This window comes from Niastella populi (genome assembly GCF_002078015.1).
In the GTDB taxonomy this organism is placed as follows: Bacteria; Bacteroidota; Bacteroidia; order Chitinophagales; family Chitinophagaceae; genus Niastella; species Niastella populi.
The window spans coordinates 1-57,671 of record NZ_LWBP01000001.1 but is presented as its reverse complement, the minus strand read 5'-3'; the positions used below and the strand labels follow the sequence as shown (position 1 = coordinate 57,671).

Here is a 57,671-nt window from a genome sequence, read left to right as displayed (position 1 = left end):
CGCAGTATCGACTGGCCGGCCGACCTGGAGTATGAATACCTGTACCCGAATGTGAACTGGATGGATTACATGTTGAAAGAAAGTTCGTGGCGCAGCACGGCCAATGTGAACGTAAGAGGTGGTACCGATAAGTTCAAATACTTTGTATCGGGCTCCTACTTCACCGAAGATGGCATTTATAACCACGACAAGACCATAAAGGATTATAACATCCAGGCCAATGAAAAAAGATTCAATTTCCGGTCGAATATCGATATGGAGATCAGTAAATGGTTCAAGGCCGAACTGGGTCTTAGCACCATCGTTCGTTACCGCAATTACCCGGTGCCCACCGCCGGCGATTATTTTGTTTCGCTGAAAACCACCGCGCCGTATGAAATGCCTGTATTCAACCCCAACGGTTCCATTGCAGAACCTACCCGTGGAAACAGCAACCCGTATGCGCAGCTTACCCAACGCGGATATAAAAGAATGCTAAACTCGTACCTGCAGGGTACCCTCGGCATTACCGCCAATCTTAGCTTTATAACAAAAGGGCTTACCGCACGCACGCGCTTCTCTTACGACGCACTGGCCAATGGCGGGTACGAACGTGCGAAGAATTACTGGTCGTTCCTGTATGCCGGCAACGGCAAATACGACCAGGTAAAACAGGGACAGGACTTCCTTAACTATACCCTCATCAATGATCACTGGCAAACACAAATAAACCCGGAGTTTTATCTCAATTACGACCGCCGTTTTGGTAAACACGACATTGGCGCCATGATCCTGTACCGGTTGAAAAATGAATCGCGCCGCGCCGGTAATGCGGTTGATGCCCTGCCCCGCAGGGAACAGGGACTGGTTGGCCGTATCGCTTACGGGTACAATGAAAAGTATTTTGCCGAAGCCAACTTTGGCTATAATGGTTCCGAGAACTTTATGAAGGGGCGGCGCTTCGGTTTCTTTCCTTCCTTTTCAGCCGCATGGGTCATCAACCGCGAAGACTTTATGAAAGAGGTATCATGGATCGATCTGCTGAAGATCAGGCTTTCGCACGGCATGGTAGGTAACCAGGACCCCGGTACCCGTTTCGCTTACCAGAGCCAGTGGAACCTGGCCGCAGGCGGTTATGTTTTCGGCACAGACTACCAGAACAACCAGGGCGGCGCCCTGGAAGGTAAAACCGGCAATGCGCTCACTACCTGGGAAACAGCCCGCATGACCAACTTTGGCCTCGACTTCAATATGCTGAACAACCTGTTCACGCTCACCACCGATATCTTTTATGAAAAACGCACCGGCATTTTCACCACCTCCTCCCGCATTACCTCTGCACTGATGGGCATACCCGCAGGCAATTTACCTACTATCAACGCAGGCATGGTGGAGAACCGGGGTTTCGAAATAGACCTTAAACACCAGAACCGGCTGAGCAAACATTTTACTTATTTTATCCGCGGCAACTATACCTATGCACGCAACAAAATTCTCGATTACCTGGAGGAACCTACCTCTGACCGGCCCTGGCAAACCCGCAAGGGACGCATGCTATCCGACATTCAAACCTATGTGGCTACCGGTTATTTCCAGAGCGCCGAAGAGATCGCCAAAGCCCCTTCACAAACATTCTTCGGCACCGTGCAACCTGGCGATATACGTTACCAGGATGTGAATGGCGATGGCATCATCGATTCTTACGACAGAACATTTATAGGTAAAAACTCAGAGCCAACGGCTATCATGGGCGCCTCAGCCGGATTCTCCTGGCGGGGATTCGATCTCAGTGTAATGTTCCAGGGCGGTTTCGGCCGCTGGTTGTTTACCGACGGCTCCACCATGTTCGGCACCAATTACGAGTTCAGGCAACTGATGTATGAACCCGGTACCGATTACTGGACGCCCGAGCGGCCAAACGCTGCATACCCCCGCGCCATGAGCCAGAAAACACCCAACAATACCGAACGCAGCACCCATTACCTGCGCAACGGTAATTATGTAAGGCTTAAAAATATGGAGATCGGTTATTCCATTCCGCCACGGCTAATCCGGCGCCTGGGCATGACCAATGTGCGTATATACACTAACGGTAATAACCTGTACACCTGGGATCATGTGAAACTCTTTGACCCCGAAGAGAACTACGGCTCCCCTACCTATCCGCTTATGGCAACCTATAATTTCGGCATCAACGTCGGATTTTAACCGTTTCAATTACTATTACTATGAGAAAGTTGAATACCTATATGCTGCTGCTATCGTTCGCCTTTATGATGGCGGCCTGCAGCAAGTTCCTCGATGTAATACCGCGTGAGTTTCACCAGGAAGAAGATCTTTTCACCGATATTAAACAGGCTGAAAAAGAAGTGGCGGTGTTGTACAGCCGGCTGCCCTGGGATTTCAATGCCAATGACGGCACCAACGGCACCCTGCTTTCAGCCGGCAGCGATGAAGCCTATCATAACTGGGACCAGAGCGATGCGCGTTTATTTGAACAGGGCGCCTGGAATCCGCTCTCGAACCCGTTGAGCAATTATTATGTCACCTTTGAGAATGTACGCATCGCCTGGCATTTTCTCGAAAACATCGACAAGGTGCCGGTACTGGAAGAAAGGATCAGGCAGCAGTACCAGGATGTAGTTATTCCCCGCTATAAGAATGAAGTCAAATTCCTGCTGGCTTTTTATTATTTCGAGTTGTTCAAACGGTATGGCGCGGTGCCCATTATCGACCGTTATTATAAGATAGCAGAAATGAATGAACTGCTTCAAATAGAACGACGGCCGGTGAACGAAGTGGTGGCATTTATTGTGAAACTCTGCGATGAGGCAGCACCCAACCTTCCATTAACCTATGAAGACGACCCCAACGAAGTGGGCCGGGTTACCAGGGGCGCAGCACTTGCGCTGAAAGCCAAAACCCTGTTGTATGCCGCCAGTCCGTTGTTCAATGGCGGTGAAGTTGACGGCCAGCCCATTACCGTAAACGGAAGAAATGTAAAGACTACCCTGCTGGCGGTAACCAACAGTGACGGTACACCGCTGTTCAACCAGCAGTACGATGCCAATAAATGGAAGCTGGCTGCAGACGCAGCGCTGGCAGTGATCAACCTGGGCCGGTACACTCTGCACCCCGTTCAGCAGGAATTATTTTATAAAAGGAATTTCACCGAGGTCATCTGGCACAAACAGGGCCGGGCTTTCGATGCAAACGCCTGGGACCGCAACCTGATGCCTAACGGTACTGATTATGGCAGCTCGGGTTCGCTGAGTATGACCAATGCCATGATCAACTCGTATGAAATGAAGAACGGGCTTCCGCCCGATGATCCTAATTCGGGGCACCTGCCCGACAGATGGGTTGACACTTCGATGCGCGTGTTCCGCGACCGCACCTGGAAAACCGCCAATGTACGCATAAGGGGCATGTACCATAACCGCGATCCCCGTTTTTACACCGATGTATATTTCAATGGCATGCCGCTGCTGCACCGCAACGTTATTACAGAGTATGTAACCAATGCCGGCAGCAACAACGACGGCTGGGGCAATAAAACGGGCCAGAATACCCGAACCGGTTATTATGTGCAAAAATGGGTTGACCCCACCCAGAACCCGCGCGACCGGCCCAACACCAATATGCGCAACTTCCCTATTTACCGCCTGGCCGATGTATACCTGTGGTATGCCGAAGCCATGAATGAGTTCCAGGATGCGCCCGACAATGAAGTATACCGGTATCTCAATGAAGTGCGCAACCGCGTAAAGATGCCCGCGTTGCCTGTTACCGGCCGGGCCGAAGACCTTACGAAACAGGGTATGCGCCAGCGCATTCGTAATGAACGAAAAATAGAGCTGTCAATGGAAGGGCATCGCTTCTTCGACACCCGCCGCTGGCTCATTGCGCATACCGCAGAGTGTACCGAGTTGATGGGACTTAACATCAATGCCGGCGGTGAGAATTTTTACAAACCAGCACCGGTTCGCAGCGGTTCAAGAGTGTTCAACATCCATCATTACCTGATGCCCATACCCACGGTTGAGATCACCAAAGCGCCCGGCGTACTGGTACAGAATTATGGCTGGGAAAGATAAAATTTTTAGAGCACCATTTGCCGGTTGGCGGGTGGTGCTATTCTTATTTATACCGGCGAAAGAAGCTGCAGCATGCAGATCAACAAACCCTCAGGGCACGTCTTTCCTTTTAAGCAGTGGCGTTATAAAGTACCTGAACAAAATAAAGCCGATGACAATTCCGGAGATGATGATCAGCAGTAAAGTACTGAAGGGGATATTGATGCAGTTGGGGTCGGTGCGGCAATCGGCACCCAGCGCAAAACTGCCCGAAACCCCGAACAAGGGAATCAGATCGTTGGTAAAGCACCACGTGAACCCCGAAAAAACAAACAGGGCGCTGAACAAGATCAATATAAACGCTACCGTTTTTTTGTATTGCCAGTCCTCCCCGTTATACCTCAATCCGGCCACGTAAATAAATATAAATCCCAAACTAACAAGCAACAGACCCACTGTTATATACAGTAAAGTAGTGGTAAGCCGGCTGTTTATATAGTTAAATTGTTCTTTCAGGGATGTGGGGGCGACCCGGCCATTCTTCGCTCTTATCAATGAGTCGATCTTCAATTCGCTCAAATACGAAATAAGCACCTGTTCCCGCTGACTTGCGCTTCCATCGCCTTCATAGTTCTGGTAACAGGTAGCACAGGGATTCTGGAGAATATATCCGTATAAGGATAAATACCTTTCCGCCTTTTGTAAAAAAGACAAACCGGCAACGCTTCTTATTATACTGTCCTGCAGGTAAGTAGTATCGGCAAAGGCAAACTTATACATAAGCTCATCTCTAAGCACTTTTAAACCTTCATCGTAATTGATGCAAAAAAGAGCTGCGCCGCCAAGGCCGTTATTCAGTATGAAATCATATTTTTCTCCCAGTGTAAATTCATTGTCGTACCATATACGGCCTACCCGGTTGTTTGCATATACAGTGTCAATGTAAACGCTCGAGGTTTCTTCATCGTAAAAAGCTGCTTCGCCATATTTATTCTTTATGGTGCTTATGTTTAAATACCCGGTAAAAATATCCTGTTTCAAAGAAGCGTCCCGCATTTGCCAGCTTGTTCCACGGTATGGCAATATCAATACCATTTTATTTGCTTTCACACCCTGCGACTCATACCAGGCAAAAGAATTTTCAATCGTATTGTATTGGCTGCCTTTCAACGGCGCCAACGGGCTGCATACCGAAGTTGTATTGGTGGCAAAGTCGATAAAAAATTTATCGGCCGCTTCGTCAAGGGCCTGTATGTCATAAGCACCGGCAAGGTCAACCCGCGGAACGGTGAGGAACAATTCATACGAAGCATTGTATTGCTGCAACGCGCCGGAAATAAATAGAACAAGATCGGTAAACAAACGGCGGTCCTTCTTTCTCAGGTTTTTATAGCTGAGTACAATACCCTTTGCGTGGCTTTTTTTCAATAGCACAAGCAGCGTGTCGACACATGTTTGCCAGGCGTTGGCGTTATAAAGAAAAGATGACCTGCTATCGCTGTTATGTACCAGCACGGAAAAATAAACACCGCACCCTGCAGCCTGTGCCGCGCTTATGGCGGGCGAAGCGTACAATGGCGCTTTATTGATAATATCACCTGTTGTTTCGTTTACAAACAGGGAATGATAAATAAATGAATTTAAAGTTTGTAAAACAGGTGTGCCGGCAAATGAACCGGCGTCGCTATCATAAAAACCGAAAAGCGCAGCCCTGTTCTTCAACGTTACGCTAAACCTTTTAATTACGCTGTCTGCTATTTTCCGGGTATGAATTATTCCCGCATTGTTATCTCTTATTTCCCGCAGCTTTTTTAACACTTCCTGCTTTTCTTTTTCCTCTTTATCACCAGCCTCTTTTTCCCTCAGCAACGGCATTATCTGGCTGGCAAGCGTTTCGAGGTCCTTATCAGAAAAACCGTTTTCCGGCTGCACTGAATTTTCACCGGGCATTCCGGCAGCTAAGCCCTGATCGGCCAACCTGATCGTATTTATGATCTTCTTCAGGGAATCATAATGCTGGTTTTCCTTTTTTTCGAGCTCATGAATGATCAATTGAATATTATTGGCATTGGCAGTGATCGAGTCCTGTAATCCCAGGTTTTCAACGAGCGTAAGAATGCGTTCCCTTTCTTTTTCCCTTGCGTTCTTTGTAAATTTTATTTTATCGAGAAGCACTTTTACAAAGCTCTTCCTGGTTTCTTTTTTCACTTCAGCCCCATCAACAATTGTTTGAGCGTTTGAAGTAAAGAATAGCAATAAACAAATTAAACAGGCTGCAGCATGTGAAAATCTTTTCATAATAACACAACTTCATAGGTTAAAAGTAAAAAAGCCGCCATGTTGAAGCCCGGGTAGAAATACCTGTTTTGAAATTCGGGTAATTGTACCGGCAATCTGTACCGGCGCAACCTGTACTTTCGGGTAGGAGAAGGACCATACATCCTGTTATACATTGCGCTATTTAAAATCCGGTTTATGAACTTTGTACGCTTTATGCTGGAATTTCCTCCTTTACTGCTGCTGATCATCATTGTGCTGCTTTTCTCGTTAACCGGCATTGCCTGTACGTATTTCTTTCGCAGGTATGTGAACATGAAGCCACTGCGTTCGCACAATGAGCTGGTAGGTTACATCTTTGCTACGGTTGGTGGTTTTTACGGGTTACTGCTGGGTTTTGTGGTATTTCTTGTATGGGATGCAGTAAATGAGGCCCAAACCAATACCAACCGTGAAGGCAGCATAGCCCGTGCTTTATACCGCGATATAAAATTTTATCCCCAGCCCGGCAAAGCGGCGTCACTGAAAGCATTGTATATAGATTATATACGATCGGTGGTAAATGAGGAATTTCCTGAAATGGAAGCAATGAAGCCAGTAACCGCCAACAACCACGTCCATTTCAATGCGGTTTTCCAGGAAATGGTGAAACTTGATAAAGATGCCTATTTCAGCGAAATGTTCAGGCAGTTGAATGAGCTGGCTGAAAACCGGAGTTTACGTTTTCTCGACGCCACCTCTTCTATCCCACTGGAAATATGGCTGCCATTATTGATGGGAGGCGCTATTATACTGATCTTCGCCGTGCTGGTTGATGTGGAAAGCAGGCGCCTGCATATAACCGCTAATGGTTTATTAGGTGCGTTTATGGGGTTGGTCATTTATATCATCATTATTCTCGATCATCCCTTTACCGGTAAACTGAAAATTGAGCCGGAAGCGTATAAGGCCATTCTTCAGATGGAAAAAACCGATGCGGCAAAACCTGTTTAAACCCAATCATCTTTTCTATGGACACATTACAGGCCAATGCCGTTACCGCTGCCAGGGAACTGGAATGGTTCTCGGCCATCCTTACGGCCCGCGGCGCCATTTCATTCAATAACGACCCCAGCCAGCCGCCGGTGAATACGATCACCCCTCCTGCCGTCACCAACGACCCGTCACCCTACGCTGCCGTTATCCGCCAGTTCAATTTGTCGCATGCAGAGCGTTTTGTGCTCATCCTTTCCCTCGCGCCGCACCTGCAGCCCGAACTGCTCGACATGTTGCTGATGAAGAATGAAAGTACCGGGCATCCGTTCACCCAGTTGGGCGGACAAAAAAGCCCGGGAGGCTGCAACCTGCCTACGGGCGAAACGGCGGTATTCCTTTTAGCCGGCAACGATCTGCAACAGCGTTACCGCCTGCTGCACCTGTTTAACGATACACACATTTTTCACACGCAAAATATACTGAAGTTACAACCCGTTGCACCGGGTGAGCCACGCCTGAGCGGATTACTTATACCCTCAACCGAATACCTTACCCTGCTCACTACCGGGGAAAAATTCAGGCCCGACTTCACCGCCGGTTTTCCGGCAAAGCGGTTAACTACCGGTATGGAGTGGGCCGACCTGGTGGTAGATGATGAAGTAATGGCCGAACTGGAAGAAATAAAGACCTGGCTGCAGCACGGCCCTACCCTGCTGAACGACTGGGGTTATGCCAAAAAGATAAAACCCGGTTTCCGGGTCTTATTCTCAGGGCCGCCCGGCACCGGCAAAACGCTCACCGCCGCCCTGCTGGGCAAATGGGCCGGCATGGACGTCTACCGCATAGATCTTTCGATGGTTGTGTCAAAATACATAGGTGAAACGGAAAAGAACCTGGCCAGCGTATTTGATATGGCCGAGAACAGGAACTGGATCCTGTTCTTCGATGAGGCCGATGCATTGTTCGGCAAACGTACCAATGTGTCGGATGCGCATGACCGGCATGCCAACCAGGAAGTGTCGTACCTGTTACAGCGAATTGAAGACTATAACGGATTGATAGTGCTGGCCACCAATTTTAAGAACAATGTGGATGAAGCTTTTGCCCGCCGATTCCAGGTAATGATCGATTTCAAAAAGCCCGACGAGCACCAGCGGCTGCAATTGTGGACAGTCGCCTTTTCCCCACCCTGTAAACTGGCGCCGGAGGTAAGTTTGCCCAAACTGGCAGCAGACCATGCCATAACCGGCGCCGCCATAATGAATGTAGTACGCTGGTGCTGCCTTCGGGCCCTGGGACGTAACACAACGGAAATTTTTTTGCCCGATGTTAAACATGCGATCCGAAAGGAAATGCACAAGGAAGGAAAGGCGGTGGTATAAAATAAGTTTTCATACAGTAAAAAATATCTCTTATGCGAACTGTTATCCTGAAGAAAAAAGACGACTCAAAAACCAACACTACCGACACTATCATCGGTAGCACCGCCAACCCACTGCAACCAAAGCAGCCGGCCAATAATCCCTTACAATTACAGACAGAAGAAACCGCCACCTCACAACCCAAACAGAACAATACCGGCTTACCCGATAACCTGAAAGCCGGCGTGGAAGCACTCTCGGGTTTCAGCATGGATGATGTGAAAGTACATTTCAATAGCGAAAAACCGACTCAGTTACAGGCGCTGGCTTATGCGCAGGGCACCGACATACATATAGCACCGGGACAGGAGAAACACCTGCCCCACGAAGCATGGCATGTAGTACAGCAAAAACAGGGAAGAGTACAGGCGACCATGCAAATGAAGCAAGGAATAGCGGTGAATGATGACAAGGGGTTGGAGGAAGAGGCTGATGTAATGGGTGACAGAGCAGTTCAAATGAAGACTGTTGCACATGGTGAAGGATGTGGTTGTGCCGGCTGCCAAAAAGCGCCGGCTATCACAGCTCATTCTGCCCCATCGCAACTAACTGCGGTGGTTCAGGGTAAATGGAAATGTAACGATTGCGATGAAGAAGGGCCGGGAAAACCCAAAAAAAAATGTCCTGAATGTAATTCTACGAATATATCAGAGGTTCAGGAGGGAAGACAGGCTTTTGGCACCTGGTGGGAAAATCTGACCTCTGTTAGACGACAGGAGCTGCTACGAGAGCATGGCAGTCATGAGGAGGAAGGAGGGCTTGTGACGAAAAAAAATCAGGGCGGAGGAGGAAAAGGCAATCAGCATTCAAATGGAGTAGCAAACGCTATGAAGCAAATTCGTAAAAAATACGACCGCGGTGAATATGACTAGGAAGTCATTCAATTTGCCAGACAGTTCCCTTTTATTGATCATTGTTTAATGAGCAGTTAATCTCATCAATATGTCAGTTGCAGCACCGCTACAAAGTAAGCCTTTCAAATATGTAACACCCACCACCGGAAAAGCCGGCAGCAACCCGGTGCAAATGAACCGGGTACCCTTGCAGTTAAAAACGAGAGCACAAAATCCGTTGCAACTAAAACAACCTGCCAGTAATCCTATACAACTACAGACAGCAAAATCACAGGTGGTTCAAAGAGTGGAGCGGGAAGCAACAGTAGTTTGGGAAATTACTCACCTCGTTGAAGAACAGGAAGATAGTTTATTCGGTGGAGCCGATGCACTGGCAAATGAGTTGCCTGTTAATAAGGGTGGGCAGCTAACCAAAGGGCAAAAACTTCTTTTAGATGATGAACCCGTAATGTTGTCACGCAGAGGGGCAAACCAGGAAAACGCCGGGAAGCGGGCCGCGGATAAGAAGGGATCCCATTCTCACCAATGGATCCGTGTTTTGGGGATCATAAATGGCGATGGTGGAAAAATAGATCTTTCGAAACAGAATGTGTATGTAAGGAAAGAAACCATAACCTTCACATCCGTGGCGCCGGATAAAGGCAGGCCGGCGCCAAAAGACATAGAAGTAGTTGAGGTAGAGAACTGGGAAGAAGAAGAAATGGATGCGGCATTACAGCAAATAAACGATGAGTGGATAGCATTAGGAAAAAAGAAACGCAGACGTAGCGTGGGACTGGAAAAGAGGAACAAGAAGGAGATGGAGAAAAATGAACTCTGTTCGTGCCCGGTTTGGGACCAGTTTGATGAAGGACCTGATGTAGCCAGTGATATGATGAACGAAGAGGACAGGCAACCTTATGGGGTAACGAAAAAACTATGGATCTATAAAGCTGTATATAAGGGCGAAGGAGAACCGATAGCAGTAATGATAATAGAGACACGGGCAGATAAGCTGAAAGCGGGTGAAGAAAGTGATGATGAAGAGATAGAAGGACCTCAATACCTGTACGTCAGGTGGCTGGTGGGCCACCCCGCAAAAGGCGGTGGCGGCAGTGAATTAATTAAAAAAGCCAAAGCGCTATTGGAGAAAGAAAAGCTTAAGACAATTAAATTAGAATCTGCTCATTCTGCCGCAGAATGGTACAGTGACAAAGGCAAAGACTTTACAGATAAAGGACCGGCGGATCATAACTTCACAGGTAAGGGTTGCGGATGCAGAGAGATGGAATTCACACGAAAGGATACCTGAACATTTAACCCAAAAGGGCAAATTAATAAAACATACTTCTATGCAACCTGTTGCATTACAGAAAAAACAGGCCTCCCAACCTGCCGTTACAACAAACGGCAAAGCAACAAACAATCCACTACAGCAAAAGTCCGCTGGTGAGAAGGATGATCCATTGCAAATGAATCCGCTTCAACTAAAACAGCCAGCTAACAATCCAATCCAGCTGAAGCAGGACTTACATGAAGCAGCTTGTACCTGCGCAACATGTTGCCCGGTACAAAGAGTAAAAGTCCCTGACACCCATGACCACAGTGATGCCCGCCGGTATGCCCAGGAAAGAGTTTATAGTAAAACACCTATGGTTAGTGGGGGTAGCGGAAGAAGAGTTGCGACGTGCGAGGCTTGTAATAAAGCAGAATTTATGGACCGGTTACAGGTTGATCACATGGTCCCCGAAGCATTTTTGCTAAAACTTCTTGACGTATATAACGAAGATAAAGCCAGAGGAGAAACCATTGCCGATGAATTACAGCTTGACTGGACAAAAAGGGATGAATTCGATTCCTCTTTGACCAATGAGAATTTCTCAACAAGCATGAGAGAAAGATATGGTAACTATAAAGTAAAAAAAGGACTGGATTTCAAAGGCTATCAATATGAGGTATTATCAGACACTAATAACTTATGGATGCTTTGCCCTGAATGTAACGGTAAAAAAGAAAAAACAGATAAGTTGTTAAAGGTGGATTATGAGGCACTCAATGATTATTACAAGAATGGAAGTAAGAACCGAAAACAAATCATGAAAAAACATTTAAGCAAATGGATCAAAACCGGTTATTATTGGGACCCTAAGGCTGTACAACAGAAAATCGACATACCCAATTCACCAGGCTATTCAGACCCTGTAGAAATGGATTTGTAAAACCTTGAACAGCGAACAACACCTCACACCCACTCCACCTCCACCGGCTTATCCATCCAGCTGAATTTGATCATCCCAAAAGCCCAGGGCAGCGTTTGCAGTATCATATCATAACCGCGCTGCTCTACCCGCAGCGTCCAGGCCGCTTCGGTTTCGGTTAGCACGCCTTCCCGGTGCAGGAACGAGACCCTGAAGCCGTCTACAGTGGAGCCGGATAATTTACCCGACCGCTGAATGACTACCTGCAGCAATTCGGCCGACAGACCGGTTTCGTTCGGTTCGGGGGTGATTTCAAGTGGCAACGGTTCGTGCAACGGATAGTTGCACAAAATTTTGTTGAGTACCAATTCATGCTCCGGGTGCTCCGTGGTGTTATAAGCCAGGTACTGCAACAGGTGCACCGCCCTCGCCTGCGCCTCCCGGTTCACAAACTGTCCTTCGTTCATCAGGTTCAAACGCGTGAAGTAAGTGCCCAGGAACGGATGCAACAATACCAGTCCGGCATTGGTAACATATAACTGCTCCGTCTTGTTTGAAAGCATCGGTTGCTTTTGCCGGGCTTCCTTTTGCATTTGTAATTCCTGCTGTAATTGCCGTTGTAGCGCTTTGTTCGTTTCTTCCTCTTTTTTGCGGGCTGCCGCTTCCTGTTGTTTTTTCTGCACCTCTTCATCTGCCCGTTGTTGCAGGCGCCGCTCCGGCACCTGTAGCATTTGCATTATTTCTTTATCAACAGCAGGCAGATTGATACCGGCCTTTATTTTACGTAGCAGGTCCCTTAAAAGTGTTGCCATTCCCTCCCCCATTCCGGCTTTTGCTTTTTCAAGCAGGTGATTGAACCCGGCTTCACTGGCAATTGACCGGTTGCCGGCCATTTCCTTTATATACTGCAGCGCATCTTTTTCCATATACGCATCTAAAAAGAGGCTTGCCTGTTTAAACTCACCGCCTTTGCCTGAAGTAAACAAATGATGAAGGCGCATCCTGGCAGTAGCTGAATGCTTATCGCTCTGAAGCACCCGTTTGAGCCCTTCCCGGTTTTCATGATACAACAACAACAGCATAGCTTCCAGCAGGTTGTCCTGCTCCTGCCTGCTTCCCGTAAGCAACCTGTCGGGAAAACGATTCCAGGTTAGATAATATTCGAGGAGACCGATTACCTGTTGTAGCCGGTCTCTACCAGATACAGCGGCCGCTGTACCTGCATATGACCGCAACAGGGGATCCAATTGGTCGTGCCGGATACGGCCGGCGGCCCCTGCTGCTGTAACTGTATTGCCTGCACTAAATAAGTCGATCGCCCGACCGAAGCGCCTGAGTGTTTCATCGCTTCCCGCATTTATCAACGCTGCGCTTTCCCGGCCGATGGCCTCACGAAAAAGATCGCCGATCTCCAGTCTGTCAATCGTTGTTACATATGCCAGGTGTTCAAGCACGAGCTGGTAAAAATGAGTTTCATTAAATGCATTATACCCCTGTTTTATATAACTGCTCCATACCGCATCGAGCATTGCATACTTCAGCGATTGCCAGCTAATGCGCCGCAACGCAGGTATGGCTTCAATAAACTGAATGGTGAGCTCAACAATTGCCATCGCCCCGTTCCATCCGGGCAAATGACTGAACACTTTATACAAAAGCGGCTCGGGGAACTGCCATACGAACCGCTGTTTCGATCGCTGCTGCATGCCGGCGCTTTTCAATAATTGCAGCGCATCTTCAACCGAATGCGTATACAACTGTTGAAGCAGGGTGCCGGGCGCCTGCCCGTTCTTTTCTTTTACCCACCACGGCATCGCGCCATGTTGCAAAAAGTAATGCAGTGCATCAGCGATCGAACGGTTAACGCGGGTAGAAAAGGTACCCGATGCAGTTACCCCGCGCGAGCCGGGGGCAAACTGCTCTTCCCGGTAAATATCCCGGATCGTTTGAAAAAATGACGCCTGCTGCGAACCGGTTATGTTTTCCGCCGGCACGGCTTCATATAAAACTGCCAGCAGATCGGGAAAAGAAACATTGTAATGACCGGCCATCTGGCGCAATACACTTTTAATGAACATCCTTTTGCTGAATATACTTTCCCTTTCTTCAAGCAGATACGTGAGAATAAAAAAAGAAACGGCCCGCCTGAGATCGGTGCCGGCAGCCATTACCAACTGTTTGTCGTACTGAACTTCTACAATATTTTTTTTATACACGATTATAAACGGCGCTTCTACCGGCTCAAGCACCTCGAACACTTTTTGCAGCGCTTCTTCCGTTAACTGGTAAGCCAGTCTTTTGCGTACAGGATGTTCACGGCCTAACCTGCGCAGCAATAGGTTCAGGCCATCGCGGTCGCGTTCATACAATTCATCCAAAACTGCCTGCCAGGTGAAAGCGCCTTTCGCTGTTGCCTGCTTCGGCAGCCGGCCGGTAACTAAAAAATATTCAACCAGGGCCAGCGCGCCGGCTGCAGAAGGCGTATGCTCACTGGCATCATTACCTGTATATTCAGCCTGTATGATCGAAGACCGGCTTTCCATAAAAAGTGCCTGTATCAACCCAAACAGCGAACCGGTCGACCGGGCAGCAGTGACCGCTGCCGGCAATGCATCGTACAACACCTGCAGCAGGCCGGTAAAGGAAATATTGTAATGTGCAGCCATCTGGTACAAAACGCTTTTAATGAACGCCTTTTTGCTGAACAGGCTCTCTTTTTCTTCAAACAGGTAAGTAAGTATAAAATAAGCGATCGCCTGTCTGAACCCCACTGCATCTGACCTTACCAATTGTTTTTCCTGCTGTATGGCCTCCATTTTCTTTTTGTAAGCGAGTATGAACGGCGCTTCCACCGGCTCTGCAGCCGTAATTATTTGTTGCAGATCTTCTGCGGCCGACTGAAAAGCCAGCCTCACCCGCACTGCCGGCAAACGGCCCAGTTTACATAACAGGCGGCCCAGTGCATCCCGTTGCCGCTTATAAAGCTCCTGCAGCATCACCTGCCACGTCAGGTGCGGATGCACGGAAGCCTGCCAGGGAAGCGTTCCGGTCGTTAAAAAATATTCCAGTAAAGATTCATATCCGCCGGCCGCAGGCAAACTTTCAAACCCGCCGGCGGCCGGCTGCCCATTGTTGTCATTTAGCAGAAACACCGCGAACTGCTCCGCCAGCGCTTTTTCCAAACGCTTTGGCAATTCGGTTTCCAGTTCGTTGTACGACAGCCTGCCCAGGTCGAGCAACAGGCTGTCTTTCCTGATAAGCACATCCTCCGGAACCGTTCTATAAAAAAAGCTTTGCAACAATGCATGAAGCTGTTGATGGTATAAACGGCTGATCCTGTTTTGCAGCTCGTAGCCTTTCTCTTTCGATGAAAAGCCAATAGCAAAGCCCAACTGTTGTATGGAAAAGTACTGGTTGCTCATATATTGCCATGCCAGGGTGCGCCATTGGCTATCAGGAACCGGGTAAGTTCCTGCGCATGCGACCGGGTACCTGCGCTATCGGGGTCGGTTTGTAACGCCTGCAGCCAGTTGAAGTAAAGGCCATCGAATATTTTCAGTTGAGCAAGCGATAACCACAGGAACGACACCCGCATGTGGGCAGGGCATTCTTCCCTGAACAGCGCCGCTGCCATTTCACGGAAACCTTTATCCTGAAAACGCGCGGGCCACGCCGGTAAAACGATGGTCATGCGAAAACTAAAAAAGTCTTCCGCTATTCCGGCGCCATCGGTCAACTGTACCGTATACTCAAACGAAGGATAAAAATCGGTTGGCCGCCGGGCAAACTTCACCAGGTTATCGATAAGATGTTCTATCGCTTCTTTACCGGGCCGCACAAAGGCAGGTGTGGCCCACCTCTCTTCCGCCGCATGTTCAGGTGCGCCACACCTTTTATCGTTGTAAAAAAGGCAAAGGTCCTGTAACCGGTTGGCCGTTGTTTCATAATTGTCGTTTGAATAGTTTGCCGCTATCGTCAGCAGTTCATTTACCGTTGCTTCCCTTTCTTCAAATGGCTGCGCCTGCCATTGTTGTATCAACGGATTATTTTCGGTATCGGCAAATGTAAACCCGTATTGCGGCGCCGTAACCGGTGGTTTCAGCAGCAGGTGCTCCAGCACATAAAATCCCTCGCTTTCGATACTCAGTTCTTTAAAGAACCGCACCGTATTTTTCAGCGCCCGTACCGCCTCGTATTCACTTGCATGTTTGCTTATCCTGCTCCACCCTGTACCGGCCGGATGCTTAAACAACAATACCTGTTCGCCCGTTGCGGTCGACCGCGCAGGCACCATCCTGTAGTTATTCAATTCAATGGCCGATTGAAACAATTGTTCGGTTTGCCCCTTAAATGTAATGTGGCTGGTAAGGGAATCCTCGCTTATACCGGGTAAAATATCCAGCACTTCCTCGTTCAGGTTAACGGTAAGGGGTTCCGCTGCCGCATCGTTCTCATTAACAGCTTCCGCAAGCAGTAATTGCCGGCTTAACCGGCCGGGAACTTCGCTCAACCTGCGTCTTGCGCCATTCCTGATATGCAGCAACAGCGACATCTTCTTTCTAAACCCGTTCTCCGTGTTTTCATCCTCATGCAAAGCATAATAATTTTCCGCTTTCATCCTGTTGCCGGTAAATACCGGAAGATGTTGAAGGATGGCCGCTTTCCACGCTATCTCCAGGTCGGTTCGTTTATCTGCATTCTCCCTGTCATAATAAAACTCATACATATAAACCGGGTGTTTATCCAGGGCAATATTGAACCTTGCCAGTAAATGATCGAACACCCTTTTCTTCCGGTCTTTATACTGCGCATCGGTTTCTATAAATGTATGTAACGCACGGATAAAAGCATTTTCGGGATCGTTTTTAAAACGTTCCCAGTCAACCATACTTACGCCCGGGCTTTCGGCTGTAAACGCATTTAGTATATACTTTGCATCGGGAACGCTGTACAAAGGCTGGGCATAATAGGTAGCGCCGGCCCCCGTAGTGTTTGTAGAAAATAGCTGGCTGATATTGGCTAACTGGGAAAGCGAATTGGCCAGTAACTGTTCAAAGAACATCAGGAACGCTTTCAACTGGCGGCTTTGCGCCACCCTCGCGGGCTGGCGGCTTCCTGGTACAACTTCTTCACTGATGCCGTAGATGGCCGGAAATAAAGTTTGAATGGAAATATATTCTTGCAAACCTTTATACACCCCGTGTAAAGGAGCAGCTGTTCTTTTTTGTACGCCGGCTGTTTTCAGTTTCCTGTTTATGCCATGTTCTTTTTTAAGCACGTCGGGTTTCCTGATATAAAGCGGGAAATTATCATTATACAGGATTATATCGGGGTGCGTGTCATCGATGATCACCAATGGAAAATGCCGGTCGTCAAACTGCAGTACTTCCGAATGGTAGTGTGCATCATCGATAGACAGCAATAACTTTTTAACACCGGTAACCCCTTTGATGCCCGAAATGGCTTTTACCAGTACAAAAGGGTCCAGTTCTTTTATCCGCGGCTTCAACGAACTGTCGGGAATGATCCCATTTTCAGCCAAGGGGCCGGAATAGATCTCTTCTATGGCGTATCCCTGGCCCAGCAATTCGGCCTCCGAATATCGCGTAACCGTGGGGTTTACCGTTTGCGCCACGGCTTCATAGATCGAGGCCAGCACACCTTCTGGAAAGGCATTTTTCTCTATGATCACTTCCGCTTTTATATAAACAGGCTGCGGCTGCAATACCCGGAAGCACTCGAAATGCTCGCCGATGTTCCTGTTTGCCTGCAATAGTTCCTTTACAGTACGCACCAGGCGTTCTTCGCTATAGTTGCTCCCGGTTTGCGCAGCCGGTTCAATAATTACTTTATAGATCCCTTTACTGTGTGTTGCCGTATAAGAAGAAGTGACCGGCTCGAGCCACACATTGCCTAATTCCGGGATGGAATCTATCAGCAGCTTCCGGTAATCATCAGGGGTAAATGCGCCGGAAGAAAGCACTTCTTCCTTTGGGAAAAAAAAATTCGCTTCCCGGTCAATCACCCCGTCGGGGCCGGCCAGGATATCGGCAATCGGGAAGGTGGTCCTGTAAGCCACATCAGTAAGCGCATAACACAAATATTCCAGGATGGTAACGCCCGGGTCGTGCAGGTTGAAATCACTCCAGTTGCTTCCCGCAAATTGTTGTATCAACTCAATACCCCTGGTTCGTAAGAAGGCATAATCCAACGCCGGCTCCAGGGCTTTCCTGTCTGTATCGATCACAATATTTTTTGGCGGTTGAGGAAGCATTCCCTACACAGTTTTTTGCGATGCGGTTAATAGTAATATGCCGGCGGAAGGAACTTTTCGTCGTCCCACAATTTGCTTACTTTATAATAGATAAACACATCCTGCCCGTAATTACGGCCGGTGCGTAACTGAAGCGCATAATCGTGCGTGCCTTTACTTTTCCACCTTATACCGATCCTGTTCCAGAATGAACCATAACGGGCACTCACCTTCCTGATGCTGCCGCGCGACCTGCCGAATGCGCTCAACGCCCAGGCATGAAGAATGGCAAATTTGCCAAAGCCTTTTTTCCCGGTACGGGCAATGAGCTCGAAGGCCTGGCAGTTGTCCAGTCCTTCTATTATCGAATGCCATTTGCCGTCGGCCGGCACCTGCCCCTGCAAATACGTACCTACCCTGCCCTCTATGCCAACGAAACCGTTTACCTGCAGTTTGTATTCTTCCTTACACCGCGTACCTATACCGGCACTGCCGTTTACATGAAAAAAGAAACTTTGCCGCTCTTCGTTCTCCTCATTGTTCTCACCGGAAGGCGTGAAACGCAAACCGGCCATCTCCCGTTCATCTTTTTCCATAGAAAAGAAGGGATTCAGATCATCTACGCTCCTGTATAAAGTAACGAACTTCGTAGAGCTGCCGCGGGGTGCAATGATCAGGCCGTTCTCATCGTCTTTTGCAAACCCGTCATCCTGTTTGTTGAGCATTGAATCTATGAGACTGGCAAAATGATTTTCCGTGGGTATTTCGCCGTTACGAAAATACTTTTTCAGGTCTTCGCGGCTGTATATTTTCTTTTTAAACACGGTATTGGTTATTTAGTCGTTATAAATAGTAAGATCGTACAGCTCCGTTGAAAGCTGTGCGGCAGTATTGGCTTCCCTTTCTTCATTACCTGGCGACTGATTCACCAGCAGGCCGCTGCCGATCGTAAACCGGCCTATTCCCGACGGTTCGGCTGCTGCCGGCGCCGGCTGATCCATCACCGTCAGCAGGTGATCCCGGGCCGGGATGAGGATAGCGCCCGGTATCGACCCTTTGATGGTGTGTACATCGTTTACAGAAGTGTCGGTAACCTGTGCATGCAGTCTTTTGCTAATTTTATTCATCACCTTATAAAAATGCACCAGGGAAAAACCCGTTATATAGTCTATGTACTCCCTGTTCTGCAGGTAGTTTAAAATTTCGGCAACATATATTTCGGAACCGATCTGAAAATCGTGGCTGGCATTATAAAGCCAGGGTGAGATATATTTTTTTATATCCTCATTCATCTGGTTCAGGTAATAGCCATTGCTTTGATAAACGCCATTGATATTTTTAAACCGCACGCTGGCAACCACCATAATTTTTTCATACACCGGGTTGCCTACCTCTACTTTTACAAAGCCTGAAACCGCATGGGCAACGAACTTTTTTATTTTATATAACAGCGACAAATTAACCCTCGGCTCCTGGCTGATAAAGCCCCCGTCTTCTCGCTCCCTGGGTATTACTACCAGGTGCAGGTCAACGCCGGGGATCACCGCATTGCTATTGCCGGGGTTATAACATTTCACCATCAATATCTGCGGAAAAGCATCCAGCACCGCCTGAGTAATATCGAGGGCAGACGATAACCGCTGTTTATGCCTGAGCCTTTCGCTCACTCTTATATTGTACTGCAAACCGGTTTCCCCGGGCTGCCCGTGGAATGAAGGAAAGAACTGCCGCACTTCTTTAATACCCGCCCGTTTGCCTTTAAATGCTTTTACCGAACCTGCAGGCAGCGTGTACGCATGTTCGGGAAACTGGTGCTGCCCGGGCAGGCGAACGGCGCCAACGGCCTGGGCAAACAAGGCGATCACTTTTGAACGCACCGAACTTTCCCCGGGCAAAGAAGCCCTCAGCCAGTACAGGTCAGGGTTCAGGATGGTATTCCCCTTCTCTATATCACCGGGTATTTTCAATGTCACAATGCCTGTATTGATAAAGTTGTTGGTGGTATCCTGTATGATCCATGATGCCGGCACCGGGTTCCACCTGTTATTGACCAGGTAACTCCAGTTAACGGTTTCGGGTTCATGCACGCTGTGGTGAAAGTTTTCCTCCGACAACTGGAAAAGAAGCGATAATTCCTGCCCCGGAACCAGGCCCGTTAACCCGATGAGCAAATTGCTTTCCTGGTCGGGCGGCGGTACAAAATAATTATAGATCGAATTTTTGCCGGTAAAGAACGTATGGTACCCGAAAGGATACAGGTGAATGAGCATGATCTCTTCTTCCACCGTACCGGCTCCTCCGTTGGTGAATTCGGCATGCTCGAGGGTGTAATCTATTGAAAGGGATCGTATAACGGGTACATACGGCTGATTGGGTATCGCATGGTCTTTGGTAAAGCGTTTTGCATTGTGCATTACCGTTTCGGTAAATACCAGCGGGTACAACCGATGCCCGAATGCTTCATGCGGCGCCGACAGTTCAAGCCGCAGCGCCCCCTGTTTATAAAATGTCGCTGCCGTTTCCCACTCGCGCTGCAGCGCCTGCGTATTATCGAACTTTATCTTTTTAAAATCGATGCCCGAAATGGTGGTACAGGGCTTTATCCGGCTCAGGTGTGGCGCACCTTCCCCCGCTCTATCCTCAAACAACCGGAACTCCTGTTGTTCTTCCGGTGAAACGACCGCTTTTGCATCAGCAACGCTGTTCAATTGAATTTTGAACACCCCGTTCGTGAAGGGATAGTTATATCCCTGGTAATACGTTTCAAACCCGCCTTCCTCTTTCGGCAGATCGAACCAGTTGATCCTGATGGAGAACCGGGTTGTGTACCGGTTAAAGATATTGGTGTTTTTTATATCGAGGTAAGCGCCGATGGCTGGAACCGGCCCGAACGGCTGAAAAGGCGATCCACTATACAGTTCCCCGAGATTGTTCTTTAACTTAAACAATTTCGATCCTTCCACATTCACCTTTATGGTTACCCGTTCTATAATAAAATAAGAGAGAAAGCTGTAGGGATGATGAAAAGAGGAGTTATTGAGCAAAAAACGGATAACCGGCCAGGCCATGTCGAATCCATACCCATGCAGGTTTTTGTCATAAATGCCAACCGCTTCTGCGGTTGCGTTCAATTTGAATTTTACTTCAATGAAGCGGTCGGCGTCAGCGCCCGATGAACAGGATACCACATAGTTTTCGACGGCTATCCATCCCGTGCTACCGGTGATGGCAATAACGAACGATTGATTGAGCAGTTCAGGGATCAATACGTCGCGGTTTATTGAAGTGGCTTTTGCCAAACCTTCCACATGCTGTTCGAACCGGCTGAATGCCTGTTCCTGTATAAAGAACTTTATCGAAAATTCGCGTTCTCCGTCTTCTACAAAAAACAGGGGCGATGCAGCCAGCAATCCTGTATCGGCTTCGGTCATCGTTCTTTGCCCGGCAGGCAGTTCACTTTGCGCCGAACCCAACAGCGGCCATGCTTTGGATGACACCGCATCTTTTAAAAAGTTTGCCGGCTGCCATGCGGCATAGTCGCCTTTATACACCTGCATCTCTCTTACGGCGCCGGCGCCGCCTGCGCGCTCGCCGGGGTGATTGTCATTGCTGATGAAGATCGTTTTCAATTCCCTGATCTGCGCGGCGGAGATCTGTACATCATTTTCAAGGGCATACAGCAATTGTTCCCGGGATCCCTCTATTTCCGCAACCAGCAGTTCTCCTTTATTCAAAAAAAAGTTATCGGCCGTATCATCCGGTTCCAGCACCAGGTGTACTTTATCGGGGATCTCCTTTCGGGGTTTCATTCCCACTATATCCTGGTAATAATAATCGAGGTGTTTTTGCAGCAGCTGGTTAACGGGCTTTTGCAAATGCCCATACAGGTGCAGGAACGACATTAAAAGGGCCACATGGGGATCGTATATATTTCCTTCGGGTCGTTGTTCTTTTATGTAATTCCGGCAGGAATGTAAAATGGCGGCATATTTTCCATTCAAACCGGTAACCAGCCTGTTGAAGTGAGCAAGCGAAAGAATTACCTTTTCGCGAATGGTTCCGTTGTGATCGAAAGGGTTGCCGGTATCGCCGTCATTTGTATCGTTAACCGGTTGCAGGTACCTGTGCTCAAAAGCGATGCGTACTTCATCGCCTAACAATTGTACCGCCGCCAGGTTCCAGGTATGTAATTTGTTTAGCTGCTGCAGCAGATGACCGGCGTGCCGGGCAGGATGCCGGTTTTCAGCCCTTTCAAATACCGGCTGATATTCCAGTTGAAGCAGAATGAAGTCGCGGATAAAATGAAAAATATGTTTCAACCCTTCGGCCAGCAGGGTTTCATTCTCTGCCAACGACAGGTTGTCGCACAATTTTTTATATTCATTTGTATAATGCCGGCTGTCGAGCCCCGAAAACAGGGCAATAAGGATATCGGGGTCCGACAGTAAAAAATCTTTCCAGTTCCCCTCGATCCTGTTCGAAAAATTATAGTAATTGAACTGCGCTGAAAGATCGACAATGAGCTTCAGCAAATCCGTGGTATTCTTTTCATCGATGCCAAAATAGCCGGCATCGAGCGATGAGAGATACCGCTCCGACTGGCTCATTCCATCTTTGATCGCCGGTTTCAACTCTGTTGCCATCAAAACAGTTTTTTATCAGAAAACATTGGTCCCTTCTGCCATATAGAATGGATATACGATGTTATGTCTGGTATTTGTAGTAATGATTGAATAGTCTATGCGGATATGAATAACTCCATCGTTATCGATCTCATCTAAAAAAACTGCCTGCAGGAATTTTATCCTCGGCTCAAAATTCAGTAATGCATGGCCTATTATATGGTTCACTTCTGTAACCAGGTTGGCGCTCATCTGTTCGAACACCACGTTTTTGATGGGGCACCCGAAAGCAGGCTGCATCATCCGTTCACCCGGTGTGGTTCCCAAAATGATGCGGATGCTTTCTTCTATATCAGCCACGTCGGACGCCATCTGGTTGGCGTTATTGATGCGGTCGAACGACGGGGGAAAACTCCAGCCGCGTCCTAAAAAAGTATTTACTGCAGGTTCCATATTTCATCCTCCTATTAATACAGTTGCACAGCCCAGGGTAATTGTTCCGCCATGGGCGGTAATATCGCCCACCCGCGCAGCCGGTTTACCACAAATTAAAACGGTGGCCGACCCCTTCATAATTGAATCGGGCGGGCCGGTACATACCGCGCTATCGCCCATCACCGCTGCCGGCATATTGCCGATCAGCACTGTTGGGGCGCCCGGTCCAACGATGGGGCCGCCCACATGCGGTACAGGCGGAAGCCCCGGCGTCACCATCGGGCAGGTGTGCAGGTCAGTTATACGCGCAGCCATCATTCCCATACATCTGTTTTTGGTGTTAGTAATTTAGAATAGGGTATTTTTCTCGTTGCCTTGTTGCCTTGTTGCCTTTTTGCCTTTGCCTTTCTGCCTTTTTGCCTTGTTGCCTTTGCATTCTGCCTTGTTGCCTTTGCCTTTATGCCTTGTTGCCTTTGCCTTTATGCCTTGTTGCCTTTGCCTTTCTGCCTTTCTGCCTCGTTGCCTCGTTGCCTCGTTGCCTCGTTGCCTCTGCCTTTATGCCTTTTTCTCAATTAATCATCACCATCGCCCCTTTTACGGTAGTTTGTCCTGAAGCCGAAAGCTCTGCGGTAGCCGTGCCTTTTGCGGTAAAGCCAACCTGTGCGGTATGTTTTACATTTAATCCCGCCAACTCTACATCGCCGCCGCTCGCATTCAGTGAGATCTTACTAACGGCACTGAGCTTTAAATTTCCCCTGGCATCGATCGTGATATCCTTTGCACTGCTCAGGCTGATGCCCTCGGCATTCATTTTTATATTGTTGCTGTTCTGGTCTTTTATTTCTATCGCTTTGTCCTGGTCGCTGATGGTAATGGTATTGGCGCCCGGCGTTTCAATTTTTATGATCTTGTTCTGATCGTCGAAACTAACCTTCATTTTACTTTTGGTGGTAATGCTCTTGATGTAATTGTTTTCATCGGCGGCCGGGTTGGGCGCGGCATTTTTTGCGCTGTACAATGAACCGAGGATCACCGGGAAGCGGGGATCGTTATCTAAAAAACCCACCACCACCTCGTCGTTCACTTCAGGCAAAAAACCCAGGCCGGCTGATGAAGTAGCATAAAAATTAGCCATTCTTGCCCAGATGCCGCTGGCATTCTGAGCGCCGGAAGAAAGCGTTACCAGGATCCGGTAGGCAGCCTGCGGATCTGCCGACAGCTTTTTTACCGTTCCTATTTGTAAGCCCTGTACAGCAGGCAACTGCCCGGTTGCAGGTGTATAGGAAAAACCAGGGCTTTCCGCCACCTGCCTGCTTTCCAACCCGAATTTGACGGTCGTTTTCCATATTCCCTTTTCCAGTTCATGCACCACCCCCGCCACAAAAGCATCGCCATTGAATTTTTTGCCAACCCCTTCCAGTGTTATCAGGCTGCCGGTCTTTACATCGGCATTACCTATAAAACTAACCCGGCCCTTAAAAGCGCTTAACCGCATCCGCAATAACTTGCCATCGGCCCATGCCTTCAGTTCATCTGCCGTCAAAGCGGCGGCGGCATGCAGGTTAAGTTTCACCTGGCTCAGTTTGGCCGACAGGTCTTTGGGCTTCAGGTTGCCCTGTTCATTGATCGAAGGCTCGGTAGCTGTCGATTGCAACAGCGCCTGGGTTTTGCTGTCCCAGGCTGCAGCTTCTATAGCCGGCGCCTGCCCCTCTACGTTCAATTCGGCGGTAAAGGCCATCATCGATTCGCTGGCTGCTACCCGTAATACCGGTGAAGCGGTAAGCAGCGGTTTTCCTATTTTCACCGTATCGCCATCCAGCAGGATCAAAAAGCCGTTGAATTCCGCCCTCGATAATACCAGGTCCCAGTCGGTAGCCTGTTTCTGAAAGAAGTTCTCATTTTGTATAGTGGTACTGTCTACGGTTGCATCCAGGCCATAATTACCCAGTATGCCGGAGATGATCGCACTGTCTGTTTTGTCTTTAAACTCGGCCGAGCTGCGGTTAAAGGTCAAACGCACGGCCTTGTGTTTGCAGAAGAGCCTGAGCGTATAAGAAGTAACGGAGCTGATCTCGATCCCATGTTTTACGATAACCCCTTCAAAAATGGCCTTCTCCCCTTTATCGCCGTACCCGGCCGTAATTTGTATTTCGCTGCCGGGTGCAAAGTCATCGCCATCGGAAGCTTCAAGCGTTGCATTGTCAATATCGATCTCCCCGCTCAGTACTATTTCCGCGGTGGAGATCCTGTTTATTTCGTGAAAAATAGTAATGGCCATAATGCCTGTGTTATCCTTGAGGGGGGCGCCGTTTACAGTAACGGTTACCCGTAACGACAGGTCATCGATATTACTTTCAGGTGAAGGGGCCGGCATATCATTTCTTTAGTGGTGGAAAATAGATCTTATCGCCCGGTTTAAGTGCAAAAATGCTTTTCAGGTTATTTATCTGCGCCACCTGAAGATAATAAGCGCTGTCGCCATAGATCCTGTAGGTCATCAATGGCAGGGTATCGCCCGCTTTCACCGTGCGGTAATGCGTGAGGTCGGGCGATTCCTTTACGGCCAGTTTGCTTTTGGTCTTCAGGTCGATCGACGATCCGATCACCAGGTCGATAAATGCCCGCAAAGCGCTGCCATCCGGTTTGAATAAGGTGTACCTTACCTTGAACGACTTACACACGCCGGTATATTTCAGGTTGCCCCAGGTCACCATCAGGAAATTGGCCTGGTGCATACTGCCGTTGAATTTGTATACCACATCGGTAAATGCTTTGATATACGCATCCACATTTTGGTAGTTGCCCAGTGAAACGATGCCGGTGCCGTCTACGATAAGATTGTTCAACGACAACGTATCATCGCCCATGCCAACGAAAGCTTTGGTATTCCCGGAATCGCCTATCAGCTCAACATCCTTATAGGTAATGGAGCAATTCCGGGAATAACCTTCGGGATTTATAAAGGCTTTGACCGCATTCGACGTTGCTTTGGTACAGGCCGCATCGGAAAAAGCCTGGATCTGGAGTTTTTCGAGCGCCATATTACCGGGTAAATAAATTTTCCAATTTTGATTCTATCTTTTTCATACACTCCTTCATGATCTCTTTTTTCAGCTCTTCATACCGCTGCCTGTCGTCGCCGTCATGCTTTTGCGTGGCTTCATCGATCTCTACCTTTATTACCAGTTCGCGTATTTCCAAAGGCATAGTAGTTGTTATTAACCTGTTCTTACAAAATAATCGTAGGCAACGGTAAGCGTTTCAATAGCCAGGGAATTCTCCAGCGCCTTGAATTCGGCAATCTCTATCCCAATGGGAAAGGCATTTTCGACCCGCCATCTTATAACGGGCGTTTTTTGCTCGTTGATGAGGCTGATATAGATCTGCTTTGGTTTGAAGGTAAAATTCCTGACGGCGTCGTTTATCCAGGTATAGAACTGGGAACCTGTTAAGATCCCCCGCCTGAACACCAGTTCGTTATACGCGGCGCGTTTGGGGAACTTGTGCACATAATCATTTACACCGCCTTCGTTTACCGATTCAAGGCCCAGCTTTACCACCAGCCCGCCTACATCTCTGAAGCTGCATTCGCCTTCGTTGCTGAAACCCGGGATCCTGACCTCGAAACTAAAAGCTACCGGAATGGAATATGGGGTTGGCATGGTGAACTATTTTAATAACGGTACCGGTTAACTGGCTATATTAAACCCTTCATGCGCCAGCTCTATGGTTTCTACGGCAGGTTCATTGGCATCGGACTTCATATCCGTTACCGACATCTTGGCCGGGAAAGCATTGGTAAGGTTCCACGACATGGCTACGTTATTGCTTTCATCGAGCAAACTGATCACTACCGTTTGCCGCTCAAAAGTGTTCATCTTTATCTTATTGTACATTTCCCACAGTTTCTTGTCGTCTTTGAAAATGCCTTTTTTCAAGGTAACGTTCCCGAATTTCTTTATGCCCGGCATCTTTACGGTAGAATATACCGAACTGTTACCTACGCGGTATTCAATTACCTGGGTTTCGGAAGCAAGGCCCGTTACTTCCTGGAACAGGATCTCATCGCTGCCGATCTTAACCGAGAACTGAAATTTTACCAGGGGCCAGGTGGTGGCTGCCTGTGCGGCTCCATTGTCTGCCATAAAAGCGTTTTATTAGTGAGTTAATTAAATGGGAATTACGACTGCTGTTGTTGTTGCTGGAATGTAATAACGATAAACTCTGCCGGGCGTACGATAGCCAGCTTCACCGTTATACGCATGATGCCGTCGAGGATATCGGTAGGCGTCATGGTAGAGCCGAGGCCGATCTGTACATTGAACGCCTGTTCGGGGGCAGCGCCGGCCAGGGCGCCCTGTTTCCATAAGTTGAACAGGAAATTGGTGATCATACTGCTAACCGTTACCCAGGTGCCATTATCATTGGCCTCAAACACATAAGCCCGGGTGGCCAGCTTTAACGACTGCTCTATCATGATCAGCGTACGCCGTACATTTATATACCGCCAGTCCTGGCTGTTGCCATCGAGCGTTCTGGCGCCCCATACCAGGGTGCCTATGCCGGGGAACGGCCTAATCACGTTCACCGATTTACCCGAAATAACGTCTACGTTCAATTGCTGCTGCTCATCGTGCGATACATTGATGCAGGGCTCGTTCACCATGCTTACCGAAACGTTCGCCGGTGATTTCCATACGCCTCTTGTGGTATCTATAAGCGTATAAATGCCGGCCATGGCAGCGCTCGGGGGCAGTTCGTTCATTTTACGCCTCAGTTCCTCCAGGATGCCTGAATAGGTAGGGCTGGCCGCTTTCAACGACTGGTGATAATTCTTTCTTGAGGTAGCGGTTACTGCGTCGGGCGGAAGCGCTTTGAACTTCTGTACCACATCCTTTGCGGCCGCTTCGGGCAGCAATGCTTCCAGGTCAACCGCCGCATCGAGGTGCTGGTAATCGAGCTCGTTTGCCTGCACCACCGAAGTTTTCAGGTAGGGATAATAAGCTGCGCCGTAGTTCAATGCGTTCACCCCTATTTGTTCCCTGAACTCGGTTATTTCTTCAGCAATGGTTCTGCCCGCTTTGTGATATACATCGAACAACCCAAAACGGCTTTGCATTTTACTGCAATGCAGCAACACCTGCTGGTATAACGCATAGGCAGCCGCGCCCTTTGAAATGATATCGGGCATCAGTACCAGGGTAGGTTCGTACTCTTTTTCGAGAATAGCGAACACATTCGGTTTGGTTTCGCTGCCAAGAAAATCGTCCATGGCAATCTCGAACCCATCGGGTTTGTCGCCATACGTACCTACCGACAGGATATAACAGGCGCTTCCGCCATTGTAATAAAAAAGCCGGATGGCGTTGTAGAGCAATGCCACATGGTTGGGGTTCACCTGAACCACCATTTGCCGGCCGTCGATCATAAAGGTTTCCTCGCCCGGGGCGGTGGCAGCGTCAACAATGGAATATTTCGACTGAAAGGCGCCGCCAAAGTATTCGGCGAATACTGCCAGCGAAGTAACGCGTGTAGGTTTGTACAATAACGACTTTCCGTTACGCCCGGCCTTTTCGGTATAGCCTATGAATACAGGTACTGCTGTTTCAACCGCTACCGCAGAGCCGGGAAAGGCGTTCTTTTCTTCGATGTACACACCGGGTGTCATCAAGGTAGTTGCCATAATTTTTATTGTTTAGTGTGGTTAATATTGAATGCGAAAACACCTGTTATATAAAAATGTAAGAGAAATTTTTTCCTTTCGATGCCGATACGCCTTTAAGCACCGAAATGTGGTTCCGGTTAGGGTATGGAAGCGAAGGCAACACCACCTTGTACTTTTGCGCCGGCGTTGTGTAATGCTCTACCAGCTGGTAACATGCTTTCTGGTACTCCCGCACCGCGATGGGTTCCGTTGAAAAAAAGGCCATGGCCATTTTGTTATTGGGCAACACAATGGGTTCGGGCCCGGTGAAAACCTGTTTTGTTTCCTTGTGCATGATGGCCGGGTTAACCAGTTCCTGCAAATAATCCTGTGTAAGCACATAACACCACCAGGTTGAAATACCGGCAAATGCGATCTCGAAACTTTGCTCCAGTGCCTTATGTACATGAATGTGCACAATGCCGAAAGGTTTTATAAAATATTCACCGGGGATGTCGGCTATCGACCTGATATTGTCGGGGCCTGCAAACGGGGCCTTATGCAACATGCCTTTACCGGTAACCGGCGCGGCGGTATCGTTTTCAAAAAAGAAATAATTGCAGATCAGGTCCATATCCAAAGCCGAGGTATAATTGAAGAAATCGGGATCGGTATTTTCCAGCAGAAAGGTAAGTTCCCATTCATCTGCCAGGAATTCTTCCCGCGATCTTTTCCGGCCCGCTGTATACGACTCATATAACACATGGATGCCATTCTGGAACAGGTGCATGATGGCCCCGGCCCGTTTCAGCTGATGTGCTGTTTTGCCCGACGGTTTTACCGTGAGGCATTTCAGATCACCATCTAAAAAGAACTCATGCCTGAAAAAAATACTAAATGCTATTTCGTATTGCTGCTGCATCATGGTTTTTGTTGCATCCTGTTTTATAAACCGGTCGATATACCTGTAACCGCCGGCCTGTATTCCCTTATTACCGTGGCATCGAGAATGATCATGCGCATCCTGTACAGAACGGAAGGCATATATTTGGCGCCGAGGGTTCCCCACATATTGCTCAACCTGTCGGGCTCGAACGATTCCAGCTCAAATACCAGTTTATCTATTGCCGCATCGAGCTGCGGCGTATTGGTATGATCGAACACATTTTTTGTTTGTAAAAAGCTGATGACAAACGACAGGAACCTGAGCGATTCGGCATAGTTACCGGCGGTGAAATAACACGACAACAGGATGAACAAATTAAGGCATACCGGTTTGGCCGCATTGGCCACTACCCCGGCGCCGGTGGTATACTCCCTTCTGATACCCATGTCTTTCGTCATGTTAACCAGGGTTATGGCTATTTTATTTTCGCCCTGTATAGCCACCGAACCATCCTGGTTTACGAGTGCCGAAACCACCACCTTATCTTCGGTAATTTTCAGTTTGCTCCTGAAAAAAATATTCATTTCCGCCGCAAGGCAACTCAGGCTCTCGTAGATCATAATGCCCTCAAAAATATTTAACCCGGCCGGGTTAATTACAGGCAGTAATACGGAATAAAAAAACAGGTATTTCTACCTGTTCAATAATGGAGATGAGGGAGGAAGTTATATCTCAGAATACATCGACGATGCCATATTTCACGGCGAACAATACCAGCCCCGCCGTATTTTTACAACCTATCTTTATAAGCAGGTTATTACGGTGCCCTTCAACCGTTCTTGTGCTGAGGTTCAGGCTGGCGGCAATTTCCGAATTGCTTTTTTCTTTACAAATGAGGGCGAGGATCTCCTTTTCACGGGCCGTTAATTCTATTGGAATGGCCTGCAGGTTTTTTACTTTTTTATTGCGGTAACCGGCCACCTGCTGAATGGCTTTCATGGTGGGCTCGTTCATATAAAAACCCACCTGGTGCACGGCGCGGATGGCCGCTACCAGTTCGTTCACTTCGCAGTTCTTATTGAGGTAAGCGCGCGCCCCGGCATTGATCATTTTGGAGATCAGCCGTTCCTGGGAATGGATCGAGAGCACGATCACCTTTATGGCGGGATACCGCTCGCGCAGCAGTTCATTCAGGTCCATGCCGTTGAGGCCGGGCATATTGATATCGATGATGGCAATGTCCGGCGCCTGCGGACTGCCGGCCAGCTGCTGCAAAAAAGTGCCGCCGTCGGCGGCTTCCATTAACAGCTGCAGGCCATCTATCGTTTTCAACAGGGCCGATAAACTCTGCCGCGCCAGCGGCTGGTCTTCTACTATAGCAATGCGAATGGGCTCCATAATTATAGTTGATTGAGCGGCATTGAAATACTGATCCTGATATGATAACCACCGGTTGAAGCGGAAGTATAAACGCCATTCATGATCTGCAACCGGCTTTCTATATTTTGCAATCCCCTGCCCCGGTTCAACCCGGCGCCAACCGGCAGGCCTTTTCCATCGTCGCGGTAATCCAATACCAGTTTGTTCTCTTCCATGCCCAGGTATACGTGAATGTTGGCAGCGGCCGCATGTTTCAGCGTATTGGTGATCAGTTCTTCCAGTATACGGTAAACGGCAAGTGAGGAAGTAAGGTCGAGGCTGTCGGCCGCGGCGCCCGCTTCATTGGTAAAATAAACATTCAACCCGGCGTTGCTGTCGATGGTATAACAAAGTTCTTCCATTGCCTCCGTAAGCGTTTGTATGGCCAAAATGCCGGGCGACAGGTTATGCGAAATATCGCGCACCCTTCCTATACAATCGTCTACAAGCGATTTGCCGGTACCGGTGAATGCCTGTACAAAAGGGTGACCGGGGTGCTCTTTTTCAAACCGGTCAACCGTTACCCGCAACCCGTATAAAGCGGCGCCAACGCTGTCGTGCAGGTCGCGCCCTATGCGCGTACGCTCGGCCTCCTGCGATTCTATTACCGACCGCAGCAATTGTTTCTGGTGCTCAATTTCAATGGCCTGGCGTTTGTTCTTTTCCGCTACCAGCCTGTTCTGGTTGCGCAGCAACAGGAATATGAACGATGCAACGAGGATAAAAATACCCATCATCACCATTACCACCAGTAACGAAATATTATCGGTTATTCCCTGCATTTGGCAAACCCTACGGCAAATAATACATACATAATAAGTACCAGCGTGGCATGAATGGTCCAGATGAGCAGTTTGATATTCCTGCCGGCCTGGCTGCTTATCACATTCGAAAATGAAAATTGTACCAGGCTGCTTGAAAAGTACACCAGGATGCCGATCACTATCCAGGTTTCAGGCTGCGCCTGCCAGGGCCTGTGCTGGTTTTTGACCGACTGCAGATAAAAAAACGCCAGGCTGCCGGTTATGAGCAAAATAGCTTCCACCGGCCGCGTATAGGAATTGAACACCTGCAGCGACTGAACAAAGGTAAAATTGATGAACCCGTACACCGGGAACAACAGCATGCTTACCAACATCCCTTTTTTCATTCCCGGGCTGCCGGTTACCTGGTAAAAGAACAGGGCCAGGAACAGGAACTCGACAATGGTATACACATGCAACAACGGAAGATTATTGATCTGCCTGAAAGCCAGCCAGGCGGCACAGGCATTTACCATACCTGCAAACAGCAGGTAGAAAAAAATGGTGGTAAGGGGTTTATTGAGATCGCTGAATTTAACTATTGCAAAAACAACAGGAACAACAACAGATGCAGGCACAATAACCCCCATGTATAAATACGCCAGGGACTGCATGTAATAAACGGTTCAGGAAAATAAAAAGCTATCAGCTATTCAGGTCATTTTCCGATGCACAAACATCGGGACAGGGCATGGTAAAATCGTACACCGAGGAATTGCCGGCATTGTTGCCTGCTTCATCTGCCAGCGGCCCGTTATTATAAAAATCGGTATGCTTCGTGGCCGGCACCAGCAACAGCCGCAACGGCGCACATCCCTTCTCGTTTTTCTCTTTAATGCCAATGTAGGCCCTTACGCCCGTAGGATGCAGGTGTTGATAATTTTCGTACAACCGTTTGATGTCTTCCATGGGAATAAAAAATGATTGAACGTAATCGTACGGGCAGTCGTCGCCCATATCGGCAATGTGCTCTTTCCATCTTTTTATTTCTTTCTTAGCCTGTTCAAGCGGAATTCTTCCGCCATGACGGTGATGGTGGTGATGGGTCGATCCTTTTTCTTCACTACTCATAGGAAGGGGGTTTTATTAAATATTTGAAATTAGCTGATATCTGGCTGCGCAGTCGTAAATGTAGTACATCCTGTAATAAATGCCAGCTTTTAAAGCGGAAATTAAAAAGAAAACCGCGCTCATAAAGCATAACTTATATATGTAGTTGCAGCAAACAAAACCTTATACGGGCGCCAGGTACCTCGATCGCAGATAGATCACCGTTCTGTTGAGGTAAGGGAAAAGAGCGATCAACAGCAACATGCCGGCGAGCAGCCACGAAATAAGCTCATAGTAATCCATGGCAAACCGCAGCTGTGTCTGGCGGTTTATACCGGCCATCACCAGCTTGTATGCCGCCCGCGCAGCCGCGGCCGGCGGCATACCGCGCGCCATCAGTTGTTGGGTATGGGTTTGAAGGGCCTGTTTGAAGGGAAGGTCGATCGTTGTAAGATGATCGCGGAAAGTATTGTAGTGGCTGTTGCTGCCCAATTTTTCGAAGTAGTTGATGAGGCCGATGCTTACGCAAAAACCCAGGTACCGGGTGGCCAGGGAAACCGCGGCCGCGGATGGGCCCATGACAACAGGCACTGAGGAAATGGTGTATACGATCGTAGGCACCATGATGATGCCCACCCCTACTCCCTGAATAAAAAGCGGCATAAAATAGTTGTGCCCGTTGGCCGGTGCGGTGAACAAAAAGAACATCACCATATGAAAGACCAGCAGGATCATAAAACCCGGCAGCCAGATGTACCTGATTGGCTTTTTTTGCAACGTCATACAACACGCGATGATCACGCCGGAAACCAGCCCGGCGAGGTTGAACAGGTTCATATACGAAATATGTTTAGGGTCGAAACCCAGTACCCCGGCCAGGAAACCGTTGGTGATGCCCACGGCAAAACGGCCAATGTACATTACGAACAACACCAGCAGCCCCACTTTGAAGTTCCTGAAACTAAAGATCTGCAAATTGATGTAGGGCCGTTTCAGGTGCCGCTGCCGCAACACGCCAATGACCGCAAGCGCGGCAATGGCGATGATGCTGTACCGGATGCGCGCATCGTGCAGCCACTCATAAGGCTGCCCATACACCATGGTATAACCGGTAAGGCAAAGGATGAGGGTGTACAGCGAGCAACTTTGCCAGTCGGGCTTATGCAGCGGAAAATGCGCTTTCAACCGCACATTGTTCATAATAAGCAGGAACAGGATGAGGCAGGGAACAAAGGAGAACAAGGCGCATTTATAAACGACGTTAAAATTGAACGAATCGATGATACCGGCCGTTACAAAATTATTGAAAGGGATGGCGCAGATGAGCAGGCCGAAGAAAACGGAGAAACTCACTTCCCGGGCGCGTTCGCTGTGCAGGCGGGTGAACATGAGCGAGAGCGATAAACTGGCCGTGCTGCAGAACAACAGGCCCTGGATAAACCGTACCGGCAGCAGGATATACAGTTCATGGGTAAAATAACAAACCAGGCTGGCCGTCATTTGCAGCGAGGTGAATAAGATAAAATACTGTTTACTGGCGAGGTAAGCAATGAAACGGTGCTCGAGGCAATAGAAGCCGGTGTACCCCGCATAAAATATGACTACCGAAAATTGAACGTCTGCCCGCGTGCAGCCATAATACCCGGCCGCTGCATCGATGTTAGCGAGGGGCAAAAAGAAAAGCACGATGCTGGGCAACAACACCAGGAACAGGCTGCCCCTGATCAACCATTCGGGCGCCCATGAACGGAATACGGGAATGGGGTTACCCACGCTGTTGTTTTTTGGGTACCGATACGTTCACGTTCATGCCGGCTTTCAGCATACACAGTTCTTCCCTGCTGCCATGAATACGGATGCGCACGGGGATGCGCTGAACGATCTTTACAAAGTTGCCGGTAGCGTTATCGGGCGGCAATAACGAGAAGCGCGAACCGGTGGCGGGGGAAAATGAGATGATGGTGCCGGTGAATTTGCGGCCGGGGTACGCATCTACGGTGAGGTGTACCGAATCGCCGATGTGCAGGCCGGCCACCTGGGTTTCTTTGAAGTTCGCCACTACCCATTTATCGGTTTCATCGTTTACGATGTAGGCAAGCATGTCGCCGGCATTGATGATTTGATTGGTCGACACGATCCTTCGGCCCATGCTGCCGTTGTTGGGGGCGGTAATGATAGTATTGTTCAGCCCGAGTTGCTGTTGCTGCCACAGTGCCTGCAAACGCGATAGTTCGGCCTGCACCAGGGCTTTTTCCGCTGTTTGCCTGTTTGCCAGCTGTTTTAGTTGGGCGCTGCATTTTTGCATGGCGGCTTCGGTTTGCTGCAGTTGCAGCAGGTATTCGCGGTTATCGATGGTGAGCAAGGTGTCGCCCTTTTTTACGGGCTGGTATTCTTCAAACCGAACGGATGTTATAGCACCGGCGGCCCGCGAAATAATGGGGGTTACATATTCGTCTATCTGGGCGTCGTTGGTTTGTTCGAAGCGGTAAAAGCCCCAGAGGGTGACAATGCCCCAGGCGGCGAGGGCAACGATGATGAGCGCCGAGAGCCATCCTGTGATCTTTGTAATGAGCCTGTCGGTAAGGGTATACTTCTTTTTCATGTTCAGGAGCCGCAAAAATACCGGGCGGCGGTTGGTTTTATTTCCCTAATAAAGCCAACCTTTTCGTCAATCCTGCCAAAAACATAATTTTACCATCTATGGGACTGATCGCCTCTTTGCCGGAGATAGAAAAGCAGAAAGCAAGCGTTTTCGTGATGCACGAGAAGTCGGAGAAACTGATCCCGCTGCATAAACATAGCAAGGGCCAACTGAGTTATGTGGAAGGCGGTATTGCCTATATTACCTGTGGCAACCGCACGTATGTGGTGCCCGCGAGGCATTTTTTCTGGATCCCGCGTGGCATGGAGCATATTTTGCGCATCGGTTATTCGGCAACGGTGCTGCGTTCGTTGTACTTCTATGCGCATGACGATGCGTCGAACGCTTTTTACGGTAAACTGGGCATCTACCCGGCCAGCGACCTGTTGATAGCCATGATCAATTATACCGAACGCTGGGATGGGCGCCATGTAAGCCGGAAAGATGATAATTTCGAATTTTTGATAGCCCTGAAAAAAATACTGCCGCAGCTCGATACCCAGGCGCTGCCCATTATACTTCCCACCACCGGTAATGAACAAATGCAGCGGATCATACACTACCTCGAAAAGCACCTGGGTGAGCGGCTCACCATTGCCGGCGTAAGCAGCCGGTTCAATATCAGCGAGCGCACCCTGTCGCGCTTATTCCAGGGCACCCTGCAAATGACCTTCCTGCAGTATCTTAAAACCATCAGGATGGTGAAGGCCATAGAGCTGATATTGAAAACGCAACGATCAATGGGCGACATTGCCTTTGAAGTAGGATATGAAAGCCTCAGCTCCTTCAGCGATGCGTTCCGGGAATTCACGCATGTACGGCCGTCGGAGTTCAGAAGAAGTTAGCAACAGCCTAATTCAATGATTATTAAAGGCAAGTAGCAGAAATACGTACAAAAAGATGAAGTCGCGCCACCTTAAGAAAAATCAAAACAGGTGCAAAGTATGAATCGAAAGTGCAAAAATGAATAAACAGCCACTGTAACTTGCGTATGAGCTAACAGTTGAACTCACAATAGCTTTCACAGGATGAACCTCACTTATAAAATGCAACGTTTTGGGTATTACATTTCAAAACCTTGTAAACCGTTGCGTCATGCTATATAAAATACAACTTTGCCTGAAGGGCGCGTGGGCATTAATTATTAAACCTTAACTCATGATCGAGCACACATTGTCGAAAGCCGCCGTTCAGGCTGTGGAAGAACTGGCACAGTTCATAGATAGCAATCCGCTGAACAGGAAAAGTATCAGCACGCTTTTCCCCCAATATTATTCCAACCGGAATATTATTTATGCCGCCTTTGAAACGATCAAAGGCAGATCGGTAAAAGAATACCGCACACGCAAATTGATGGAAGCTGCTGCCAATATGTTAACCGGTCGGGAACAAACCATGCAGCAGATCGCCTACAAATGTGGTTACCGGGGCCCTAAAGCCGGCAGCAACTTTACCAGGGCGTTCAGGAAGGTTATGGGAAAATCGCCCAAACATTGGGCAAAAGACATGAAACGTCAGAGAACATAACACTAACACAACCGGATACGCTATTATCTCAATTACCCCCACAACCCGCCCTCAAGGCGCCACCAGAAAGCCCAATTCAAAGGGAAGAAACGGCCACACTTTCAATAAATAAGCAAAAAGCACTGAACTAACACCTTTTGAGTGCAAAATATGACTTAAATGGGCAAAACATGAACAAGTTCTTCATTGCTTTCCAGATTCACCAATGTAACTTGACATCAATTAAATAACTAAAATACTTTTTTATGGAGGCTATAAAATACCATAAAAAAGAAGTGCAATATATCATAAATAGAATTAGCACATTGGATCTTCAGGATTGCAGGGCGATTGCAAACTGGCTTGCTGAACATATGAACTTAATTGAAGGCGACAATGTTCTTTGCCAAAAAAGCATTCAACATTTGAATTTAACTCCACGCGCCGAAAAAGTGCTTAGGTATAATAATATACTTACTATCGGTTCATTAATTGAAAGAGCATCCAATTGGGATAATATTAAGATGCTGAGAGGTGCAGGAGCAAAAGTATTAAACGAATTAAGCAGTAAAATAACGCAGGTTCAAAAAGGGGAAATTCAGGTTTAAAAACCCTCTTAGCAAAAACCAATTCCACAGCAACCTCACAATTGAATACAAACAATAAACGTACATATCAGTTGCCCCTGATTACAACCAGTAGAAAAAAGTCCTTACACACTTCGCACCACGATAAACCTTACTTAATTAATCACATTTACTAATTAATTGTAAACTTGATTTGATAAGTAAAAACCTTGTCCCATGTTCAATAATGATCAAAAGTCTTGTTCAGTTTATGTATTGCTGGCAATTGAATCTCTCAAAAAAAATATCGACGACAATCCATTTCAATTCAGAACAGCAGCAGAATTGCTGAACAATGTAAGTACAGCCAACCGCAATTCGGTAGAAAAAGCGTTTAAAGATGTATTTGGAACCGGCATCAAAGAATACCAGGTGAGGAAAAGACTGGAAGCTTCCAAAAAATTCCTGCAAAACGGGATGACCAAAAAACTAATAGCTTCGAAGTGTTTCTATAGTAGTCAAACAGCTTATTGCCGGGCTTTTAAAAGGGAGTTTAACGTCAGTCCTACCGAATGGCAAAAAATGGAAATTCTAACGAAGCGACAAGATCCTTGCAAAAATGAATAATAGTGAAGCAAAAATGATAAATAGTGATGCAAAAATGTAAATCTGCGATAGTAACTTGCATACAGAATCAACGATGCTCCGGTAAGTGCCCCGGAAGAAAATAAAAAGAACGAATCGAGGCCCATTTGTAGCTGTTTCATTTCTTATAAAGGCAAAGTCAACACAAAACAATTCATGTTATAAAATATTCTACTCCCGCATCAGGCGTGGGGTACAAATCTTTACTGTTTTTCAGGAGTATAAAGTCTTTATCCTTACGGATAAGGTTTCCGCCGGTACGCCGTGGTTGTCTAGCTACAGCTTGAGCCGGCTGTTCAATAAGAATTTGAAGCGATCAAAACGTTCCCTCTGAAGCAACACCCCAACACCGGTAAATCATTTCCATATTGTTAATTATTAAACCTTGTTCATATGAACGATGTATTCAGCATGCCTATTGCTCAGGATCCTGCTCCTGATCCGGTATCAGCAATTGAAACAGGTGATACGTTAATGGCGGCCACCAATCAACATCCCCTGCCAATTAAGAAACTCTCCATCATCATTCCCGCATATAACGAGGAAAAAACTATTGCACTGATACTCGATAGAATAAACCAGGTAAAACTGATACGAAATATAGAAAAAGAAGTGATCATCGTCAATGATTGCTCAACAGATAATACAGAATTAGCTATACAAAGTTATATCTCCAACGCTACTGATCTCAGCATCAACTTTTTCAAATACATAAAGCACGATGTAAACCAGGGGAAGGGTGCGGCTATCCATACGGGTATCGCCCAGGCAACCGGCGACTACCTGTTGGTGCAGGATGCCGACCTTGAATACGACCCGGGCGAGTATAATACGCTCATAAAACCCATTATACTTGGCTCGGCAGATGTGGTATACGGCTCGCGATTTATGGGCGGCAATCCACACCGCATCCTGTTCTTCTGGCATTCTATCGGCAATAAGTTCCTTACTTTCCTAAGTAACATGTTTACCAACCTGAATTTAACCGACATGGAAACGGGTTATAAAATGTTCCGTACAGAATTAATTCAGGGAATTTCTTTAAAAGAAAAGCGTTTTGGGTTTGAACCGGAAGTAACGGCAAAAATGGCGGCAGTGCCTGGTGTGCGCATCTATGAAGTAGGCATCAGTTATTACGGTCGAACATTTGCCGAGGGAAAGAAGATCAGCTGGCGCGATGGCTTCAGGGCCATCTATTGCATCCTGAAGTACGGGTCTTTCAATATCAGCATCTCGGCTAATAAAAGGGTAAAAGCTACTGTTTAAGAACGTAACAAGTATTCAGATCCACCTTACGTAACACTTACAATACAGTAAGCAATATGAACGTATTTCAACAGGCTCCGGCCGGCGAACAAACCTTTTCCCAATTCCTGTTTCATCACCGGTGGAACAGGACCATCCTATACCTGGCCGCGGCAGCAACCATTATACAGTTCGCCATATTCAAATACCTGTATCCCTTCGCCAATTATATCTATGACGACTCATTCCGGTACCTGATAGCTGCAGATGAGAACCTGACTATCTATATGTACCCGATAGGTTATTCCAGATTTTTACGGCTGGTGAGTGTTTTTGCCAGGCCGGATCTCGTATTGGTAAGCCTTCAATACCTGGTGATCCAGTGCAGTGCGCTGTTCTTACTGTTTACCATCTTTTATTTCTATAACGTTGGCCGGGTAACGCAGGTAATATTGTTTTGTTTTATGATCATCAATCCCCTGCTTTTACATCTTGGCAATATGGTAAGCAGCGATGGGTTGTTCGTGGCATTAAGCATGACCTGGTTTACATTGTTATTATGGATTATCTACAAACCCTCGAATAGAATTATTTTCTGGCATGCCATGGTGTTATTCGCCGCTTTCACCGTGCGCTACAACGCATTGATCTATCCATTCATTGCCATACTGGCATTTGGCTTATCAACGCTTTCGCTTCGAAAAAAACTGGCGGGGCTGGGATGGGGGTTGTTGGTCATGGGCTGGTTTGTACTGCTTTCTATGTACCAATATAAAAAGCTCACCGGTTATTGGCAGTTTTCGCCTTTTAGCGGCTGGCAACTGGCAAACAATGCCATGTATGCCTACCAGGAAGTAACCGGCGCCAACCGGCAACCGGTGCCACCCAAATTCCAGGCACTGGACAATATGGTGCGTGATTTCTATGACACACACCCCGATAAACCGGCAGGCGTAGCCAGTACTGCCTATATGTGGACGGAGTGGTACCCGTTAATGAAATACAGCAACAGCGTTTTTAAAGCAAAAGACAGTTCCACACCCCCATTTAAAGAATGGGCCGCTATGGCGCCTTTGTACGGTTCGTACGGATGGTTCATTATTAAAAAATACCCCATGCATTTTCTCCGCTATTTTGCCTGGCCCAATGCGCAGAAATATTTCGTGCCGCCCCTCGAGTTCCTGGAATACTATAACTGGGGCCATGCATATGTTCCGGAATGGCCCAAAAAATGGTTTGGTTATAAAGACTACCGGGTACACACAAGAATGAAAAACGGCAGAATTTGGGTCCTTATACCTTTCCCCTACCTGGCAGGTATTGCCAATTTGATCCTGTTGCTGATGCTCCTGGCTTACCTGCTTTTGAAAGGATGGCAACACAACAGGGCATTTAACAAGATCATTCTCCTGGCCGGGTCTGTATGGATAGCCAATGCAGCGTTTACCATAATTGCATCTTCCGCTGCAATAAGATTCCAGACGTTCCCGGCATTACTCAGTGTTAGTTTTTCCCTGCTGCTGATCGACTGGATGGTTCAGTTGGTGCAGCGCATGAAATTGCAAAGTCAACAGCAAAGCTTAGCGATATGAACAGTTTTCAACACGCACCGGCCAGCGAACAAACATTTGCGCAGTTCCTCCTTCATAACCGGCGGAACAGGATCATCCTGTACATGGCTGCGGCTGCCATCATAATACAGTTTGCTGTGTTCAAATACTTATATCCTTTTGCCAATTATATACATGGCGATTCTTTTGCCTACCTGGATGCCGCCAGTCAGAACCTGACTATCAATACGTACCCGATTGGTTATTCAAAGTTTTTACGCCTGGTAAGCGTTTTTGCAAAGCCTGATCTTGTATTGGTGAGCCTTCAATACCTGATGATCCAGTGCAGTACGCTTTTTTTATTGTTTACCCTTTTTTATTTCTACAGGGCTGGCAGGGTGACGCAGGCGGTACTGCTATGTTTCATGGTTTTTAATCCACTGGCTTTACACCTGGGCAATATGGTAAGCAGCGATGGGGTTTTTCTGGCATTAAGCATGACCTGGTTTGCCCTGCTTTTATGGATCATCTTTAAACCATCCAATAGAATAATCTGCTGGCATGCCATTGTATTGTTCGCAGCCTTCACCGTGCGATACAATGCAATGATCTATCCATTTATTGCGCTGGTGGCTTTTGCGTTGTCAAAATTATCACTTCGAAAAAAAGCACTGGGATTCGGATTTGGCCTGCTGCTGTGCGGCTGTTTTGTTGGCCTTTCTATGTTGCAGTATAAAAAGCTCACCGGTTACTGGCAGTATACGCCATTCAGCGGCTGGCAACTGGCAAACAATGCCATGTACGTTTACCACGAAGTAGACAGCGCCAACCGCGAACCGGTACCGGCAAAATTCCGGGTGCTTGACAGCATGATCCGCAATTTTTATGACAACACCCCTGTTTTGCCTGGGGGCGAAGCCAGTACCGCCTATATGTGGACGCCCTGGTTTCCGCTGGGACAATACCGCGACGGCCTGTTTGCAAAAGACACGTCCGCAACAAAATTTAAAAAATGGGCCGGTATGGGGCCATTTTATAGTTCGTATGGAATGTACTTTATCAAAAAATATCCCATGCATTTCCTGCGCTACTTTGCGTGGCCTAATTCGAAGAAGTATTTAGCGCCGCCCCTTGAGTTTCTTGAATACTATAACATGAACCACCCAACCGTTCGGCCAACGGCGGTGAAATGGTTTGGTTATACAAATAACCAGGTAAACACAAGAATGAAAAGCGGTAAAATATGGGTGCTGCTACCCTACCCCTATCTTATCAGCATCACCAATCTGATCATGGTTCTGATGCTCCTGGCGTTCCTGCTTTTAAAAGGCTGGCAATACAGCACCACCTTTAATAAAAGCATTCTTTTGGCCGGGTTCGTGTGGATAGCGAATGCCGGGTTTACCATCTTTTCGGCTTCTGCCGCCTTACGATTCCAGGCGTTCCCCGCATTGTTAAGCGCCACCTTTTCCCTGCTGCTGATCGACTGGATGGCCCGGTTAGTGCAGCACCTGAAACTCCAAAATCAACAGCAAAGCTTAGCCATATGAACAATTTACAAAACGCACCGGCCGGCGAACAAACTTTTGCTCAGTTCCTTTTTCATAACAGGCAAAACAGGATGACCCTGTACCTGGCGGCGGCCGCCATTATTATCCAGTTCGCGGTGTTTAAATACCTCTATCCTTTTGCTAACTATATACACGGCGACTCTTTTGTATACCTGAATGCGGCGATAAAGAATTTTACCATCAACTCCTACCCTATAGGTTATTCAAAGTTTTTACGGCTGGTGAGCGTTTTTGCAAAACCCGACCTTGTATTGACAGGTATTCAATATCTGATGATCCAGTGCAGTGTGCTTTTCTTACTGTTTACCATTTTTTATTTCTATAGGGCCGGCAAAGTAGCGCAAAGAATACTGTGGTGTTTTATGGTTTTTAATCCCTTGTTCTTACACCTCGGCAATATGGTAAGCAGCGATGGGCTTTTCCTGGCGTTAAGCATGAGCTGGTTTGCACTGCTTTTATGGATCATGTATAAACCTTCCAATAAAATCATTTTCTGGCATGGCATTGTGTTATTCGCGGCTTTCACCGTGCGGTACAATGCGCTCATCTATCCATTCATTGCAGGAGTGGCCTTTGGCTTATCAAAACTGCCGGTTCGAAAAAAAGCGGCAGGGCTGGCATTTGCACTCCTGCTGTTAGGCTGGTTCGTGGGCCTTTCTATGTTCCAGTATAAAAAACTAACCGGTCATTACCAGTTTTCGCCTTTTAGCGGCTGGCAACTGGCCAACAATGCCATGTATGCTTACCGGAAAGTAGACAGCGCCGCGCGGCTACCGGTGCCGCCGCAATTCCGGGAACTGGATGATATGGTCCGTAAGCTATACGACCGGTACCCCGACCTTGAAATTGGTGAAGCAAGTACGTTCTATATGTGGGCGCCCTGGCTGCCGTTAATGCGGTACCGCGACAGTATGTTTAAAAACGACCCTTCGGCAACCCAGTTAAAAAAATGGGCGGGAATGGGACCTTTTTATAGTTCGTATGGCTGGCACATTATAAAAACCTATCCGGGGCATTTTCTCCAGCATTTTGTTTTGCCTAATTCCCTGAAATATTTTCTTCCGCCGGTTGAATACCTGGGCTATTATAACTGGAGCCATCCTACCGTTCCGGAAACGGCCGCAAAATGGTTTGGCTATGAGAACAACCAGGTACGCACAAGAATGAAAAGCAATAAAGTATATATCCTGCTACCGTTCCAGTATTTTGTTGCCATTACCAACCTGGTAATGGTGTTAATGCTCATCGCTTACCTGCTTTTAAAAGGATGGCAGTACAGACCTTTATTGTACAAAAGCGTTTGCCTCGCCGGCTTTGTGTGGCTGGCCAATGCGGGGTTTACCATTTTTGCGTCTTCCCCCGCATTGAGGTTCCAGGCGTTCCCCGCATTGATCAGCGTTACTTTTTCTGTGCTGCTGATCGACTGGCTGGTTGGTTTAACGCAGCACCTGAAACTTCAAAATCAACAGCAAAGTTTAGCCATATGAATACTATACAACACACACCGGCCGGCGAACATACCTTTGTCCAATTCCTCTTTCATAACCGAAGGAACAGGACCATCCTGTATTGGGCGGCGGCTGCGATTGTTGTACAATTCATTGTTTTTAAATACTTATATCCGTTTGCCAACTATATCCGCGACGACTCCTTTGCTTACCTCGATGCGGCATTGGATAACATGACGATCGCTACTTACCCTATCGGCTATTCAAAGTTTTTACGACTGGTAAGTGTTTTTGCAAAACCTGATCTGGCACTGGTGAGCCTTCAATATATAATGATCCAATGCAGCACGCTTTTCTTTTTGTTTACCCTTTTTTATTTCTACCGGGTTGGCCGGCTTACGCAAAACATCTTACTCTGTTTTATGGTTGTTAACCCCCTGTTCTTACACATGGGTAACATGGTTAGCAGCGACGGGCTGTTCCTGGCATTAAGCACCACCTGGTTTGCGCTGTTGTTATGGATCATGTACAAGCCATCCAGTAAAATCAATTTCTGGCATGCCCTGGTATTACTGGCGGCTTTTACGGTGCGCTATAATGCATTGATCTATCCGTTTATTTCCCTGCTGGCATTCGGGTTATCAAAATTGCCACTTCGCAAAAAAGTGTTGGGACTGGGGCTTGCATTCTTACTTATCGGCTGGTTTGTAGGTCTTTCAATGTTCCAGTATAAAAAACTAACCGGTCATTACCAGTTTTCGCCATTTAGCGGCTGGCAACTCGCCAACAATGCCATGTATGCGTACCGAAAAGTAGACAGTGCAGCCCGAAAACCCGTTCCACTCAAGTTTCAGGCGTTAGACAAGATGAACCGTAGAATGTATGACAGGTACCCTTATCTGCCCGTTGGTGAGGCCGGCACGTACTATATGTGGGCGCCTTCGCTTCCATTAATGGTGTATAAAGAAGATCTGTTTGCAAAAGATACCACCACAAGCGAATTTAAAAAATGGGCAAGCATGGGGCCTTTGTACAGTTCGTATGGTTTGGTGCTTATTAAAAACTATCCCATACATTATCTACGGTACTTTGCGGCGCCCAATTCGCTGAACTATTTTTTCCCGCCGGTTGAGTTTTTGGAAAAATACAATGGTTACAAAACAACGGTGCTGGAATCGGCGGTGACATGGTTTGGGTATACAAACGACCAGGTAAGAACAAGAATGAAAAGCGGTACGGTTTACATTCTTCAGTATTATCCATTTTTAGTGAGCATTACCAATTTCATGCTGTTCTTACTATTCCTCACTTACCTGCTAATGAAAGGCTGGCAAAACAACAGCATCTTTAACAAGATCATTCTACTGGCGGGTTTTGTGTGGCTGGCGAATGCCGCATTTACCATTCTTTCGGCGCCCGTCGCATTACGGTTCCAGGCCTTTCCCATACTCATCAGTGTTACTTTTTCCCTGCTGCTGATCGACTGGATAGGTCGGTTAATGCAGCAGATGAAACTGCAAAATCAAAAGCAAAGCTTAGCCATATGAACATTTTACCAAACGCACCGGCCAGCAAACAAACCTTCCGCCAGTTCCTCTTTCATAACCGGGGGAACAGGATCATCCTGTACGTGGCAGCGGCAGTGATTGTAATACAGTTCGTGGTGTTTAAATACCTGTACCCTTTTGCCAATTATATCCATGACGACTCTTTCAGATACATCGAGGCTGCCTATGACAACCTCACGATCAATTCTTACCCTATAGGCTATTCCAAATTTTTACGGCTGGTAAGTGTTGTTGCCAAACCCGATCTGGCATTGGTAATTTGTCAATACCTGTTGATCCAGTGCAGTTCACTGTTCTTTTTGTTTACCGTCTTTTATTTCTATAAAGCCGGCAGGGTAATACAAACCGTATTGTTCTGCTTTATGGTGTTGAATCCCCTGTTTTTACAGCTGGGCAATATGGTAAGCAGCGATGCGCTCTTCCTGTCATTAAGCATGACCTGGTTCGCGCTGTTGATCTGGCTCATTTATAAGCCTTCCAAAAAGATCATTGGCTGGCATGCCCTTGTGTTATTCCTGGCTTTTACGGTGCGGTACAATGCGCTTATTTACCCGTTTATTGCAGCATTGGCATTTGGGTTTTCTCCTTTGCCTGTTCGAAAAAAAGCAGCAGGGCTTGGGCTGGCGTTACTGCTTATTGGCTGGTTTGCGGGCCTTACCATGTACCAGTATAAAAAACTCACCGGCTACTGGCAGTTTTCGCCTTTTAGCGGGTGGCAATGGAGCAACAATGCCATGAACGTATACCGGGAACTACACTACACAGAGCGGGAACCCGTACCGCCGCAATTCCATGCGCTTGACAACAGGATCCGTACTTTTTTTGACACCCACCCCAATTTGAATGTAGTGAAGGCTACGCCGGCCTATATGTGGACGCCGCGTTATCCGCTAGTACAATACCGCGATAGCCTGTTTCAAAATGACGGGTCGGCCACCGAATTTAAAATGTGGGCCGGCATGGGACCTTTTTACAGCGCATATGGCAAGTATATTATTAAAAAATATCCCCTGCATTTCTTACGCCACTTTGTGTTGCCTAATGCCTGGAAGTATTTTGTTCCGCCGGTTGAGTATTTAGAAAATTATAACTGGGGTTACCCCATTGTTCAGGAGTCAGCGGTAAAATGGTTTGGGTATAGCAGCAACCAGGTAAGAGCAGGAACGAAAAACGGCGGCCTGTGGTCAGTTCAGTACTTCCCCTGGCTGGTAAGTTTTGTGAATATGATCCTGTTCTTAATGCTGTTGTGTTACCTGTTGTTAAAAGGCTGGCAATACAACCCCGCCTTTAACAGGATCATTCTGCTGGTTGGCGTTTTCTGGATAACCTATGCCGCCTTTAACATTTTTGCGGCGCCCACCGTATTAAGATACCAGGCCTTTACCTCATCACTAAGTGTGATCTTTTCATTATTGCTGATCGACTGGCTGGGCCGGTTAATACAGCACCTGAAAACCGAAAGTCAACAGCAGCAACCCAACAGCGAATATGCACAAAAAGCGATCGGATGACAGTTTGTAAATTATAAACCCTTGTTCTATGACGCATACTATAAACAAATCCGGGCTGCCGGTATCTTCCCTGGAACGGGCAGCCGGCAATCAACAGCCGGTGGTGAGCTCCACAGCTTCAACCAATATAAAAAGGCTGTCGATCATTATCCCGGCTTTCAACGAGGAAAAGACCATTACCCGTATTCTCGAGCGCATCAATGCGGTGAAACTCATACGGGATATTGAAAAAGAGGTGATCATTGTAAATGACTGCAGTACCGACAATACAGAAGCAGTTATTAAAGCGTATATCGCCAATACAAAAAACGGCACGCGCAATTACTTTACATACATCAGGCACGAAATAAACCAGGGAAAGGGCGCCGCTATTCATACGGGCATTGCCAACGCAACTGGTGAATACCTGTTGGTGCAGGATGCCGACCTCGAATACGACCCGGGCGAGTACAACACCCTGCTGAAACCAGTTCTGCTGGTGGCAGCAGACGTAGTATATGGCTCCCGGTTTATGGGCGGTCATCCCCACCGCATCCTTTTCTTCTGGCATTCTATCGGCAACAGGTTCCTCACCCATATTTCGAACATGTTCAGTAACCTGAACCTGACCGATATGAACACCTGTTATAAGCTATTCCGGTCAGATATCTTAAAAAGAATTCCTTTGGTTGAAAAACGCTTTGGGTTCGATCCCGAGGTAACCGTTAAAGTGGCGAAGATCCCGCATATAAAAATTTATGAAGTAGGCATTTCTTATTATGGAAGAACTTTTGCCGAAGGAAAAAAGATCGGCTGGCGCGATGGCTTCCGCTCTATTTACTGCACATTAAGATACAGCCTGTTTAACACCACAGCATCAAAAAAAATTAACACTCAACACGCATAGTCATGCTATTTCAACAAACCATCACCACCCGGCCATTTACACCATGGCTATGGCAGGATAAAGAAAACAAACGATTACTCTGGTTTTCAGCAGCTATAATGGTGCTCTCCTTTGCCTGGCTGAAGTTCGGGTATCCGTACCCTAACTTTATGCCGCCGGATAGCTACAGCTACCTCGATGCGGCGGATAAAAATGACTTCATTAACCAGTGGCCCATAGGGTATTCCAAATTTTTACGGCTCGTCAGTGTATTCAGCCGGTCGCACCTGTTCCTGGTTATAGTTCAGTACCTGCTGTTAATGACCAGCGTATTGTATTTACTATTTACCATTCGTTACCTGTTTGCACCGGGCAAATGGCTGTTCCGCATCATACTGACCCTAAGTGCTGCCAACCCCCTGCTGCCCCATATTGCCAATTTTGTCGGCAGTGACAGCCTGTTTGCTGCGCTTAGCCTGGTTTGGTTTACCCAATTGCTATGGATCATTGCTCAGCCCGGTTTACGTCTGCTGTTGTTTCATGCCCTTATTTTGTTGCTGGCTTTTACCGTACGGTTCAGCGCCCTCTGGTACCCGTTTATAAGCATAGCGCTTATTTTGCTGGTAAATTATATTCCCAAAAGAACAAAATGGCTGGGCATCGGTGCCATCGCCCTCTTACTGCTCACCTTTATCGGCAGCACCCAGCATGAATACCACAAAAGAACCGGCACTACGCAATACTCCGCCTTTGGCGGCTGGCAAATGGCAGCCAATGCATTGTATGCCTATGCGCATGCCCGGCCCATTGCCCGCGACGATGTGCCCGGGCCGTTCCAGGACCTGCACAGCGTGGTGAACCAACATATGGATTCCCTGCGTAAACTGGAGGTGTGGCCCTATGCTAAGATCGGCGTTTATTATTTGTGGAATTTAAAATCTCCATTGATAACGTATGCGAAACAACAGCGCGACAAAGACAGCGTCAAAAAAAAGTACTTCATAGTTTGGGCTCAAATGGCGCCGCTGTATGGCGACTATGGCCGCTGGTTGATCAAAGAACACCCGGCGTTATTTCTGAAACATTTTGCCGGGCCCAACCTCGTATTATACTATAAACCACCGCCGAATTTTATGGGCATGTATAACCTTGGGCAGGGTGAAGTAGACTCCGCCGCCGTAAACTGGTTTAACTGGAAAAACAATCGATTGCCCAACCGGTTCAATGACCCGTCTATTCATTTAATGGATTTTTTTCCAACCGTGTTAGCCATTGTGAACCCCCTGTTTTTAGCGGGCATGCTGTTGTTTTTCTGTTTTTCGGGACTGAAACAATGCAGCAAAACCAGCAAACACCTGCTTACCTGTATGCTGTTGGTGTGGATCGGCAACTGCGTTTTCACGGTGTTATCGGCGCCTACCGAGCTACGGTACCAGATCTTTCCGGTGGTGATCACCCTGCCCTTCTGCATTTTATTTATGTCATGGGTAGTACGCTCATTTCAAGCTGAGCCAACGCCATCGTTGGCATAAAAACAATACTACCTATGGCTTTTAACATTAATACGCCTTATCATGAACGACATACAATTTTCGCGGGAAGATGTTCAGCTCTTCCATGCCATAAGGGGAAAAGTGGAAAAGGAATTTAAGGAAAAGCTGCCCTATACTTCCCTGGTAAGAACTTTCTGTGTGAACGACCACGAGCTGCGGCATGGATTCGTTCATTTTTTCGGACAGACCATCCGCGATTACCAGGAGGAGTTAAGGATGCAGTACGCCTGCGAGCTGATGCAGGCAAACCCCGGTATGAGCATGCAGGAAGTGGCCTTTGAAGCAGGTTATAACGAACGAAGCACTTTTTACCGGGCTTTTTCCCGGCTGCGCCGCATGACACCCGGTGAATGGAAACGACGCAATATTAAATCAAAGTAAAACATAATCATAATGAAAACAATTACAGCCGGCAGTATGCCAAAACGAAACCTTGTCTCCCACCTGTTGTTTGTACGGTGGCTGAAAAAAAGCACCCTGATCGAGATCATTTCCATCTTGTACATGAGCATGTTCCTGTACACCGCATTTAGTAAGTGGAGCGATTACACCCTCACCCGGGAGCAAATGGCGCTGATGCCGGCGCTGGAACCGGTGGCGCATATTGTAGTGTGGCTATTGCCGGCAACCGAAATTGTTCTTACCCTGCTCATATTTATTCATCAGACAAGAAAAATCGGGTTGTATGCGTCCACCGTACTGATGATCCTGTTTACGATCTATATTATTTACATGATGCTCTTTTACCCCCACCTGCCCTGTTCCTGTGGTGGCTTTATAAGTGAATTAAGCTGGGGCGGTCACCTGGTATTCAATGGCGCCTTTATCCTGTTGGGCATTTTGGCTATCAAAATGCTTAACAAAAGCAATGCAATAACACAATAAAAAACATCAATCATATGCGTTTACAATTAGTTGCCTTATTGATAATGGCTGCAGCCTGGCTGGGTTGCCAGGAGGAAAAACCACAACAGGTTAAAACAGGACAGGAAGGAAAACCGCTGCCCTCGTTTGCCATCCAGTTACTGGACAGTACCAGTTATATTCATTCCGACGATCTGTCTGCCAACAAAAACCTGGTCTTATTTTACTTCAAGCCCACCTGCCCTTACTGCCGGGCGCAAATGCGGGATATGCTCAATAACATGGAGAAATTTAAGGATAAAGAATTGTGTATATTAACCAATGAAGACCTGAAAGGAGCCAAAGATTTTGCCCGGTATTTCAAATTAAACAGGTATAAGAATGTAATTGTAGGCAGAGATACGGGAAGTGTTGTTTTAAAAACATACCGGGTAATAGCCGTGCCGCTTACCGCTTATTATGATAACAACAAACAGCTAAAAACCTTTTATGCCGGCAGAATGGGGCCGGGTTCGTTTTTGCAATAAATGTCACAATATTGGAAAAAGGGTTTCCCGATCAACAAATTGTTTCTTTCTTCCCCTTTTTTAGATCACATACGTTCTTCAATGAATTAAAGTTTCCGTATGAAACAATGTTGTTCTATTCTTGTATTTATCATTTTGAGCGTTGCAGGGTTTTCTCAAAGCAATAGCCGGTCAACCAGTGTACAAAACTTCAACCCGGGCGATCGCTTACATCTTGAGCAATTCCTTTGGGGGTATGCTAAGAATAATTCCGGGAAAAGTGAAAAGTCGTTGATCGATTTTAATGCCATTGAAAACTGGCGGGGATTAGGTGAATATTTAGCCTTTAGCGACGATGGTAAATATTTTGCCTATACCATCAATAAACCAACTGGTACCCAGTATTGGTTCCGCAGGCTGGATAGTTTGGTGATACAATCAATACATAATGGTTGGCGGTGGGCATTCGCCGGCCCCAATCCAGGTTTTTTTACGGCCAAAGGTGATCAGTATATTTTTAAAAATGGCGGGTCGCTGTGTTTTATGCCATTGGGTAAATCACAACCCAGGCATGTAAATGATGTGGTGTCTTATAAGGGTTCCCAGCAAGGTAAAGATCAATGGCTGGCTTATCAATTAAAAAACGGGGATCCGAATCTCATTTTACATAACCTGGTAACAGGAAAAGAAACACCATTCAGCGGCGTAACAGATTACCAATTCAGCAACACCGGTGAATGGCTGGTTTGTAAACGGGCAAACGACCTATTGCTGTATAACCTGGTAACAGGTACTGAAAAGTTAATTCCATTTGTTGCAGAGCATGTATTTGCCGGTAATGGTAAGGCGGTACTGTTAAAAGCAACCGAAAACACCGCTAACGGCAGTATTACCACGTTAAAATACCAGGGTGCTCCTTACTGGCAGGAAAAGACCATCTGGTCAACAGATCAGAAAAAAACCGGCATAGGCAGCTATAGTTTAGATAATTCAGGCCGGCAGGTTGTTTTTAGCGTTTTGGATAGTACGGACATCAGTATCTGGCATTATACCGCAGGTATGGATAAGGCGGTGGTGAAAATCACCAAAGCAACCCCGGGCATTGGGGAAGGACAGGTATTGAGTGGTGACGTATCCTTTACAGACAATGGCCGCTACATCACCTTTGCTTTGCAATCTCCTCCCAATAGCCGAAAACCTGATCCTGAAATGGCGCAGGTAGAGATATCGGACCACAAAGATCTTTACTTACAGTCTGCCCAGGCCAAATTGTCAAATCAGCCTAAAAAATATACCGCTTTATTTAACCTTGAAAATGGTAAGGCATGGCCATTGGAAAGCAATGGCAAAAGGTTGAACTTACTGCAGGGAGATTTTGCGGTTTTAAATAAGAACCCCAGAAGAGAACATGGAGATCGCTTTTGGGAAGTTAGCAATGAAATGGACCTGGATAGTAATTGGCTGGTCTCTCTAAAGGATGGAAACAGTCGGTTACTTCCCACCAAAGCAGCAGGCGGTCATTTTTGGTTTTCGCCAGGTGGCAGGTACCTGGTTTATTTTGATGCAGACAAAGGGTGCCATTATTTTAGCTACGATCTGCATACCGGTGTAGTAAGAGATATTTCAGAAAATATACCGCATAATCAGCTTGGAATAACAGATCCGTATTCCGGCCATAAACCATCATCGGGCAGTATGGCTGCCTGGCTGGAAAATGATGCAGGTCTGTTGGTGTATGATAATTACGACATCTGGAAGCTCGATCTTACCGGTAAGGAACCGGGCGTTAATATTACCAATGGCTTTGGCCGTTCGAACAATACGATCTTTAAATTACCCGAAGCCAATATTTACAGCACTGATATTCCTGTTATAAAAGCTGGTGCACTGAAAGTCTTACGGGCTTTTAATACTCAAAATAAACAGAGTGGATTTTACCGGAAGGCCGACCTGAGTGCGGGCGCCCCGAAACTTTTATATATGGGTGACTATTTTATGAATAAAATTCCGGGATGTTATGACCCCAATGTATCAAAAGACGGGGTGGCGCCAGTAAAGGCAAAAAATCGTGAAACCTGGCTCGTTCAACGACAATCCGGTACCGATGCTCCCAATTATTATGAAACAAACGACTTCAAAAACTTTAAAAGATTAACCAACTTTCAACCGCAGCAAGATTTCAGGTGGCTCTCGGAAGAACTGCATTCCTTTAACCATTTGGATGGCCGCCAGGGACAGGGCATTTTATATAAACCCGACAATTTTGATTCAACAAAGAAATACCCGGTGTTGATAGCATTGTATGGTTCGTTTTCGAACAACCTGCACCAGTTTCATGCGCCCGCTTATATTGACCAGGCCATGCAGCCCGGGAAATCACCCACCTGGCTGGTGAACAATGGCTACCTGGTGTTTACACCTGATATTTATACAACCCCGCTTAAATATGGTCCATCGGCCTACAACGTAATGGAAGGCGCCGCGCAATATCTAAAACAATTACCTTATGTGGACGGCGATAAACTGGGCTGCGCATCGCATAGTTATTCGGCTAAACTGGGCGCTTATATATTTACCCATTCCACCTCATTCAGCGCTACGGCCATCAGTGAGGGTTATATATACGCCAATGTGATCAATATGGCATTGTCTAACAGCAATGGCGTGAATCAACTGGAAAGCGTTGAAAACGGGCAGGAATATGGCAATTTGTATGAGAATAAAGAAGCATGGATAGACCACACAACGGTGCTGCAGGCCGATAAAGCAACAAGTCCCCTGCTGCTTTTTTGCAATAAGGAAAGTACACCCGAATACCAGGACCAAACCGTGCAATTATTTACCGCTTTGCGTAGACTGGAAAAGAATGTATGGTGGCTAAAATATGATAATGGTGACCATACCTTACACGATCTGAAAGAGCTCAGGGATTATACCATTCGCTATACCCAGTTTTTTGATCACTATTTAAAGAAAGCGCCTGCCCCCTTATGGATGACACAGGGACTACCGCTTACGGTAAAAGGTATAGAAAGCCGGTACGAACTGGCCCCGACAGGTAGTTGTGGAAAAGTCTGTACTATTTGTAAAAAGTGGAATGAGCAGTACAAAAAACATCCGGAAATGTTTAACCAACCTATTCAGGACTGGCGCCTTGAATAGCGTTTCACAGAAATTCCAGAATTGCGACATCATCTACAACCCATATAACTACATTACACATTGATGCGGGGTACTAATTGTGTAGCTCCACCCTGGGGCGAAAGGATAAGCTGTTGTCATGCTAAACGCTAAAAAGTGGCTACATAGCTGTTTATTTGTTTGTCTCACCCTTTCCTCTTATACCTTATATGCTCAAACGGAAGTTGTTGCTATAAAAGGAAAGGTAGGCGACTCTGTTGCCCGTGCTGTTTTGCCCGAAGCCAGCCTTTCTTTATTACGGCTGCCCGATTCAATGATCATCAGAAGATCATTGAGCGGTAAAAACGGCTTTATATTTAACCACCTGAAACCCGGCCAATACCAGTTGTACGTTTCGAACATTGGCTACCGGGATACCATGCTCTCAATTACGCTTACAACAGCTGACACGGTGTTTAACACCGGCGCCATATGGTTACAACCCGCCGTTCATTCTTTGGTGGAGGTAGTGGTAAAAGCCATCATTCCGCCGGTGATCACAAAAAACGATACCGTCATCTATAACGTGTCCGCTTTTAAAACAAGACCCAATGCCACCGTGGAAGAGTTACTTAAAAAATTACCGGGCATTCAGGTAGATAAGGACGGCAACATAACCATGCAGGGAGAAAAAATACAAAAAGTGTTCGTCGATGGAAAGGTGTTTTTTTTGAACGACCCAAAGCTGGCTACCCAAAACCTGCTGGCTGATATGGTTGACAAAGTAGAAGCCTTTAACGAGAAAAGCGAAAGAGCAAAACTGACAGGCATCCCCGACCAGGATCCTGGTAAAGTGATCAATTTGCGGCTAAAGCCCGATAAGAAAAAAGGCCTGTTTGGGCATGGGGAAGGCGGGCTGGCCAGCCAGAACAGGTATGGCGTAAAGGCAAACGCCAATTATTTTAAAGGCAATACGTACCTGAGCGGTGTAGGCCATAGCAGTAATGGCGGTAACCTCCAGGGCAGTGGCGGCACCCTGAACAACAGGGTGAATGAGGGCTCGCTTGACTACCGGAGTAATTTTGGTGAAAAGTTAGTGATTACGGCCGGCTACCGGCGCGGCGGCAATAATTCGGGCAATACCGTTTATAATCAGCGCCAAACCTTTTTGCAGGACTCGTCTTTATTGCAGGACAAAGAAACATCCAGATTTGACAAACAACAGCACCATACATTTACCGCCAAAGTGCAGTATACTATTGATTCAGTTAACAGCATCAGAAGCGATGTCTCCTTCAATATGTTAAATAATGAAAATGGCAACAATGATTACACTGCCGGCCAGATAATACGATCAAATACGATTTATGCGGTCAACGATGCCTTCACTAATAATAACCGCTCTGGCGCCCGGTGGAATGGAGCGATCGGCATTCAATACGATCACCGGTTTAAAAAAGCGGGCCGGTATGTTGGTATCAGCCTGCATAAAGGAAATTCCCAATCGAAAGGCCGCACGGCCCTGCAATCATTGACACGTTTTTATAGTGAGCATGGGTTCACAACAGACAGCCTGGCAAGGGACCAGCTATCCTTTCAAAACGGTAACGGCCATGATTATAGTGTGGGTATTACCTATACGGAGCCGTTGGCAAGGGGCCAGATCCTTGACTTCTCTTATAGCCTGGGTAACGGCGCCAGCAAAGCCAAACAGGAAGCCTTTAATTATAACGGGGTAACCGGCAAATATGATGAACCGGACAGTGTTGCCAGCAATAGTTTTGAAAGCGGCAATAGCAGCCAACAGATAGCACTAGGCTATAATTATTTCCGCAAAAAACTACAGTGGCAGGCGGGGATCTCGCTTGCCCGCAACACCCAGTTGAATAAGGACAAAAGCGGCCGGCAAACGGACGTCCATCAATCGATCACAAACATCTTTCCCCGCGCCTCGCTGCTCTACAGCATCAGTAAACAAAAAAACCTGCAGGTGAGTTACAATGGCCGCAACCGGCCGCCCTCCATACAGGAATTACAACCGATACCTGATTATACAAATCCTTTACTGATCAGGCTGGGCAACCCTGCGCTGAAGCAGGAGTTTACCAATGAAATAAGCCTGCGGTACAAAGATTTTAATGCAGCAAAGAACCGCAGCCTTTTTGGACAATTACAGTTTAACAATACGGCTCACAAAATAGTGAATGCTACCCGTATCAATAGCCAGGGAGCCCAGGAACAGCAGTCCGTGAACCTGGAAGGCAACTATACTATCGGCGCCAATATAGAGTACGGCATCTCATTTGGCAAAGGGCCCAATAAAGGGAACGTTGGGTTCAACACCAGTGCACGGTATGATAATGCGGTGAACCTGGTGAATGCAGAAAAGAATATACGAAAAACGTATACGTGGCGGCAAACGGTGCGGGCAGAATACTATATAAATGAAAAATTCGGCGCCACCGCATCGGCCCGGTTTAATGGAGACTGGTCAAACTATTCAGTTGATGCCCGTAAGACCACCACGTTGTTCTGGCATAACTATAACGCATCTTTGTATTACGAACTGCCCTGGCATTTGAGTATCTCTTCCGACATCAACATTGCCATCAACGAGGCACAACAGAACCTGGCCGGCACACAGGCAGCCGTATGTAACGCCTCCATTATAAAAAGATTGTTTAAAAACCAGAACGGAGAGATCAAACTATCTGCATTCGATATCCTCAACAAAAGCAACAGCTTTTCCCAGTTTACCGGCGATAACTATATTGAAACAGCAAAGACCGAAGTACTCAAAAGGGTCTTTGTGCTATCGTTCAGGTATAATTTCAGAATAAACAAATTGTAATGCCACTCCCGGAGTAACATAAGCCTTATCTGTAACACCGCCATACAAAAACACACATCCCACCTAACGGCTTATCACAGTTACTACCTTTAAATAATTCCAAAAACGCGACAGAATTTATTGGTCGTAAAGCTAAATTGCATATAGTAAGGCTGGCGAGAAAACCATTTTTTAAATCAAAATCATTAATATGAAAAAGTTAAGAATGATTGTAGCTTCTGTAATTGTATTGGCCATTGTTGGCAGTGCATTTGCCTTTAAAGCAAAAGCTGGCCGCTTTTGCATTTTAACCACAACAGCTCCTGGCAACAATTGTACAACTTATACACAATGCAATAAGAAGATAACAACAAGTCTATTAAGCCCGCAATGGAAGTATGCACCATGTTGGGATCAGGATCAAGCTACATGTACTGCTCCTAACAATGGGCTTTGTACAGCTACTTTTAGATTAGCAGACGATTAAGAAATTACATTGGGCATAAATTACTAATTATTGCAAAACTTCATCTCCTAAAACCGATGAAATGAGTTAGAAACCAATCTCGGAAATTCATGCCTGTAGTACATTTCAACTAAACACAATTTAAAGAGTTATTGACTTCAATAATTCCAAAAATGCGACAGATTTAATTTGACGTAAAACTAAATTGCATACAACCGCGGAGGAAAAACGAGATAACATACGGGCTTTTTTAAAATAAAATCTTTAATATGAAAAAGTTAAAAATTATAGTAGCAGCTGTAATTGTATTGGCTATTGTTGGCAGTGCATTTGCATTTAAAGCAA

At 47.1% G+C, this 57,671-nt stretch carries 46 protein-coding genes (1 of these 46 running past the window's edge); 25 read left to right on the top strand and 21 right to left on the bottom strand.

Translation table 11 applies throughout. The annotated features are described in order from the left end of the window. Nucleotides 1-2,187, top strand: partial view of a SusC/RagA family TonB-linked outer membrane protein gene (locus tag A4R26_RS00225; protein ID WP_081158441.1) — the 3' portion only. Its footprint begins 1,206 nt before the window's first position; 2,187 of the gene's 3,393 nt are visible here — the last part of the coding sequence; its start codon lies beyond the left edge, outside the window; the stop codon is at nucleotides 2,185-2,187. Nucleotides 2,188-2,207: 20 nt separating this feature from the next. Continuing rightward, complete coding sequence (locus tag A4R26_RS00220) at nucleotides 2,208-4,076, top strand: RagB/SusD family nutrient uptake outer membrane protein (protein WP_081158439.1); 1,869 nt, start codon at nucleotides 2,208-2,210, stop codon at nucleotides 4,074-4,076. Nucleotides 4,077-4,166: 90 nt separating this feature from the next. Here the strand turns inward: A4R26_RS00220 and A4R26_RS00215 are convergent, their stop codons facing one another. Continuing rightward, entirely contained in the window at nucleotides 4,167-6,353 is a 2,187-nt protein-coding gene (locus tag A4R26_RS00215; RefSeq protein WP_081158437.1) for a glycoside hydrolase family 18 protein, read from the bottom strand. A 177-nt stretch (nucleotides 6,354-6,530) separates the two neighbouring features. Between A4R26_RS00215 and A4R26_RS00210 the strand changes: the two genes are divergently transcribed. From A4R26_RS00210 to A4R26_RS00190, 5 genes are all read left to right on the top strand, one after another. Further along, nucleotides 6,531-7,325 carry a bestrophin-like domain gene (locus A4R26_RS00210; protein WP_081158435.1) on the top strand — a complete coding sequence of 265 codons (795 nt, stop codon included), beginning with the start codon at nucleotides 6,531-6,533 and terminating at the stop codon, nucleotides 7,323-7,325. A 17-nt stretch (nucleotides 7,326-7,342) separates the two neighbouring features. Beyond that, complete coding sequence (locus tag A4R26_RS00205; protein ID WP_081158433.1) at nucleotides 7,343-8,689, top strand: ATP-binding protein; 1,347 nt, start codon at nucleotides 7,343-7,345, stop codon at nucleotides 8,687-8,689. Between the two features lie 32 nt (nucleotides 8,690-8,721). Continuing rightward, nucleotides 8,722-9,600: an eCIS core domain-containing protein gene (locus A4R26_RS00200; RefSeq protein WP_081158431.1), complete on the top strand. Its 879-nt coding sequence runs from the start codon at nucleotides 8,722-8,724 to the stop codon at nucleotides 9,598-9,600. 70 nt (nucleotides 9,601-9,670) lie between these two features. Then, nucleotides 9,671-10,873: a hypothetical protein gene (locus A4R26_RS00195; RefSeq protein ID WP_081158429.1), complete on the top strand. Its 1,203-nt coding sequence runs from the start codon at nucleotides 9,671-9,673 to the stop codon at nucleotides 10,871-10,873. Nucleotides 10,874-10,913: 40 nt separating this feature from the next. After that, nucleotides 10,914-11,780, top strand: a complete 867-nt coding sequence (locus A4R26_RS00190; protein ID WP_081158427.1) for a hypothetical protein — start codon at nucleotides 10,914-10,916, stop codon at nucleotides 11,778-11,780. Between the two features lie 23 nt (nucleotides 11,781-11,803). On the opposite strand, the gene A4R26_RS00185 is transcribed toward A4R26_RS00190, so the two are convergent. From A4R26_RS00185 to A4R26_RS00095, 20 genes are all read right to left on the bottom strand, one after another. Beyond that, nucleotides 11,804-15,181 (bottom strand): contractile injection system tape measure protein, encoded by a 3,378-nt coding sequence (locus A4R26_RS00185; RefSeq protein WP_081158425.1) that lies wholly within the window; start codon nucleotides 15,179-15,181, stop codon nucleotides 11,804-11,806. Then, complete coding sequence (locus A4R26_RS00180; protein WP_081158423.1) at nucleotides 15,178-18,033, bottom strand: baseplate wedge protein; 2,856 nt, start codon at nucleotides 18,031-18,033, stop codon at nucleotides 15,178-15,180. The genes A4R26_RS00185 and A4R26_RS00180 overlap by 4 nt, the downstream gene beginning before the upstream one ends. A gap of 26 nt (nucleotides 18,034-18,059) precedes the next feature. Then, complete coding sequence (locus tag A4R26_RS00175) at nucleotides 18,060-18,836, bottom strand: hypothetical protein (RefSeq protein ID WP_081158421.1); 777 nt, start codon at nucleotides 18,834-18,836, stop codon at nucleotides 18,060-18,062. A gap of 12 nt (nucleotides 18,837-18,848) precedes the next feature. Beyond that, on the bottom strand, nucleotides 18,849-22,655 hold the full coding sequence (locus A4R26_RS00170) for a baseplate J/gp47 family protein (protein ID WP_081158419.1): 3,807 nt from the start codon (nucleotides 22,653-22,655) through the stop codon (nucleotides 18,849-18,851). A 15-nt stretch (nucleotides 22,656-22,670) separates the two neighbouring features. Continuing rightward, nucleotides 22,671-23,087, bottom strand: coding sequence for a GPW/gp25 family protein (locus A4R26_RS00165; RefSeq protein WP_081158417.1), 417 nt, complete (start codon nucleotides 23,085-23,087; stop codon nucleotides 22,671-22,673). 3 nt (nucleotides 23,088-23,090) lie between these two features. Continuing rightward, on the bottom strand, nucleotides 23,091-23,393 hold the full coding sequence (locus A4R26_RS00160) for a PAAR domain-containing protein (RefSeq protein ID WP_081158415.1): 303 nt from the start codon (nucleotides 23,391-23,393) through the stop codon (nucleotides 23,091-23,093). Between the two features lie 244 nt (nucleotides 23,394-23,637). Then, nucleotides 23,638-25,443 (bottom strand): type VI secretion system tip protein VgrG, encoded by a 1,806-nt coding sequence (gene vgrG / locus A4R26_RS00155; RefSeq protein ID WP_081158413.1) that lies wholly within the window; start codon nucleotides 25,441-25,443, stop codon nucleotides 23,638-23,640. Nucleotide 25,444: 1 nt separating this feature from the next. Next, nucleotides 25,445-26,110, bottom strand: a complete 666-nt coding sequence (locus A4R26_RS00150; protein ID WP_081158411.1) for a CIS tube protein — start codon at nucleotides 26,108-26,110, stop codon at nucleotides 25,445-25,447. Between the two features lies 1 nt (nucleotide 26,111). Then, the gene (locus A4R26_RS34700; RefSeq protein WP_165760106.1) at nucleotides 26,112-26,276 is read right to left on the bottom strand and encodes a DUF5908 family protein; all 165 of its coding nucleotides are present in this window, start codon (nucleotides 26,274-26,276) and stop codon (nucleotides 26,112-26,114) included. An 11-nt stretch (nucleotides 26,277-26,287) separates the two neighbouring features. Then, entirely contained in the window at nucleotides 26,288-26,731 is a 444-nt protein-coding gene (locus tag A4R26_RS00145; protein ID WP_081158409.1) for a phage tail protein, read from the bottom strand. Nucleotides 26,732-26,758: 27 nt separating this feature from the next. Further along, the gene (locus tag A4R26_RS00140) at nucleotides 26,759-27,214 is read right to left on the bottom strand and encodes a phage tail protein (protein WP_081158407.1); all 456 of its coding nucleotides are present in this window, start codon (nucleotides 27,212-27,214) and stop codon (nucleotides 26,759-26,761) included. Between the two features lie 35 nt (nucleotides 27,215-27,249). Next, entirely contained in the window at nucleotides 27,250-28,752 is a 1,503-nt protein-coding gene (locus A4R26_RS00135; RefSeq protein ID WP_081158405.1) for a phage tail sheath family protein, read from the bottom strand. A gap of 46 nt (nucleotides 28,753-28,798) precedes the next feature. Beyond that, complete coding sequence (locus A4R26_RS00130) at nucleotides 28,799-29,638, bottom strand: hypothetical protein (RefSeq protein WP_081158403.1); 840 nt, start codon at nucleotides 29,636-29,638, stop codon at nucleotides 28,799-28,801. A gap of 20 nt (nucleotides 29,639-29,658) precedes the next feature. Next, nucleotides 29,659-30,219 (bottom strand): Pvc16 family protein, encoded by a 561-nt coding sequence (locus A4R26_RS00125; RefSeq protein ID WP_081158401.1) that lies wholly within the window; start codon nucleotides 30,217-30,219, stop codon nucleotides 29,659-29,661. 112 nt (nucleotides 30,220-30,331) lie between these two features. Continuing rightward, nucleotides 30,332-30,997, bottom strand: a complete 666-nt coding sequence (locus A4R26_RS00120) for a response regulator transcription factor (protein WP_081158399.1) — start codon at nucleotides 30,995-30,997, stop codon at nucleotides 30,332-30,334. Nucleotides 30,998-30,999: 2 nt separating this feature from the next. Beyond that, the gene (locus A4R26_RS00115; protein WP_081158397.1) at nucleotides 31,000-31,800 is read right to left on the bottom strand and encodes a sensor histidine kinase; all 801 of its coding nucleotides are present in this window, start codon (nucleotides 31,798-31,800) and stop codon (nucleotides 31,000-31,002) included. After that, nucleotides 31,788-32,435, bottom strand: a complete 648-nt coding sequence (locus A4R26_RS00110; protein ID WP_081158395.1) for a hypothetical protein — start codon at nucleotides 32,433-32,435, stop codon at nucleotides 31,788-31,790. The genes A4R26_RS00115 and A4R26_RS00110 overlap by 13 nt, the downstream gene beginning before the upstream one ends. Nucleotides 32,436-32,466: 31 nt before the next feature. Continuing rightward, on the bottom strand, nucleotides 32,467-32,892 hold the full coding sequence (locus A4R26_RS00105) for a hypothetical protein (protein WP_081158393.1): 426 nt from the start codon (nucleotides 32,890-32,892) through the stop codon (nucleotides 32,467-32,469). 162 nt (nucleotides 32,893-33,054) lie between these two features. Further along, nucleotides 33,055-34,644, bottom strand: a complete 1,590-nt coding sequence (locus A4R26_RS00100) for an MFS transporter (RefSeq protein ID WP_081158391.1) — start codon at nucleotides 34,642-34,644, stop codon at nucleotides 33,055-33,057. Beyond that, nucleotides 34,637-35,473, bottom strand: coding sequence for an HlyD family secretion protein (locus A4R26_RS00095; RefSeq protein WP_081159393.1), 837 nt, complete (start codon nucleotides 35,471-35,473; stop codon nucleotides 34,637-34,639). Before A4R26_RS00095 ends, A4R26_RS00100 begins: the two co-directional genes overlap by 8 nt. 98 nt (nucleotides 35,474-35,571) lie before the next feature. Between A4R26_RS00095 and A4R26_RS00090 the strand changes: the two genes are divergently transcribed. The 18 genes from A4R26_RS00090 to A4R26_RS00005 all read left to right on the top strand — a co-directional run bounded on the left by A4R26_RS00090 (nucleotide 35,572) and on the right by A4R26_RS00005 (nucleotide 57,347). After that, nucleotides 35,572-36,357 (top strand): helix-turn-helix domain-containing protein, encoded by a 786-nt coding sequence (locus A4R26_RS00090; protein ID WP_081158389.1) that lies wholly within the window; start codon nucleotides 35,572-35,574, stop codon nucleotides 36,355-36,357. 313 nt (nucleotides 36,358-36,670) lie between these two features. Continuing rightward, on the top strand, nucleotides 36,671-37,039 hold the full coding sequence (locus tag A4R26_RS00085; protein WP_081158388.1) for a helix-turn-helix domain-containing protein: 369 nt from the start codon (nucleotides 36,671-36,673) through the stop codon (nucleotides 37,037-37,039). 245 nt (nucleotides 37,040-37,284) lie between these two features. Continuing rightward, nucleotides 37,285-37,626 (top strand): DNA-directed RNA polymerase subunit alpha C-terminal domain-containing protein, encoded by a 342-nt coding sequence (locus A4R26_RS00080; RefSeq protein ID WP_081158386.1) that lies wholly within the window; start codon nucleotides 37,285-37,287, stop codon nucleotides 37,624-37,626. 195 nt (nucleotides 37,627-37,821) lie between these two features. Then, complete coding sequence (locus A4R26_RS00075) at nucleotides 37,822-38,211, top strand: helix-turn-helix domain-containing protein (protein WP_081158384.1); 390 nt, start codon at nucleotides 37,822-37,824, stop codon at nucleotides 38,209-38,211. Nucleotides 38,212-38,622: 411 nt separating this feature from the next. Continuing rightward, entirely contained in the window at nucleotides 38,623-39,495 is an 873-nt protein-coding gene (locus A4R26_RS00070) for a glycosyltransferase family 2 protein (RefSeq protein WP_242674789.1), read from the top strand. A 56-nt stretch (nucleotides 39,496-39,551) separates the two neighbouring features. Further along, complete coding sequence (locus A4R26_RS00065) at nucleotides 39,552-41,066, top strand: hypothetical protein (protein ID WP_081158382.1); 1,515 nt, start codon at nucleotides 39,552-39,554, stop codon at nucleotides 41,064-41,066. Beyond that, nucleotides 41,063-42,574, top strand: coding sequence for a hypothetical protein (locus A4R26_RS00060; RefSeq protein WP_081158380.1), 1,512 nt, complete (start codon nucleotides 41,063-41,065; stop codon nucleotides 42,572-42,574). Before A4R26_RS00065 ends, A4R26_RS00060 begins: the two co-directional genes overlap by 4 nt. After that, nucleotides 42,571-44,082, top strand: a complete 1,512-nt coding sequence (locus A4R26_RS00055) for a hypothetical protein (RefSeq protein ID WP_081158377.1) — start codon at nucleotides 42,571-42,573, stop codon at nucleotides 44,080-44,082. The genes A4R26_RS00060 and A4R26_RS00055 overlap by 4 nt, the downstream gene beginning before the upstream one ends. After that, nucleotides 44,079-45,590, top strand: a complete 1,512-nt coding sequence (locus tag A4R26_RS00050; RefSeq protein WP_081158375.1) for a hypothetical protein — start codon at nucleotides 44,079-44,081, stop codon at nucleotides 45,588-45,590. The genes A4R26_RS00055 and A4R26_RS00050 overlap by 4 nt, the downstream gene beginning before the upstream one ends. Further along, complete coding sequence (locus A4R26_RS00045) at nucleotides 45,587-47,122, top strand: hypothetical protein (protein WP_081158373.1); 1,536 nt, start codon at nucleotides 45,587-45,589, stop codon at nucleotides 47,120-47,122. Before A4R26_RS00050 ends, A4R26_RS00045 begins: the two co-directional genes overlap by 4 nt. Before the next feature lie 28 nt (nucleotides 47,123-47,150). Then, nucleotides 47,151-48,008, top strand: a complete 858-nt coding sequence (locus A4R26_RS00040; RefSeq protein WP_081158371.1) for a glycosyltransferase family 2 protein — start codon at nucleotides 47,151-47,153, stop codon at nucleotides 48,006-48,008. A gap of 2 nt (nucleotides 48,009-48,010) precedes the next feature. Then, complete coding sequence (locus tag A4R26_RS00035; RefSeq protein WP_081158369.1) at nucleotides 48,011-49,519, top strand: hypothetical protein; 1,509 nt, start codon at nucleotides 48,011-48,013, stop codon at nucleotides 49,517-49,519. 42 nt (nucleotides 49,520-49,561) lie between these two features. Next, a complete protein-coding gene (locus A4R26_RS00030) occupies nucleotides 49,562-49,921 on the top strand; it encodes a helix-turn-helix domain-containing protein (protein ID WP_081158367.1) in 360 nt (119 codons plus the stop codon). A 12-nt stretch (nucleotides 49,922-49,933) separates the two neighbouring features. Beyond that, entirely contained in the window at nucleotides 49,934-50,425 is a 492-nt protein-coding gene (locus tag A4R26_RS00025) for a MauE/DoxX family redox-associated membrane protein (RefSeq protein ID WP_081158365.1), read from the top strand. A 14-nt stretch (nucleotides 50,426-50,439) separates the two neighbouring features. Beyond that, nucleotides 50,440-50,931: a TlpA family protein disulfide reductase gene (locus A4R26_RS00020; protein WP_081158363.1), complete on the top strand. Its 492-nt coding sequence runs from the start codon at nucleotides 50,440-50,442 to the stop codon at nucleotides 50,929-50,931. Between the two features lie 99 nt (nucleotides 50,932-51,030). Next, entirely contained in the window at nucleotides 51,031-54,072 is a 3,042-nt protein-coding gene (locus A4R26_RS00015; protein ID WP_107685779.1) for a S9 family peptidase, read from the top strand. Between the two features lie 118 nt (nucleotides 54,073-54,190). Next, a complete protein-coding gene (locus A4R26_RS00010; protein ID WP_081158357.1) occupies nucleotides 54,191-56,881 on the top strand; it encodes a TonB-dependent receptor in 2,691 nt (896 codons plus the stop codon). Between the two features lie 190 nt (nucleotides 56,882-57,071). Further along, nucleotides 57,072-57,347 (top strand): hypothetical protein, encoded by a 276-nt coding sequence (locus tag A4R26_RS00005; protein WP_081158354.1) that lies wholly within the window; start codon nucleotides 57,072-57,074, stop codon nucleotides 57,345-57,347. The last annotated feature ends 324 nt before the right edge of the window (nucleotides 57,348-57,671 follow it).

Bases quoted from the DNA above. Each gene is read 5' to 3' on its own strand.
- A4R26_RS00220 (WP_081158439.1), top strand. From the start codon at position 2,208: ATGAGAAAGTTGAATACCTATATGCTGCTGCTATCGTTCGCCTTTATG.
- A4R26_RS00215 (WP_081158437.1), bottom strand. From the start codon at position 6,353: ATGAAAAGATTTTCACATGCTGCAGCCTGTTTAATTTGTTTATTGCTA.
- A4R26_RS00210 (WP_081158435.1), top strand. From the start codon at position 6,531: ATGAACTTTGTACGCTTTATGCTGGAATTTCCTCCTTTACTGCTGCTG.
- A4R26_RS00205 (WP_081158433.1), top strand. From the start codon at position 7,343: ATGGACACATTACAGGCCAATGCCGTTACCGCTGCCAGGGAACTGGAA.
- A4R26_RS00200 (WP_081158431.1), top strand. From the start codon at position 8,722: ATGCGAACTGTTATCCTGAAGAAAAAAGACGACTCAAAAACCAACACT.
- A4R26_RS00195 (WP_081158429.1), top strand. From the start codon at position 9,671: ATGTCAGTTGCAGCACCGCTACAAAGTAAGCCTTTCAAATATGTAACA.
- A4R26_RS00190 (WP_081158427.1), top strand. From the start codon at position 10,914: ATGCAACCTGTTGCATTACAGAAAAAACAGGCCTCCCAACCTGCCGTT.
- A4R26_RS00185 (WP_081158425.1), bottom strand. From the start codon at position 15,181: ATGAGCAACCAGTACTTTTCCATACAACAGTTGGGCTTTGCTATTGGC.
- A4R26_RS00180 (WP_081158423.1), bottom strand. From the start codon at position 18,033: ATGCTTCCTCAACCGCCAAAAAATATTGTGATCGATACAGACAGGAAA.
- A4R26_RS00170 (WP_081158419.1), bottom strand. From the start codon at position 22,655: ATGGCAACAGAGTTGAAACCGGCGATCAAAGATGGAATGAGCCAGTCG.
- A4R26_RS00165 (WP_081158417.1), bottom strand. From the start codon at position 23,087: ATGGAACCTGCAGTAAATACTTTTTTAGGACGCGGCTGGAGTTTTCCC.
- A4R26_RS00160 (WP_081158415.1), bottom strand. From the start codon at position 23,393: ATGGGAATGATGGCTGCGCGTATAACTGACCTGCACACCTGCCCGATG.
- vgrG (WP_081158413.1), bottom strand. From the start codon at position 25,443: ATGCCGGCCCCTTCACCTGAAAGTAATATCGATGACCTGTCGTTACGG.
- A4R26_RS00150 (WP_081158411.1), bottom strand. From the start codon at position 26,110: ATGGCGCTCGAAAAACTCCAGATCCAGGCTTTTTCCGATGCGGCCTGT.
- A4R26_RS34700 (WP_165760106.1), bottom strand. From the start codon at position 26,276: ATGCCTTTGGAAATACGCGAACTGGTAATAAAGGTAGAGATCGATGAA.
- A4R26_RS00145 (WP_081158409.1), bottom strand. From the start codon at position 26,731: ATGCCAACCCCATATTCCATTCCGGTAGCTTTTAGTTTCGAGGTCAGG.
- A4R26_RS00140 (WP_081158407.1), bottom strand. From the start codon at position 27,214: ATGGCAGACAATGGAGCCGCACAGGCAGCCACCACCTGGCCCCTGGTA.
- A4R26_RS00135 (WP_081158405.1), bottom strand. From the start codon at position 28,752: ATGGCAACTACCTTGATGACACCCGGTGTGTACATCGAAGAAAAGAAC.
- A4R26_RS00130 (WP_081158403.1), bottom strand. From the start codon at position 29,638: ATGATGCAGCAGCAATACGAAATAGCATTTAGTATTTTTTTCAGGCAT.
- A4R26_RS00125 (WP_081158401.1), bottom strand. From the start codon at position 30,219: ATGATCTACGAGAGCCTGAGTTGCCTTGCGGCGGAAATGAATATTTTT.
- A4R26_RS00120 (WP_081158399.1), bottom strand. From the start codon at position 30,997: ATGGAGCCCATTCGCATTGCTATAGTAGAAGACCAGCCGCTGGCGCGG.
- A4R26_RS00115 (WP_081158397.1), bottom strand. From the start codon at position 31,800: ATGCAGGGAATAACCGATAATATTTCGTTACTGGTGGTAATGGTGATG.
- A4R26_RS00110 (WP_081158395.1), bottom strand. From the start codon at position 32,435: ATGCAGTCCCTGGCGTATTTATACATGGGGGTTATTGTGCCTGCATCT.
- A4R26_RS00105 (WP_081158393.1), bottom strand. From the start codon at position 32,892: ATGAGTAGTGAAGAAAAAGGATCGACCCATCACCACCATCACCGTCAT.
- A4R26_RS00095 (WP_081159393.1), bottom strand. From the start codon at position 35,473: ATGAAAAAGAAGTATACCCTTACCGACAGGCTCATTACAAAGATCACA.
- A4R26_RS00090 (WP_081158389.1), top strand. From the start codon at position 35,572: ATGGGACTGATCGCCTCTTTGCCGGAGATAGAAAAGCAGAAAGCAAGC.
- A4R26_RS00085 (WP_081158388.1), top strand. From the start codon at position 36,671: ATGATCGAGCACACATTGTCGAAAGCCGCCGTTCAGGCTGTGGAAGAA.
- A4R26_RS00080 (WP_081158386.1), top strand. From the start codon at position 37,285: ATGGAGGCTATAAAATACCATAAAAAAGAAGTGCAATATATCATAAAT.
- A4R26_RS00075 (WP_081158384.1), top strand. From the start codon at position 37,822: ATGTTCAATAATGATCAAAAGTCTTGTTCAGTTTATGTATTGCTGGCA.
- A4R26_RS00070 (WP_242674789.1), top strand. From the start codon at position 38,623: ATGAACGATGTATTCAGCATGCCTATTGCTCAGGATCCTGCTCCTGAT.
- A4R26_RS00065 (WP_081158382.1), top strand. From the start codon at position 39,552: ATGAACGTATTTCAACAGGCTCCGGCCGGCGAACAAACCTTTTCCCAA.
- A4R26_RS00060 (WP_081158380.1), top strand. From the start codon at position 41,063: ATGAACAGTTTTCAACACGCACCGGCCAGCGAACAAACATTTGCGCAG.
- A4R26_RS00055 (WP_081158377.1), top strand. From the start codon at position 42,571: ATGAACAATTTACAAAACGCACCGGCCGGCGAACAAACTTTTGCTCAG.
- A4R26_RS00050 (WP_081158375.1), top strand. From the start codon at position 44,079: ATGAATACTATACAACACACACCGGCCGGCGAACATACCTTTGTCCAA.
- A4R26_RS00045 (WP_081158373.1), top strand. From the start codon at position 45,587: ATGAACATTTTACCAAACGCACCGGCCAGCAAACAAACCTTCCGCCAG.
- A4R26_RS00040 (WP_081158371.1), top strand. From the start codon at position 47,151: ATGACGCATACTATAAACAAATCCGGGCTGCCGGTATCTTCCCTGGAA.
- A4R26_RS00035 (WP_081158369.1), top strand. From the start codon at position 48,011: ATGCTATTTCAACAAACCATCACCACCCGGCCATTTACACCATGGCTA.
- A4R26_RS00030 (WP_081158367.1), top strand. From the start codon at position 49,562: ATGAACGACATACAATTTTCGCGGGAAGATGTTCAGCTCTTCCATGCC.
- A4R26_RS00025 (WP_081158365.1), top strand. From the start codon at position 49,934: ATGAAAACAATTACAGCCGGCAGTATGCCAAAACGAAACCTTGTCTCC.
- A4R26_RS00020 (WP_081158363.1), top strand. From the start codon at position 50,440: ATGCGTTTACAATTAGTTGCCTTATTGATAATGGCTGCAGCCTGGCTG.
- A4R26_RS00015 (WP_107685779.1), top strand. From the start codon at position 51,031: ATGAAACAATGTTGTTCTATTCTTGTATTTATCATTTTGAGCGTTGCA.
- A4R26_RS00010 (WP_081158357.1), top strand. From the start codon at position 54,191: ATGCTAAACGCTAAAAAGTGGCTACATAGCTGTTTATTTGTTTGTCTC.
- A4R26_RS00005 (WP_081158354.1), top strand. From the start codon at position 57,072: ATGAAAAAGTTAAGAATGATTGTAGCTTCTGTAATTGTATTGGCCATT.